General features: G+C 69.7%; 47 protein-coding genes. 34 read left to right on the top strand and 13 right to left on the bottom strand.

Translation table 11 applies throughout. The features are described 5' to 3' along the window. Window positions 1-100 precede the first annotated feature (100 nt). Window positions 101-1,207 (bottom strand): CAP domain-containing protein, encoded by a 1,107-nt coding sequence (locus ACFYXB_RS37345; protein ID WP_389589452.1) that lies wholly within the window; start codon window positions 1,205-1,207, stop codon window positions 101-103. Between the two features lie 169 nt (window positions 1,208-1,376). Here ACFYXB_RS37345 and ACFYXB_RS37340 point away from each other — a divergent pair, with 169 nt between their 5' ends. From ACFYXB_RS37340 to ACFYXB_RS37325, 4 genes are all read left to right on the top strand, one after another. Next, entirely contained in the window at window positions 1,377-1,658 is a 282-nt protein-coding gene (locus ACFYXB_RS37340) for an acylphosphatase (RefSeq protein WP_189315892.1), read from the top strand. Window positions 1,659-2,040: 382 nt separating this feature from the next. After that, window positions 2,041-2,244: a hypothetical protein gene (locus ACFYXB_RS37335; RefSeq protein WP_272120120.1), complete on the top strand. Its 204-nt coding sequence runs from the start codon at window positions 2,041-2,043 to the stop codon at window positions 2,242-2,244. 222 nt (window positions 2,245-2,466) lie between these two features. Beyond that, a complete protein-coding gene (locus ACFYXB_RS37330) occupies window positions 2,467-6,354 on the top strand; it encodes an AAA family ATPase (protein WP_389589451.1) in 3,888 nt (1,295 codons plus the stop codon). Between the two features lie 208 nt (window positions 6,355-6,562). Next, on the top strand, window positions 6,563-7,981 hold the full coding sequence (locus tag ACFYXB_RS37325; protein ID WP_389589450.1) for a sugar porter family MFS transporter: 1,419 nt from the start codon (window positions 6,563-6,565) through the stop codon (window positions 7,979-7,981). A gap of 125 nt (window positions 7,982-8,106) precedes the next feature. Here ACFYXB_RS37325 and ACFYXB_RS37320 read toward each other — a convergent pair whose 3' ends face one another. From ACFYXB_RS37320 to ACFYXB_RS37310, 3 genes are all read right to left on the bottom strand, one after another. Further along, window positions 8,107-8,325, bottom strand: coding sequence for a hypothetical protein (locus ACFYXB_RS37320; RefSeq protein WP_389589449.1), 219 nt, complete (start codon window positions 8,323-8,325; stop codon window positions 8,107-8,109). An 83-nt stretch (window positions 8,326-8,408) separates the two neighbouring features. After that, window positions 8,409-9,380 carry an LLM class flavin-dependent oxidoreductase gene (locus ACFYXB_RS37315; protein ID WP_389589448.1) on the bottom strand — a complete coding sequence of 324 codons (972 nt, stop codon included), beginning with the start codon at window positions 9,378-9,380 and terminating at the stop codon, window positions 8,409-8,411. Window positions 9,381-9,434: 54 nt separating this feature from the next. After that, window positions 9,435-10,895, bottom strand: coding sequence for a cytosine permease (locus ACFYXB_RS37310; RefSeq protein WP_389589447.1), 1,461 nt, complete (start codon window positions 10,893-10,895; stop codon window positions 9,435-9,437). Window positions 10,896-11,022: 127 nt separating this feature from the next. Between ACFYXB_RS37310 and ftsY the strand changes: the two genes are divergently transcribed. Beyond that, entirely contained in the window at window positions 11,023-12,234 is a 1,212-nt protein-coding gene (gene ftsY, locus ACFYXB_RS37305) for a signal recognition particle-docking protein FtsY (protein ID WP_389589446.1), read from the top strand. A gap of 436 nt (window positions 12,235-12,670) precedes the next feature. On the opposite strand, the gene ACFYXB_RS37300 is transcribed toward ftsY, so the two are convergent. Continuing rightward, window positions 12,671-13,327 (bottom strand): bifunctional DNA primase/polymerase, encoded by a 657-nt coding sequence (locus ACFYXB_RS37300; RefSeq protein ID WP_389589445.1) that lies wholly within the window; start codon window positions 13,325-13,327, stop codon window positions 12,671-12,673. Between the two features lie 457 nt (window positions 13,328-13,784). Between ACFYXB_RS37300 and ACFYXB_RS37295 the strand changes: the two genes are divergently transcribed. The 5 genes from ACFYXB_RS37295 to ffh all read left to right on the top strand — a co-directional run bounded on the left by ACFYXB_RS37295 (window position 13,785) and on the right by ffh (window position 21,367). Next, window positions 13,785-15,257 (top strand): hypothetical protein, encoded by a 1,473-nt coding sequence (locus tag ACFYXB_RS37295; RefSeq protein ID WP_389589444.1) that lies wholly within the window; start codon window positions 13,785-13,787, stop codon window positions 15,255-15,257. Between the two features lie 322 nt (window positions 15,258-15,579). Beyond that, window positions 15,580-16,914 carry an ammonium transporter gene (locus tag ACFYXB_RS37290; RefSeq protein ID WP_389589443.1) on the top strand — a complete coding sequence of 445 codons (1,335 nt, stop codon included), beginning with the start codon at window positions 15,580-15,582 and terminating at the stop codon, window positions 16,912-16,914. Next, window positions 16,911-17,249 carry a P-II family nitrogen regulator gene (locus tag ACFYXB_RS37285; RefSeq protein ID WP_003997576.1) on the top strand — a complete coding sequence of 113 codons (339 nt, stop codon included), beginning with the start codon at window positions 16,911-16,913 and terminating at the stop codon, window positions 17,247-17,249. The genes ACFYXB_RS37290 and ACFYXB_RS37285 overlap by 4 nt, the downstream gene beginning before the upstream one ends. 41 nt (window positions 17,250-17,290) lie before the next feature. Then, window positions 17,291-19,738 (top strand): [protein-PII] uridylyltransferase, encoded by a 2,448-nt coding sequence (locus ACFYXB_RS37280; RefSeq protein WP_389589442.1) that lies wholly within the window; start codon window positions 17,291-17,293, stop codon window positions 19,736-19,738. Between the two features lie 81 nt (window positions 19,739-19,819). Then, a complete protein-coding gene (gene ffh / locus ACFYXB_RS37275) occupies window positions 19,820-21,367 on the top strand; it encodes a signal recognition particle protein (RefSeq protein ID WP_351346571.1) in 1,548 nt (515 codons plus the stop codon). A gap of 95 nt (window positions 21,368-21,462) precedes the next feature. Here ffh and ACFYXB_RS37270 read toward each other — a convergent pair whose 3' ends face one another. Further along, complete coding sequence (locus ACFYXB_RS37270) at window positions 21,463-22,320, bottom strand: class I SAM-dependent methyltransferase (protein WP_351346573.1); 858 nt, start codon at window positions 22,318-22,320, stop codon at window positions 21,463-21,465. Between the two features lie 199 nt (window positions 22,321-22,519). Between ACFYXB_RS37270 and proS the strand changes: the two genes are divergently transcribed. From proS to ACFYXB_RS37180, 18 genes are all read left to right on the top strand, one after another. Continuing rightward, window positions 22,520-23,935, top strand: a complete 1,416-nt coding sequence (gene proS / locus ACFYXB_RS37265) for a proline--tRNA ligase (RefSeq protein ID WP_389589441.1) — start codon at window positions 22,520-22,522, stop codon at window positions 23,933-23,935. 260 nt (window positions 23,936-24,195) lie between these two features. Continuing rightward, a complete protein-coding gene (locus ACFYXB_RS37260; RefSeq protein WP_351346577.1) occupies window positions 24,196-24,792 on the top strand; it encodes a hypothetical protein in 597 nt (198 codons plus the stop codon). A gap of 275 nt (window positions 24,793-25,067) precedes the next feature. Then, window positions 25,068-25,490: a 30S ribosomal protein S16 gene (gene rpsP, locus ACFYXB_RS37255; protein WP_351346579.1), complete on the top strand. Its 423-nt coding sequence runs from the start codon at window positions 25,068-25,070 to the stop codon at window positions 25,488-25,490. A gap of 5 nt (window positions 25,491-25,495) precedes the next feature. Next, a complete protein-coding gene (locus ACFYXB_RS37250) occupies window positions 25,496-25,735 on the top strand; it encodes an RNA-binding protein (RefSeq protein WP_003973401.1) in 240 nt (79 codons plus the stop codon). 105 nt (window positions 25,736-25,840) lie between these two features. After that, a complete protein-coding gene (gene rimM, locus ACFYXB_RS37245) occupies window positions 25,841-26,383 on the top strand; it encodes a ribosome maturation factor RimM (protein ID WP_351346581.1) in 543 nt (180 codons plus the stop codon). Further along, entirely contained in the window at window positions 26,383-27,216 is an 834-nt protein-coding gene (gene trmD, locus ACFYXB_RS37240; RefSeq protein WP_389589440.1) for a tRNA (guanosine(37)-N1)-methyltransferase TrmD, read from the top strand. Before rimM ends, trmD begins: the two co-directional genes overlap by 1 nt. Before the next feature lie 136 nt (window positions 27,217-27,352). Next, window positions 27,353-27,703: a 50S ribosomal protein L19 gene (rplS, locus tag ACFYXB_RS37235; RefSeq protein WP_351346585.1), complete on the top strand. Its 351-nt coding sequence runs from the start codon at window positions 27,353-27,355 to the stop codon at window positions 27,701-27,703. A 45-nt stretch (window positions 27,704-27,748) separates the two neighbouring features. After that, entirely contained in the window at window positions 27,749-28,456 is a 708-nt protein-coding gene (gene lepB / locus ACFYXB_RS37230; protein ID WP_351346586.1) for a signal peptidase I, read from the top strand. After that, window positions 28,449-29,501 carry a signal peptidase I gene (gene lepB / locus ACFYXB_RS37225; protein WP_389589439.1) on the top strand — a complete coding sequence of 351 codons (1,053 nt, stop codon included), beginning with the start codon at window positions 28,449-28,451 and terminating at the stop codon, window positions 29,499-29,501. The genes lepB (ACFYXB_RS37230) and lepB (ACFYXB_RS37225) overlap by 8 nt, the downstream gene beginning before the upstream one ends. Continuing rightward, window positions 29,428-30,420, top strand: a complete 993-nt coding sequence (gene lepB, locus ACFYXB_RS37220; RefSeq protein ID WP_389589438.1) for a signal peptidase I — start codon at window positions 29,428-29,430, stop codon at window positions 30,418-30,420. Before lepB (ACFYXB_RS37225) ends, lepB (ACFYXB_RS37220) begins: the two co-directional genes overlap by 74 nt. Window positions 30,421-30,596: 176 nt before the next feature. Next, a complete protein-coding gene (gene lepB, locus ACFYXB_RS37215) occupies window positions 30,597-31,370 on the top strand; it encodes a signal peptidase I (RefSeq protein WP_389589437.1) in 774 nt (257 codons plus the stop codon). Beyond that, a complete protein-coding gene (locus ACFYXB_RS37210) occupies window positions 31,360-31,884 on the top strand; it encodes an NUDIX hydrolase (protein ID WP_389589436.1) in 525 nt (174 codons plus the stop codon). The genes lepB (ACFYXB_RS37215) and ACFYXB_RS37210 overlap by 11 nt, the downstream gene beginning before the upstream one ends. Window positions 31,885-31,940: 56 nt before the next feature. Then, window positions 31,941-32,249, top strand: coding sequence for a DUF2469 domain-containing protein (locus ACFYXB_RS37205; RefSeq protein ID WP_004924843.1), 309 nt, complete (start codon window positions 31,941-31,943; stop codon window positions 32,247-32,249). A 97-nt stretch (window positions 32,250-32,346) separates the two neighbouring features. Continuing rightward, window positions 32,347-32,748 (top strand): YraN family protein, encoded by a 402-nt coding sequence (locus ACFYXB_RS37200; RefSeq protein WP_351346596.1) that lies wholly within the window; start codon window positions 32,347-32,349, stop codon window positions 32,746-32,748. Next, window positions 32,748-34,373 (top strand): YifB family Mg chelatase-like AAA ATPase, encoded by a 1,626-nt coding sequence (locus ACFYXB_RS37195; RefSeq protein WP_389589435.1) that lies wholly within the window; start codon window positions 32,748-32,750, stop codon window positions 34,371-34,373. The genes ACFYXB_RS37200 and ACFYXB_RS37195 overlap by 1 nt, the downstream gene beginning before the upstream one ends. Further along, window positions 34,370-35,530 (top strand): DNA-processing protein DprA, encoded by a 1,161-nt coding sequence (gene dprA / locus ACFYXB_RS37190; protein ID WP_389589434.1) that lies wholly within the window; start codon window positions 34,370-34,372, stop codon window positions 35,528-35,530. Before ACFYXB_RS37195 ends, dprA begins: the two co-directional genes overlap by 4 nt. Before the next feature lie 301 nt (window positions 35,531-35,831). Next, window positions 35,832-36,674, top strand: coding sequence for an RNA polymerase sigma factor WhiG (gene whiG, locus ACFYXB_RS37185; RefSeq protein ID WP_389589433.1), 843 nt, complete (start codon window positions 35,832-35,834; stop codon window positions 36,672-36,674). A gap of 93 nt (window positions 36,675-36,767) precedes the next feature. Beyond that, complete coding sequence (locus tag ACFYXB_RS37180) at window positions 36,768-37,325, top strand: TetR/AcrR family transcriptional regulator (protein WP_389589453.1); 558 nt, start codon at window positions 36,768-36,770, stop codon at window positions 37,323-37,325. 112 nt (window positions 37,326-37,437) lie between these two features. On the opposite strand, the gene ACFYXB_RS37175 is transcribed toward ACFYXB_RS37180, so the two are convergent. Continuing rightward, on the bottom strand, window positions 37,438-38,010 hold the full coding sequence (locus ACFYXB_RS37175) for a murein hydrolase activator EnvC family protein (RefSeq protein WP_389589432.1): 573 nt from the start codon (window positions 38,008-38,010) through the stop codon (window positions 37,438-37,440). Between the two features lie 272 nt (window positions 38,011-38,282). On the opposite strand from ACFYXB_RS37175, the gene rpsB reads away from it, so the two are divergent. The 6 genes from rpsB (at window position 38,283) to ACFYXB_RS37145 (ending at window position 43,588) form a co-directional block, all read left to right on the top strand. Beyond that, window positions 38,283-39,272: a 30S ribosomal protein S2 gene (gene rpsB / locus ACFYXB_RS37170; protein WP_389589431.1), complete on the top strand. Its 990-nt coding sequence runs from the start codon at window positions 38,283-38,285 to the stop codon at window positions 39,270-39,272. 158 nt (window positions 39,273-39,430) lie between these two features. Further along, window positions 39,431-40,267 carry a translation elongation factor Ts gene (tsf, locus tag ACFYXB_RS37165; RefSeq protein WP_351361588.1) on the top strand — a complete coding sequence of 279 codons (837 nt, stop codon included), beginning with the start codon at window positions 39,431-39,433 and terminating at the stop codon, window positions 40,265-40,267. A gap of 200 nt (window positions 40,268-40,467) precedes the next feature. Continuing rightward, window positions 40,468-41,226 carry a UMP kinase gene (gene pyrH, locus ACFYXB_RS37160; RefSeq protein ID WP_351361591.1) on the top strand — a complete coding sequence of 253 codons (759 nt, stop codon included), beginning with the start codon at window positions 40,468-40,470 and terminating at the stop codon, window positions 41,224-41,226. A gap of 184 nt (window positions 41,227-41,410) precedes the next feature. Further along, entirely contained in the window at window positions 41,411-41,968 is a 558-nt protein-coding gene (frr, locus tag ACFYXB_RS37155; protein ID WP_389589430.1) for a ribosome recycling factor, read from the top strand. Further along, window positions 41,968-43,131, top strand: coding sequence for a phosphatidate cytidylyltransferase (locus ACFYXB_RS37150; protein ID WP_389589429.1), 1,164 nt, complete (start codon window positions 41,968-41,970; stop codon window positions 43,129-43,131). Before frr ends, ACFYXB_RS37150 begins: the two co-directional genes overlap by 1 nt. Before the next feature lie 229 nt (window positions 43,132-43,360). Further along, a complete protein-coding gene (locus ACFYXB_RS37145) occupies window positions 43,361-43,588 on the top strand; it encodes a hypothetical protein (protein ID WP_389589428.1) in 228 nt (75 codons plus the stop codon). 794 nt (window positions 43,589-44,382) lie between these two features. Here the strand turns inward: ACFYXB_RS37145 and ACFYXB_RS37140 are convergent. The 6 genes from ACFYXB_RS37140 to ACFYXB_RS37115 form a co-directional block, all read right to left on the bottom strand. Continuing rightward, entirely contained in the window at window positions 44,383-46,179 is a 1,797-nt protein-coding gene (locus tag ACFYXB_RS37140; protein WP_389589427.1) for an ABC transporter ATP-binding protein, read from the bottom strand. Between the two features lie 1,006 nt (window positions 46,180-47,185). Beyond that, window positions 47,186-48,106, bottom strand: a complete 921-nt coding sequence (locus ACFYXB_RS37135; protein WP_389589426.1) for an IS3 family transposase — start codon at window positions 48,104-48,106, stop codon at window positions 47,186-47,188. Next, window positions 48,094-48,426 carry a transposase gene (locus ACFYXB_RS37130; protein ID WP_389589425.1) on the bottom strand — a complete coding sequence of 111 codons (333 nt, stop codon included), beginning with the start codon at window positions 48,424-48,426 and terminating at the stop codon, window positions 48,094-48,096. Before ACFYXB_RS37130 ends, ACFYXB_RS37135 begins: the two co-directional genes overlap by 13 nt. Before the next feature lie 117 nt (window positions 48,427-48,543). Next, entirely contained in the window at window positions 48,544-49,092 is a 549-nt protein-coding gene (locus ACFYXB_RS37125; RefSeq protein ID WP_388508059.1) for a DUF4142 domain-containing protein, read from the bottom strand. Window positions 49,093-49,779: 687 nt separating this feature from the next. Next, window positions 49,780-51,027, bottom strand: coding sequence for a PP2C family protein-serine/threonine phosphatase (locus tag ACFYXB_RS37120; RefSeq protein WP_389589424.1), 1,248 nt, complete (start codon window positions 51,025-51,027; stop codon window positions 49,780-49,782). A 708-nt stretch (window positions 51,028-51,735) separates the two neighbouring features. Continuing rightward, window positions 51,736-52,161 carry a DUF6233 domain-containing protein gene (locus ACFYXB_RS37115; RefSeq protein ID WP_389589423.1) on the bottom strand — a complete coding sequence of 142 codons (426 nt, stop codon included), beginning with the start codon at window positions 52,159-52,161 and terminating at the stop codon, window positions 51,736-51,738. Window positions 52,162-53,225: the final 1,064 nt, after the last annotated feature.

Genomic DNA, 53,225 nt, shown 5'->3' with positions numbered 1-53,225 from the left:
AAGCCCTCGCAAGGAAAACGCCCCGGCATCCCATCGAGAGGCCGCAGGCGGTGGCCGTTTACGCCCCTTGACAGGCCCGGCCCTCATGGGTGCGGCTATCTCAGTAGCCGAAGTCCTGCGTCCACCAGGGCCCGCCGGCACCCAGGTGCACGCCGACCCCCAGGGTCTTGAAGTCGCAGTTCAGGATGTTGGCCCGGTGGCCGGGGCTGTTCATCCAGGCCTCCATGACGGCGGCCGCGTCGGCCTGGCCCCTGGCTATGTTCTCGCCGCCGAGGTCGATGATGCCGGCCTTGGCGGCGCGGTCCCACGGAGTCGCGCCGTCCGGGTCGGTGTGGTCGAAGAAGCCCCGCGCGGCCATGTCCTCGCTGAAGGCCTCGGCCAGCCGGGTCAGCGGGGTGTTCGCCGACACCGGGCTGCAACCCACCTTCGCCCGCTCGTCGTTGACCAGTTTCAGCACCTCCGCCTCGGCGGCGGCCTGAGCGGAGACTCTCACCGGGGCCGAGGTCCGCTTCGGGCCCTTCGTCGCGGCCGGAGGCTTCGGCTTCTGCTGCCCGGGCGGGGCCGTCGCCTTCGGCTTCTTCGAGGGCGTCTCGGCGGGCGCGGGTGCCGAGGACGCCGGGGCGGACGGGGTCGGCGACGCCGGGCGCGCCGAGTTCCGGCTCGCCGCGCCGCCACCGCTGCTGCGGCCCGCGTCCGCGGTGCCGGAGGTGCCGCCCTGCTCGCTGGCCGTGTTGCTGGGCACGCCCCCGGCCTGCACCTCGCTGCCGCCGCTCGTGCTGGTGCCGCCGCCGAGCTTGTAGTTGTCGAGTCCGGGCACCACACCCGTGGCCACCGCGACCGTGCCGATGGCGACGGCGGCGGAGACACCGAGCAGACCCGTGCGCACGGGCGTCACGGCCTTCTTCTTCCGCCGGTGCCCACGCCCCCCGGAACCGCCCGCCGGGGTGAAACCGTCCGCGACGAAGGAGATCGTTTCCGTGACCTGCCCGTACTCGTTGTCCGTTGCATAGAGGTACGCCGAGCTGCGCGCGTTGGTGTCGGCGTACGCCTCCGGGTTCAGATAGGGCGCGATGCCCATCGTGGCGGGACCATCCGCGTACGAGTCGTACGGGTCGTGGCTGCCCGTGGCGGAGCCGTGCGTTTCCGTGATCCCCGTGGCGCGGCCCGTGGCGGCGCGGCCGGCGGCGGAGCGTCGGTGGCGTCCCATGTCCTTGCCTTCCTCGTGCCGGCGGGCGACCGCGCCCCTGCGAACTCGCGGGCCAACCCAACTCACTCAATCGAGTGAGTTTCATATGAGATTCATTGGGTCGGGACGGTACCGCATGGCGCGAGGGGAGGAAGTGTCTCGAGGGACATTGGCCGGTTAGGTTGCAGCCATGAGCGAGGATGTGCGACTGGTTGCCTGGGTGCGTGGACGCGTCCAAGGTGTGGGTTTTCGCTGGTTCACGCGGGCCAAGGCCCTGGAGATCGGCGGCCTGAGCGGTTTTGCTGTCAATTTGGGCGACGGTCGCGTGCAGGTGGTCGCCGAGGGCTCACGCGAGGGCTGTGAGGGGCTTCTCGACTGGCTCCAGGGCAGCGACACGCCCGGGCGTGTGGACGGTGTCACCGAGATCTGGGACACACCCCGCGGGGGCTACGACGGCTTCGCCATTCGCTGAACCCGTTCTGTAAAGCGCCGCAGGCGGAAGCGCGGGCGCATGCCTCCGGCAGCTGCCAGAGGCAGAAATGGCCTGGTGGTTGCCAAGAACCGCATGTCGTGGCAGGCTCCGCTGTTACAAGGTGATCGCTCAGCCTCCGGGCCCCGTGACAGTCGCAGCGCCGCCATTTTCCGGCCGCGCGCCACCGGGTTGCCCGCCAATACGGGGCGTGATCGTGTTGACCGTCAAACTTTTTGGTGAGACGCTGAAAGCCCCGCGCACCTTAGCTGTTTGGCATGTAGCAACGGCAGAGCAACACTCGATTGTGTCAAGCACTGCGGGTGCGAATCCCTCACGACCCACACCGCTTCGGTCGGTCACTCAGTGTGGAGGACCATCCATCATGGCAAAGGCGCTTCTCGGTTACGTCGGCGGCTCCGACCCTCGACTCCTCGCCGAGATGCGACGGCTCCAGCAGCGCGTACAGGACCTGGAATCCGAGCTCGTACGGATCCAGGAGGAGAACGACGCGCTGACGGCTGCCGCTTCTCACGACAGGATCATGGAGAGCATCGACGCACACCAGGCGGAGCCTGCGCTCACCTGATCACTGCATCGCTCCACGACAGCTCACGCAGTGGTTGGGCTGCCCGTATCAACCGCTTAAGTTGTCAGAGTTGCAAGGGACGCTTCGGCGTCCCTTCTTTCTTCCCCCGCGCATCCTTTCACTCTCTTTAACGTCTGGTGTGCCCTGCATGTTCATGCGTGAAACCGCGAGGTTGCGAGGGTTCATGGAGTGAGATAGCGGCGGAAGGTAGAGTCCAGCGGCGTGCACCTCAAGGCCCTGACCCTCCGTGGGTTCAAGTCGTTCGCCTCGGCGACCACGCTCCGGTTCGAGCCGGGGATCACGTGTGTCGTCGGTCCGAACGGCTCGGGCAAGTCCAATGTCGTGGACGCGCTCAGTTGGGTCATGGGCGAACAGGGCGCCAAGTCGCTGCGCGGCGGAAAGATGGAGGACGTCATCTTCGCCGGCACCACCGGCCGCCCGCCGCTGGGCCGGGCCGAGGTGTCCCTGACCATCGACAACTCCGACGGGGCCCTGCCCATCGAGTACGCCGAGGTCACCATCACGCGGATCATGTTCCGCAACGGCGGCAGCGAGTACCAGATCAACGGCGACACGTGTCGCCTCCTGGATATCCAGGACCTCCTCTCCGACTCCGGCATCGGCCGCGAGATGCACGTCATCGTCGGCCAGGGCCAGCTCGACTCCGTCCTGCACGCCGATCCCATGGGCCGCCGCGCCTTCATCGAGGAGGCGGCCGGCGTCCTCAAGCACCGCAAGCGCAAGGAGAAGGCGCTCAGGAAACTGGACGCGATGCAGGCCAACCTCGCGCGCGTGCAGGACCTCACGGACGAACTGCGCCGCCAGCTCAAGCCCCTGGGCCGTCAGGCGGCGGTCGCCCGACGTGCCGCCGTCATACAGGCCGACCTCCGCGACGCCCGGCTGCGTCTGCTCGCCGACGATCTCGTACGGCTGCGGGAGGCGCTCAAGGCCGAGGTCGCCGACGAGGCCGCGCTGAAGGAACGCAAGGAAGCGGCCGAGCACGAGCTGAAGAAGGCGCTCCAGCGCGAGGGGCTCCTCGAGGACGAGGTACGGCAGCTCACGCCCCGGCTGCAGCGCGCCCAGCAGACCTGGTACGAGCTCTCCCAGCTCGCCGAGCGCGTGCGCGGCACGATCTCGCTGGCCGACGCGCGCGTGAAGAGCGCGACCTCCGCGCCCCTCGACGAACGGCGCGGCCGGGACCCCGAGGACATGGAGCGCGAGGCCGCCCGCATCCGTGAGCAGGAGGCCGAGCTGGAGGCAGCCCTGGAGGCGGCCCAGCGTGCGCTCGACGACACCGTCGCGCACCGGGCCGAACTGGAGCGCGAACTCGCCCTCGAGGAACGGCGGTTGAAAGACGTCGCCCGCGCCATCGCGGACCGGCGCGAGGGACTGGCCCGGCTGAACGGGCAGGTCAACGCGGCCCGTTCGCGGGCCGCCGCCGCCCAGGCCGAGATCGACCGGCTGGCCGTGGCACGGGACGAGGCCCAGGAGCGGGCGGTTGCCGCGCAGGAGGAGTACGAGGCGCTGAAGGCAGAGGTCGACGGCCTCGACGCGGACGACGTCGAACTCGCCGACCAGCACGAGGCGGCCAAGCGACAGCTCGCCGAGGCCGAGGCCGCGCTCACCGCGGCGCGCGAGGCGACCACGGCGGCGGAGCGCAAGCGCGCCGCGACCCAGGCCCGCCACGAGGCGCTGGCACTCGGCCTGCGCCGCAAGGACGGCACCGGCGCACTGCTCGGCGCGAAGGACCGGCTGGGTGGCGTGCTGGGCCCGGCGGCCGAGTTGCTGACCGTGACCCCGGGCCACGAGATCCCGCTGGCCGCGGCCTTCGGCGCGGCGGCGGACGCCATCGCGGTGACGACCCCGGCATCGGCGGCGGAAGCGATCCGGTTGCTGCGCAAGCAGGACGCAGGCCGCGCGGCGCTGTTGCTCGCGGGGGCGCCGGAGGAACAGGAAACGAGGGGCGGCGGTGCGGCGACAGGGGCCGCTTCCCACGGAGGCACCGGCCCCCTGTCCGGCGCGGGCGCGACCGGCGCCTCGGGGACACAGACCCGGGCACCCCGGCACTGGGAGGACTCCGCGTCGACCGCGGACGCTTCCGGCGACCGCGACACCGGGACTTCGGGGGACCCGCGGGCCGGCGCCCAGGAGGCGCAGGCTGCCGGGCTGAACGGCGGCTCACCGGGGGACCGGCACGCCGTAGCCGTCGGGGACGCGCGCGGGGGCGTCCCCTTCGGCCCGCGTGTCGCTGACCTCGGGCACTCGCGTGCCGACGCCCCGTCCCGCCCCCACGTCAACGGCATCGACGGCCTGACCTTCGCCGCCGACCTCGTGCGTGCCCCTTCCGACCTCATGCCCGCCGTACGGCGCCTCCTGCGCGGAATCGTCGTCGTCGGCACGCTCGAGGACGCCGAGGATCTCGTCTACGCGCACCCCGAGCTGACCGCCGTCACCGCCGAGGGCGATCTGCTCGGTGCCCACTTCGCGCACGGCGGTTCCGCCGGGGCGCCGAGTCTGCTCGAAGTGCAGGCGTCCGTCGACGAGGCCGCCGCCGAGCTGGACGAGCTGGCCGTACGGTGCGAGGACCTGACCGAGGCCCAGCAGCGGGCGGGTGAGCGACGCAAGGAGTGTGCCGCGCTCGTCGAGGAACTGGGGGAGCGGCGCCGGGCAGCCGACCGCGAGAAATCGGCCGTGGCCCAGCAGTTCGGGCGGCTCGCCGGTCAGGCGCGCGGCGCCGCCGGTGAGGCCGAGCGGTCCACCGCGGCGGCGGCCCGTGCGCAGGAGGCGCTCGACAAGGCCGTACAGGAGGCCGAGGAGCTGGCCGAACGGCTTGCCGTCGCCGAGGAGATGCCGGTCGAGGAGGAGCCGGACACCTCCGTGCGCGACCGGCTCGCCGCCGACGGTGCCAACGCCCGGCAGACCGAGATGGAGGCCCGCCTCCAGGCCCGTACGCACGAGGAGCGGGTCAAGGGCCTGGCGGGGCGGGCCGACGCGCTCGACCGGGGCGCCCGCGCCGAACGCGAGGCACGCGCGCGTGCCGAACAGCGGCGCGCCCGGCTGCGGTACGAGGCGTCGGTGGCCGAAGCGGTCGCCTCCGGCGCCCGGCAACTGCTCGCCCACGTCGAGGTGTCGCTCGGCCGGGCCGACGAGGAGCGCGTCGCCGCCGAGGCCGCCAAGGCCCTGCGGGAGCGTGAGCTGGCCGCCGCCCGGACCACGGGACGCGATCTCAAGGCCGAACTCGACAAGCTGACGGACTCGGTCCACCGGGGCGAGGTCCTCGGTGCCGAGAAGCGGATGCGCATCGAGCAACTGGAGACAAAGGCGCTGGAGGAGCTGGGCGTCGAACCGGCGGGCCTTGTCTCCGAGTACGGCCCGCACCAGCTCGTACCGCCCTCCCCGCCCGCCGAGGGAGAGGTGCTCCCGGAGGACCCCGAGCACCCCCGCAACCAGCCGAAGCGGTTCGTGCGCGGCGAGCAGGAGAAGCGGCTCAAGTCCGCCGAACGGGCCTACCAGCAGCTCGGCAAGGTGAACCCGCTCGCCCTGGAGGAGTTCGCGGCGCTTGAGGAACGGCACAAGTTCCTCAGTGAGCAACTGGAGGACCTGAAGAAGACCCGCGCCGATCTGCTCCAGGTCGTCAAGGAGGTCGACGAGCGGGTCGAGCAGGTCTTCACCGAGGCCTACCGGGACACGGCACGGGAGTTCGAGGGCGTCTTCAGCCGGCTCTTCCCCGGCGGTGAGGGGCGCCTCGTCCTGACCGATCCCGACAACATGCTGACCACGGGCGTGGACGTCGAGGCCCGCCCGCCGGGCAAGAAGGTCAAGCGGCTGTCCCTGCTGTCCGGTGGCGAGCGGTCGCTGACCGCCGTGGCCATGCTGGTGTCGATCTTCAAGGCCCGGCCCAGCCCGTTCTACGTCATGGACGAGGTCGAGGCCGCCCTCGACGACACCAACCTGCAGCGGCTGATCCGCATCATGCAGGAGTTGCAGGAGTCGTCGCAGCTCATCGTGATCACCCATCAGAAGCGGACGATGGAGGTTGCCGACGCGCTGTACGGCGTCTCCATGCAAGGTGACGGTGTGTCGAAGGTCATCTCGCAGCGGCTGCGGTAAGCGTCTGTTCAAAGAATGAACGCAACGACGTTAGCTGTATCTCAAAGATCGCATCAAGTCCGCTTTTGACTTCGAAGCTTGAAGACATAGTCTCTGCAGCGTTGCTTTTACCTTCAGGTGTGAGCGGTGTGCACGTATGCGCCACTGGAAACCTGCAAGGGCTCGTCCCCCCACCCCGGCGACGTTGCCGTGGCCCGAGGAGTTTCACGTGACCAGCACAGCGCAGGCACCCCAGTCAGGAGCCGGTACGGCTCGCCCCGAACATCTCGGGCACGTCATCTTCATCGCAGCTGCGGCCGCCATGGGTGGTTTCCTCTTCGGTTACGACAGCTCCGTCATCAACGGCGCCGTCGAGGCCATCCGGGACAAGTACGACATCGGGTCCGCCACGCTCGCCCAGGTCATCGCCATCGCCCTGATCGGCTGTGCCATCGGCGCCGCGACCGCCGGCCGCATAGCCGACCGGATCGGCCGTATCCACTGCATGCGGATCTCCGCCGTGCTGTTCACCGTCAGCGCCGTCGGCTCGGCGCTGCCCTTCGCGCTGTGGGACCTCGCCTTCTGGCGGATCGTCGGCGGCTTCGCCATCGGCATGGCCTCCGTCATCGGCCCCGCCTACATCGCCGAGGTCGCCCCGGCCGCCTACCGCGGTCGCCTCGGCTCCTTCCAGCAGGCCGCGATCGTCATCGGCATCGCCATCTCGCAGCTGGTCAACTGGGGCATCCTCAACGCCGCCCACGGCAACCAGCGCGGTCAGCTGATGGGCCTCGAGGCCTGGCAGGTCATGCTGGGCGTCATGCTCGTCCCGGCCGTCCTCTACGGCCTGCTCTCCTTCGCGATCCCCGAGTCCCCGCGCTTCCTGCTGTCCGTCGGCAAGCGCGAGCGCGCCCGTGAGATCCTCGCCGAGGTCGAGGGCAAGGGCGTCGACCTCACTACCCGCGTCGCCGAGATCGAGCACGCCATGAAGAGCGAGCACAAGTCGACCTTCAAGGACCTGCTCGGCGGCAGCTTCTTCTTCAAGCCGATCGTCTGGGTCGGTATCGGCCTGTCGGTCTTCCAGCAGTTCGTCGGCATCAACGTCGCGTTCTACTACTCCGCGACGCTGTGGCAGTCGGTCGGCGTCGACCCGACGGACTCGTTCCTCTACTCCTTCACGACGTCGATCATCAACATCGTCGGCACCGTGATCGCGATGATCTTCGTGGACCGCATCGGCCGCAAGCCGCTCGCCCTCATCGGCTCCGTCGGTATGATCGTCGGCCTCGCGCTGGAGGCCTGGGCGTTCTCGTACGACCTGGTCGACGGCAAGCTCCCGGCCACCCAGGGCTGGGTCGCCCTGATCGCCGCCCACGTCTTCGTCCTCTTCTTCGCCCTGTCCTGGGGCGTGGTCGTCTGGGTCTTCCTCGGCGAGATGTTCCCGAACAAGATCCGTGCCGCTGCCCTGGGCGTGGCCGCGTCCGCGCAGTGGATCGCCAACTGGGCCATCACCGCGAGCTTCCCGTCCCTGGCCGAGTGGAACCTGTCCGGGACCTACATCATCTACACGGTCTTCGCGGCGCTCTCCATCCCGTTCGTCCTCAAGTTCGTCAAGGAGACGAAGGGCAAGGAACTGGAAGAGATGGGCTGAGCCTCCCCACGAGGCCCTCGCACTCGAGGAGAAGGGCCAAGCCCCCGCTGCCCCTCTCCTCGTACCTTCCCCGCCCCCGGCTCGGCCCACTGCCCGAGCCGGGGGCGGCGGCGTTCTGCCCGGGCTCACCAGATGAGCACACCGCCGTCGGCCGCACGGGCCCGCAACGCGGTCGCCTCGATGGTCTCCAGCCGCTGCCGGATCTGCTCGCGGTGCTCCTCGAGCTCGAGGAGACGCCCGGTGCCGACGGCGATCTCGTCGAGGCGCGCGCAGCGGGGCGACCTCGCGCAGGAACTCCCGGAAAGAACCGGGCGCCTAGCGAACGCACCGGCTCCGATCCCCACACCGTCCTGCGCCAGGACTCGAACCCCGCTGAGTCGGACACTTCCTCCGGCACGTGGAGCACACGCATCTCTTTGCCCGGCGGTCAGTCCCCGAGTGCCGGGAGTACCTGTTCCGCGAACAGCCGCAGGCTGCGCCAGCCCTCGTCGAGCGGCATCCCGCCTGCCAGTGGGTGCAGCACCAGGTTGTCGAGGCCCTGCGCCACGCACTCCTCGGGCGTGAGGATCCGGTACACGCCCTCCGTGCGCAGCTCGTCCACGGTCGTGGCCGCCGACTTCACCGCCGAGCGGATGTCGCCGGACTGCCAGGAGGCGTACGTCCGCGCCTCGTGCAGGAAGTGAGGGCCGTACTTCGCCCACGCCCGGTCCGGGTCCTCGGCGATGTGCAGCAGCGGGGTCTCGGCGGCGGGCATCATGGTCCAGCCCTCGGTGCCGTACTCGACGAGCCGCTCCTTGTAGTACGCCTCCAGCTCCGGCAGATGCGCGCTGGGGAAGAACGGCAGGCCGAGCCGGGCGGCGCGGCGCGCGGCGGCCCGGGACGAGCCGCCGACCAGGAGCAGGGGGTGCGGATCGGTGCCCGGGCGCGGGGTGACCCGTACGGTCCGGCCCCGGTACTCGAACTCCTCGCCGGCCCATGCCTTGAGCAGCGTCTCCAGCAGCTCGTCCTGCAGCCGGCCGCGCCGCTTCCAGTCCACGTCGAACCGGGCGTACTCCTCGGGCCGGTAGCCGATCCCGGCGACCGTGACCAGCCGTCCTCCGCTGAGCAGATCCAGTACGGCGATGTCCTCGGCCAGCCTCAGCGGGTCGTGCAGCGGGCCGATGACCGCCGACACCGTGACCGCGATCTGCCGGGTCGCGCCGAACACCGCGCCCGCGAAGACGAACGGCGAGGGCAGCCAGTTGTTCGCGACCCCGTGGTGCTCCTCGGTCTGCACGATGGTGATCCCGTGCTCGTCGGCGTACGCGGCCATCTCCAGGGCGGTCCGGTAGCGCGCGGCGAGGGAGCCGGGGGTGGCTCCGGGCTCGACGAGGTTGAAACGAACGACCGTGACGGGCATGGGAGGTCCCCCTTCACACGCTGGGTACGAAGGAGGACCGTAGCTGACGGTGCGTCAGATCGCCATGCCCGCGGGCTCCTCGGCTGCCGTCGGTACCGGTTTCTCGCGCAGCACGGGCGCCACCGCCGGCTTCGGCAGGGCTGCGTACAGCAGGCCCGAGACGGCGATCGTCGCCACCCAGCCGAGGCCGTACTCTCCGATCGGGTTGTTCGCGGCGAGCGGGCCCGTGAACCAGTCGGAACTGGTGAACAGCAGGCCCGTGCCGAGGCCCACGGCCCAGGCGGTGACCGCGGCGGGACAGAAGCCGCCCCGATACCAGTAGGCGCTGGTGCGCGTGGTGTCGAGCAGGGCCCGCGCGTCGTACTCCCGCCGCCGCAGCAGATCCGTGCCGAAGACGCCGACCCAGGCTGAGAAGGCCACCGCGAGAAGCGAGAGGAAGGCGATGAAGGAACCCATGAAGGACGTCGCCGCCAGCATCAGAGTGCCGCCCAGGACGAGGGAGATCACCGCGTTGACCGAGACCGCCCAGTGGCGCGGGACGCGGATGCCGAGGGTCTGCGCGGTGAAGCCGGCCGAGTACATCGACATGGCGTTGATCAGCAGCATGCCGATCAGGGCGATCAGGAGGTAGGGGACCGCCAGCCACAGCGGGAGGATCTCGCCCAGGAAGGACACCGGGTCGCTCGCGGTGGCGAGGTCCGGGGTCGAGGTGGCCATCACCGCGCCCATCAGGACCATCGGGAGGACGACGACACCCGCGCCGCCGATCGTGTTGCGCACGATCGCCGCCGCCGACGCCGTACGCGGCAGATAACGCGTGAAGTCCGGCGAGGCCGGCGCCCAGCTGATGCCGCCCGCGGCGACCAGACCGACGCCGGCGATCATCGCCGCCGTGGACCCGGCATCCTGCTCGAAGACCTTCCCCCAGTCCGTCTCCACGACCAGATACCCGAGAACCAGCACGGAGAAGGCGCCGAACAGCCACGTGGCCCACGCACTGCAGCGCCGCACCGCACCGATGCCCAGGCCCGAGATCGCGAACGTCGTGAGCACGAAGAGCAGCAGGGTGAGGACGACCAGGAAGGTGTTGCTCCGCACGCCGAAGACGATGTCCAGCACGGTCAGCAGCGCGTAGGCGCCGGTCACCGCGTTGATCGTCTCCCACCCCCAGCGGGCGACCCAGATCAGCGAGCCCGGCAGCAGATTGCCCCGCTGCCCGAACACCGCGCGGGACAGCGCCATGCCCGGGGCGTTGCCACGCTTGCCCGCGATACCGACGACCCCCACCAGGCCGTACGACACGACAGGCGCCGCGACGCCGACCACGAGGGCCTGCCAGAAGTTCAGCCCGTACGTCACGGCCAGGCTCGCGCCCATGGTCAGCAGCAGGACGCTGATGTTGGCGGCGATCCAGGTCGGCAGCAGTCCCCGGGTTCGCGCGGTGCGCTCGTGGTGGGGGACCGGTTCTATGCCGCGGGTCTCGAGGGCGCCATCGTGGCGGGCGGTGGTGCTCATAGGCTGACATCGTACTTTAGTACGACTAAACACCCCAAATTCCATCCGCCTTCTTGGAGGAAGCTACGGAAAATCCCCACGCCTACAGCAAAGCCCGCGCGGGGCAGGGATGGATACTGGACGAGTTATGGAAACCGTCATCCTTGCTGTAGTCATCGCCGTGGTCGTGATCGGCGTGCTCGGCGGGCTCGTCGTCGGCAGCCGGCACAAGAAGTCGCTGCCCCCGCCGCCCCCCGCAGCCCCCGACATCACCGCCCCTCCGGCCGAACCGCACGTCGGCGACGAGGCCGAGACGCCGCGCGAAGAACCGCGCCGCACGATCGAGGAGGTGGACCTCCCCGGCGGCTCGGCCCCCACCGCCGTCGAGGAACCCCCCGCCGCCGAAGCCGTCGAGGCCCCCGGGATCGAGATCCCGGAGCCCACCGCAGGACGCCTGGTCCGCCTGCGCGCCCGCCTCTCCCGCTCCCAGAACGCCCTCGGCAAGGGGCTGCTCACGCTGCTGTCGCGCGAGCACCTCGACGACGACACCTGGGAGGAGATCGAGGACACTCTGCTCACCGCCGACGTCGGCGTGCAGCCCACCCAGGAGCTGGTCGAGGCCCTGCGCGAGCGCGTCAAGGTGCTCGGCACCCGTACCCCCGACGAGCTGCGCGGGCTGCTGCGCGAGGAGCTGCTCAAACTGGTCGGCACCGACGTCGACCGCACGGTGAAGACCGAGCCGGCGGACCGCAAGCCCGGCATCGTGATGGTCGTCGGCGTCAACGGCACCGGCAAGACCACCACCACCGGCAAGCTCGCCCGCGTCCTCGTGGCCGACGGCCGCACCGTCGTCCTGGGCGCCGCCGACACCTTCCGCGCCGCCGCCGCCGACCAGCTGCAGACCTGGGGCGAGCGGGTGGGCGCCTACACCGTGCGCGGTCCGGAGGCGGGTGACCCCGCCGCCGTCGCCTTCGACGCGGTGAAGGAGGGCAAGGAGATGGGCGTCGACGTGGTGCTCATCGACACCGCCGGGCGCCTGCACACCAAGACCGGACTCATGGACGAGCTCGGCAAGGTCAAGCGCGTCGTCGAGAAGCACGCCCCGCTCGACGAGGTGCTGCTCGTCCTCGACGCCACCACCGGCCAGAACGGACTGGTCCAGGCCCGCGTCTTCGCCGAGGTCGTCAACATCACCGGCATCGTGCTGACCAAGCTCGACGGCACGGCCAAGGGCGGCATCGTGGTCGCGGTCCAGCGCGAACTGGGCGTCCCGGTCAAGCTGGTCGGCCTCGGCGAGGGCGCCGACGACCTGGCACCGTTCGAGCCGGAGGCGTTCGTTGACGCCCTCATCGGCGACTAGGGCCTGTCCGGCGGATCATGCCGCAGGCGCGGGGCCTGGCACGCCCTCCCCCAGAGGGGGCACCCCCAGCGGCGTTGTCGTCGATTGCCGACTCCCCCACGCTCGGCTTCGCTCGCGCGGGGGACCCCCATCGCGTCGACGCCCTCCTCCGCCTTGCAGCTGCACGCTCCCCCACTCTCGACTGCGCTCGAGCGGGGGGACCCCCATCGTCCCCGCTCACCTGGGCTGATTTGGCACCGTCGCGTCTCTGCGACCTGATCCGCCGGACAGGCCCTAGCTGCCGTGGGCGGTGATTCCACGCACGCACCGCAACCATCAATTGAGGAACCACGACGGAGAGCAACCAGGTTCGCCAGAGCGGCGCCGGTTTAGGCGCAAAAAGGGGAAGCGCCCGGTCCCAAGGTGCAGTTGGGAGCGGGCGCTTCGCTGTGTGCCGCTACGCGCGGGAGCGATGTGCCACGTACGCCAGCGTGCCCAGCAGTAGCCGGGCCGCCGGCGGGCGTGCCACCGAGTCCAGCGCGGGCGGGCGCAGCCAGCGCACCGGTCCGCGGCCACCCCGGTCGGAGGGGGGTGCCGTGACGTACTCACCGGGGCCGAGGCCGCGCAGGTCGAGGGAGGTCGGGTCGTCCCAGCCCATGCGGTAGAGCAGTGCCGGGAGTTCGGCGGCGGCGCCGGGGGCGACCAGGAACTGGGCCCGGCCGTCCGGGGTCGCGGTGACCGGTCCGAGCGGGAGCCCCATCCGCTCCAGGCGGACCACGGCACGGCGCCCGGCGGGCTCGGCGACCTCGATCACGTCGAACGCGCGGCCGACCGGCAGCATCACCGCGGCCCCCGGGAACTCGCCCCAGGCCTTGGTGACTTCGTCCAGGGTGGCGCCGCCGGAGATCTGGGGCGCGAACTCCAGTGGATGCGCGCCCGGCGCACGGCAGTCCGTCCGGCTGCAGGAACAGGCGCCCGCCGCGGCCCGGGCACCCGGCACCACATCCCAGCCCCACAGGCCGGTGAACTCGGCGACGGCGGTGCACTCCGACGAACGGCCGCGCCGGCGTGTGCCGGAGCGGATCTCGCGAATGCCGCCGATCGTGAAGCCCATGCCCCCTCCAACGGGTCCAGCGCGCCGGTGGTTACGACACGGAGCGAGACGGAAGCGGAACGTGACCCTACGGCTCTGCCCTACCCCGCGCTCGCAAGGTCCGGGCGGCGCCCTGGGGTGTCATGGGTGGTGCGCCCGGCAGCGCGCGCCCCTGAGTGCACCGCTCCGCCCACTTCCGGCCGTCCTATGTCAAGTGAATCGCGCCCAGGCAACCGTGAGTTCATTCGAAGGGGTGGCGAATGGTGGCGTTTCCGGGATCGCCATGGCTGGGACCGTGATCGTAGGATTACTTTGAGTGCACGAGTCCTGGGGGCACATGCACTTGTGGATATGCCGTGGGCAACTCGGCTTTCCGTTCGAAGGGTGAGAAGTACCGGACCGGCGGCCGTATTCACCGGCATTCTGATAAGGCTTGGCGCACTCGGCGACAAGTGGTCTCAGAGATGGGGGCGTTCCAGTGAGCGGCAACGGCGGTGGCGGAGCGAACGGTGACAAGCGCCCCAATGAGCTGCTCGGCTCGTGGTTCGTGCGCAGCGGCTGGTCGAAGGGCGAGCTCGCCCGGCAAGTGAACCGCAGAGCACGCCAGTTGGGCGCCAACCACATCTCCACGGACACCTCGCGGGTGCGCCGCTGGCTGGACGGCGAGAACCCGCGCGAGCCGATCCCCAGGATCCTCTCGGAGCTGTTCTCCGAGCGCTTCGGCTGTGTCGTCTCGGTCGAGGACCTCGGCCTGCGGGCCGCCCGCCAGTCACCCTCCGTGACCGGCGTCGACCTGCCCTGGACGGGCCCGCAGACGGTGGCCCTGCTCAGCGAGTTCTCGCGCAGCGACCTCATGCTGGCGCGGCGCGGCTTCCTCGGAACCTCGCTGGCCCTGTCCGCGGGCCCGTCCCTCATCGAACCGATGCAGCGCTGGCTCGTCCCCGCGCAGTCCGCCCTCCAACCGGATGCCGAGCCGGCCGAGTCGCGCCGCCCCGGCCGACTGTCCAAGCCCGAGCTTGAGCTGCTGGAGGCGACCACGGTGATGTTCCGCAGGTGGGACGCCCAGTGCGGCGGCGGCCTGCGCCGCAAGGCGGTCATCGGTCAGCTGCACGAGGTCACCGACCTCCTCCAGGAGCCGCAGCCCGAGGCCACCGCCGTCAAGCTCTTCAAGGTCGCCGCCGAACTCGCCGAGCTGGCGGGCTGGATGAGCTACGACGTGGGGCTCCAGCCGACCGCCCAGAAGTACTTCGTGCTGGCCCTGCACGCCGCGAAGGAAGCGGGCGACAAGCCGCTGGGCTCGTACGTCCTCTCCAGCATGAGCCGCCAGATGATCCACCTCGGCCGGCCCGACGACGCGCTGGAGCTGATCCACCTCGCCCAGTACGGCAGCCGCGACTGCGCGAGCCCCCGCACCCAGTCCATGCTGTATGCGATGGAGGCCCGCGCCTACGCCAACATGGGCCAGCCGGGCCGGTGCAAGCGTGCGGTGCGGATGGCCGAGGACACCTTCGCCGAGGCCGACGAGTGGGACGAGCCGGACCCCGACTGGATCCGCTTCTTCTCCGAGGCCGAGCTGTACGGCGAGAACTCCCACTCCTTCCGCGACCTGGCCTACGTGGCCGGCCGCAGCCCCACCTACGCCTCCATGGCCGAGCCGTTGATGCGCCGGGCCGTGGAGCTGTTCGCGAAGGACGCCGAGCACCAGCGGTCGTACGCGCTGAACCTCGTCGGCATGGCCACGGTGCATCTGCTGCGCCGCGAGCCGGAGCAGAGCACGGTCCTCACCTCCCAGGCCATGGGCATCGCCAAGAAGGTCCGCTCCGAGCGCGTCAACACTCGTATCCGAAAGACCGTCGACACGGCCGTACGCGATTTCGGTGATCTCGCGGCGGTCGTCGACCTCACCGACCAGCTCGCCGTGGACCTCCCGGAGACCGCGGAAGCGGTCTGACCCACCAGGCCCCGGCCGCGGCCGGCCCTCCCGAACAGCCCGACTCGGCTCCCCCGTGCCAGGTCATCGGAAGGCCCGCCGCGGCCGGATTTTCTCCGCCGGAGCAGGTTGCGTCACGATAACGATCCTGCAGCCGGACATCTGGCAATTCATCGACGCGTAACACGCAGGGCGCCTTCGTCACTCCGGCGAAACAACGAGGGGCGTCGACCGAAACCGCGCTGCGCCAATCTCATGGCGCATACCCGGCCCACCCCTCACTGACCGGACCTCTCTCTGGCTTCGCCCGCACGGGGCCGTACCAACCGACGAGGAGACGCCGATGGCACCAGCCATCATGCTTGCGGCGGACGCACCCAAGCTGTCGTCCGCCAACACAGGCTTCATGCTGATCTGTTCCGCCCTGGTGATGCTCATGACACCGGGCCTGGCCTTCTTCTACGGAGGCATGGTCCGGGTCAAGAGCACCCTGAACATGCTGATGATGAGCTTCATCAGCCTGGGCATCGTCACCATTCTGTGGGTGCTCTACGGCTTCTCGATGGCCTTCGGCGCAGACAAGGGCCACATCGTCGGCTGGACCTCCGACTTCGTCGGCTTCACCGGCATCGACAAGGCGCAGCTCTGGGACGGCTACACCATTCCGGTCTTCGTCTTCGCCGTCTTCCAGCTGATGTTCGCGATCATCACGCCGGCCCTGATAAGCGGTGCCCTCGCGGACCGCGTCAAGTTCTCGGCATGGTCGCTCTTCCTCGTGCTGTGGGTCACGGTCGTCTACTTCCCGGTCGCGCACTGGGTCTGGGGCACCGGCGGCTGGGCCTTCGACCTCGGTGTGATCGACTTCGCCGGTGGTACGGCGGTCCACATCAACGCGGGTGCCGCGGCGCTCGGCGTGATCCTCGTCATCGGCAAGCGCGTCGGCTTCAAGAAGGACCCGATGCGCCCGCACAACCTCCCGCTGGTCATGCTCGGCGCCGGTCTCCTGTGGTTCGGCTGGTTCGGATTCAACGCCGGCTCGTGGCTCGGCAACGACGACGGCGTCGGCCCGCTGATGTTCGTGAACACCCAGGTCGCCACCGCCGCCGCCATGCTGGCCTGGCTCGCCTACGAGAAGATCCGCCACGGCGCGTTCACCACGCTGGGCGCCGCCTCCGGTGCCGTCGCGGGCCTCGTCGCGATCACCCCGTCCGGTGGTGCGGTCTCCCCGCTCGGCGCGATCGCCGTCGGCGCCATCGCCGGTGTCCTGTGCGCCATGGCCGTCGGCCTGAAGTACAAGCTCGGCTACGACGACTCGCTCGACGTCGTCGGCGTCCACCTCGTCGGCGGTGTCGCCGGCTCCCTGCTCATCGGCTTCTTCGCCAGCGGCAAGGGCCAGTCCGACGTCGAGGGCCTCTTCTACGGCGGCGGCCTCGACCAGTTCTGGAAGCAGTGCGCCGGTGTCTTCGCGGTCCTGGGCTACTCCCTGGTGGCCTCCGCGATCCTCGCCTTCCTCCTCGACAAGACCATCGGGATGCGGGTCACCGAGGACGAGGAAGTGTCCGGCATCGACCAGGCCGAGCACGCCGAGACCGCATACGACTTCAGCGGCGCGGGCGGCGGCGTCGTCGGCTCCGCCGCGCCGACCCTGGCCGCGGAGAGCAAGAAGGTGGACGCATGAAGCTCATCACCGCCGTCGTCAAGCCTCACCGGCTCGACGAGATCAAGGAGGCCCTTCAGGCCTTCGGCGTCCACGGTCTGACGGTCACCGAGGCGAGCGGTTACGGTCGTCAGAGGGGACACACCGAGGTCTACCGTGGCGCCGAGTACACGGTCGACCTGGTCCCCAAGATCCGCATCGAGGTGCTGGCCGAGGACGACGACGCCGAGCAGCTGATCGACGTCATCGTCAAGGCCGCCCGGACCGGCAAGATCGGTGACGGCAAGGTCTGGTCCCTGCCGGTCGAGACGGCCGTACGGGTCCGCACCGGCGAGCGCGGCCCGGACGCGCTCTGACCGGAAGCACCGGTCGACAGAAGAAGGACAGGAGTCGCTGGGTGACGAGCACGGACGTTCGGAACGACGCAGAGGACTCGGGACCCAGCGGCTACGCGGCGGCCCGGCTGCGCCTCCTCGGTGAGGGGGCGCGGTCCGGGCCGCCGCGCCGTGCGGCCCTCGCCGAACTGACCGACGACTGGCTGACCGGCCTGTTCGACGCGGCGTCCGACGGCCTCGGAGGCGTCTGTCTCGTCGCCGTCGGCGGCTACGGGCGCGGCGAACTGTCCCCGCGCAGCGACCTCGACCTCCTGCTCCTGCACGACGGCGGCGACTCCGCCGCGATCGCGGCCCTGGCCGACCGCATCTGGTACCCCGTCTGGGACCTCGGCCTCGTCCTCGACCACTCGGTGCGCACCCCGGCCGAGGCCCGCAAGACCGCCGGCGAGGACCTCAAGGTCCAGCTCGGCCTCCTCGACGCCCGCCACATCGCGGGCGACCTCGGCCTCACGGCCGGACTGCGTACGGCGGTCCTCGCCGACTGGCGCAACCAGGCGCCCAAACGCCTCCCCGAACTCCAGGAGCTGTGCGCCGAGCGCGCCGAACGGCAGGGTGAACTGCAGTACCTCCTGGAACCCGACCTCAAGGAGGCCCGCGGCGGTCTGCGTGACGCCACCGCCCTGCGCGCCGTCGCCGCCTCCTGGCTGGCCGACGCCCCGCGCGAGGGCCTCGCCGACGCCCGCCGCCGCCTGCTCGACGTACGCGACGCCCTGCACCTGACCACCGGCCGCGCGACCGACCGGCTGGCGTTGCAGGAGCAGGACCAGGTGGCGGCCGAGCTGGGCCTGCTGGACGCCGACACGCTCCTACGACAGGTGTACGAGGCGGCGCGTGTCATCTCGTACGCCAGTGACGTCACCTGGCGCGAGGTGGGGCGCGTGCTGCGCTCGCGCGCCGTGCGGCCCCGGCTGCGCGCCATGCTCGGCGGCGGCAAGCCGGTCGCCGAGCGCTCGCCGCTCGCCGAGGGCGTGGTGGAGCAGGACGGCGAGGTGGTGCTCGCCCGCGCCGCGCGCCCCGAACGCGACCCCGTGCTCCCCCTGCGCGCCGCGGCCGCCGCCGCACAGGCCGGACTTCCGCTCTCTCTGCACGCCGTACGGCGCATGGCGGCCACCGTGCGCCCCCTGCCCACGCCCTGGCCCGCTGAGGCCCGCGAGCAACTGGTGACCCTGCTGGGCTCGGGCCGCCCGACCGTGGAGGTCTGGGAGGCGCTGGAGGCGGAGGGCCTGATCACCCGGCTGCTGCCCGACTGGGAGCGGGTGCGCTGCCGGCCGCAGCGCAACGCCGTGCACATCTGGACCGTCGACCGGCATCTGATCGAGACGGCCGTCCGCGCCTCCGAGCTGACCCGGCACGTCAGCCGCCCCGACCTCCTCCTCGTCTCCGCCCTGCTGCACGACATCGGCAAGGGCTGGCCCGGCGACCACTCCGTGGCCGGCGAGATCATCGCCAAGGACGTGGCCGCCCGCATCGGCTTCGACCGCGCGGACGTGGGCGTGCTCTCCACCCTCGTACGCCATCACCTGCTGCTCATCGAGACGGCCACCCGGCGTGACCTGGACGACCCGGCCACCGTCCGCTCGGTCGCCGAAGCCGTCGGGACGCAGAGCACGCTGGAGCTGCTGCACGCCCTGACCGAGGCGGACGCGCTGGCCACCGGCCCGGCCGCGTGGTCCTCCTGGCGCGGTTCGCTCGTCGCCGACCTGGTCAAACGCGTCGCCGCGGTCCTCGCCGGGGACGCCCTCGACGAGCCCGAGCCCATGGCGGCGAGCGCCGAGCAGGAACGTCTCGCCATCGAGGCGTTCCGCACGGGCGGGCCGGTGCTCGCCCTGCGCGCGCAGACCGAGCCACCGACGGACGAACCGTCCAACGAGCCGGAACCGCTCGGCGTCGAGCTGCTGATCGCCGTACCCGACCAACCCGGTGTGCTGCCCTCGGTCGCCGGGGTCCTGGCCGTGCACCGCCTCACGGTCCGCACGGCCGAGCTGCGGGCCCTCCGGCTCCCGGACGACGTCGACGACGGCTCCGTCCTGCTGCTGAACTGGCGCGTCGCGGCGGAGTACGGCTCCCTGCCCCAGGCGGCCCGGCTGCGCGCGGACCTGGTCCGGGCGCTGGACGGCTCCCTGGACATCGCCGCCCGCCTCGCCGAACGCGACGCCGCCTACCCGCGCCGCCGGGGCGTCATCGCACCGCCGGCCCGGGTGACCGTCGCCCCGGCCGCCTCCCGGCACGCCACGGTCATCGAGGTCCGCACCCAGGACGCCCCAGGGCTGCTGTTCCGTATCGGACGGGCCCTGGAGGACGCGAGCGTACGGGTCAGGAGCATGCATGTGAGCACGCTCGGCGCCAACGCCGTGGACGCCTTCTACGTCACCGGCACGGAGGGCTCCCCGCTGCCAGGCGACGATGCCGCGGCGGTCGCGCGCAAGCTGGAGGAGACGTTGCGGGGATGACCGTGACCCGGTTTCGCCCGGCCGGGATACCCTGGAGGGCGATTCCCGAAGCCATTCCCGACCCCGAGGACCGACGCCGCCGTGTTCGATACTCTCTCCGATCGCCTCTCAGCGACTTTCAAGAGCCTGCGCGGCAAGGGGCGGTTGTCCGAGGCGGACATCGACGCCACGGCCCGCGAGATCCGCATCGCACTGCTGGAAGCGGACGTTGCGCTCCCTGTCGTGCGCACGTTCATCAAGAACGTCAAGGAGCGGGCCCTCGGCTCTGAGGTCTCCAAGGCGCTCAACCCGGCCCAGCAGGTCCTGAAGATCGTCAACGACGAGCTGGTCACGATCCTCGGTGGCGAGACCCGGCGGCTGCGCTTCGCCAAGCAGCCCCCCACCGTGATCATGCTGGCGGGTCTGCAGGGTGCCGGTAAGACCACCCTCGCGGGCAAGCTCGGCCGGTGGCTGGGGGAGCAGGGCCACTCGCCGCTGCTCGTCGCGGCCGACCTCCAGCGCCCGAACGCCGTCAACCAGCTGAGCGTCGTCGCCGAGCGCGCCGGCGTCGCGGTCTACGCGCCCGAGCCGGGCAACGGCGTCGGTGACCCGGTCAAGGTCGCCAGGGACTCCATCGACTTCGCGAAGACCAAGGTCCACGACATCGTGATCGTGGACACCGCCGGCCGCCTGGGCATCGACCAGGAGATGATGCAGCAGGCCGCGGACATCCGCGACGCGGTCTCGCCGGACGAGATCCTGTTCGTCGTCGACGCGATGATCGGTCAGGACGCGGTCAACACCGCCGAGGCCTTCCGCGACGGCGTCGGCTTCGACGGCGTGGTGCTCTCCAAGCTCGACGGCGACGCCCGCGGTGGTGCCGCCCTGTCGATCCGGCAGATCACCGGCAAGCCGATCATGTTCGCTTCGAACGGTGAGAAGCTCGACGACTTCGACGCCTTCCACCCCGACCGGATGGCCTCCCGCATCCTCGACATGGGTGACCTGCTCACCCTGATCGAGCAGGCGGAGAAGACGTTCAGCCAGGAAGAGGCCGAGAAGATGGCCTCCAAGCTGGCGTCGAAGAAGGGCCAGGACTTCACCCTGGACGACTTCCTGTCCCAGATGGAGCAGGTCAGGAAGATGGGCTCCATCTCGAAGCTCCTCGGGATGCTGCCCGGCATGGGTCAGATCAAGGACCAGATCAACAACCTCGACGAGCGCGACGTCGACCGCACGGCCGCGATCATCAAGTCGATGACCCCGGGCGAGCGCCAGGACCCGACGATCATCAACGGCTCCCGCCGCGCCCGTATCGCCAAGGGCTCCGGCGTCGAGGTCAGCGCGGTGAAGGGCCTGGTCGAGCGGTTCTTCGAGGCCCGCAAGATGATGTCCCGCATGGCCCAGGGCGGCGGTATGCCGGGGATGCCCGGGATGCCGGGCATGGGTGGCGGCCCCGGCCGCAGCAAGAAGCAGCCGAAGAAGGCCAAGGGCAAGCAGCGCTCCGGCAACCCGATGAAGCGCAAGCAGCAGGAGCTGGAGGAGGCCCAGCGCCGCGAGGCCGCGGCCCAGGGCGGTGCCTTCGGGGTGCCGCAGCAGGGCGCGCAGGACTTCGAGCTGCCGGACGAGTTCAAGAAGTTCATGGGCTGAGATCGCATGAATGACCGTGGGGCGCCCCTTCTCCCGAGGGGCGCCCTCGTGGTTTCCGTGTCCGAGCTGGTTCCGCGTCCGACGCAGGACGAGTCTCAGGGAACGCGCGCGATCAGATAGCGGAAGACGTTCGGCATCCACACCGTCCCGTCCGGTCGCTGGTACGGATGCAGCGCCTCCGCCACCTCCTTGTCCACCTGCGCCTGGTCCGTCGCCTCGATCGCCGCGTCGAACAGGCCCGTCGACAGCAGCCCGCGTACGGCACTGTCGACGTCGGCGTACCCGAACGGGCAGGCCACCCGCCCGGAACCGTCCGGCTTCAGCCCGGCCCGCTGCGCGACCTCTTCCAGGTCGTCCCTGCGGGCGGGACGCCAACTGCCCGCGCTGCGCAGCGGATCGGCCAGCTTCGTCGCCACCCGCAGCACCGACGACGTGGCGCAGCGCTCCGGCGGTCCCCAGCCGGCCAGCACCACGGGCGCCCCGCGCTCGGTGAGCGGGGTCGCCGCGGCGAGCAGTTCACCGAGCCCCTCCGAGTCGCCCGCCAGGCACCCGATCGGTTCGAAGGCGGTCACCAGGGTGAACGCGGGCGTCTCCGCGTCGGCCGCGTCCTGGGGTGAGCCGTCGACGATCCGGGTGCGGGCACGCGCGCGCGTGCCCTGGTCCTGGGGCAACAGGCGCTGCCGGGCCAGGTCGAGCAGTTCGGGGCGGGCGGAGTCGACACCGGTGACCGCGGCCCCTCTGGCGGCTGCCATCAGCAGGGCGAGCCCGGAACCGCAGCCGAGGCCCAGCACGCGGGTGTCCGGGCCCACTTCGAGTCGCTCGTGGACGGTCTCGTAGAGCGGCACCAGCATCCGCTCCTGGATCTCGGACCAGTCACGCGCGCGTGCGCACAGGTTCACGCGAGGCGTGGGGCCCGCGTGAGACAGGTGTTGCCGCACGAGCGTAGGTGTCATAGGTAAGCGCCCCAATCCGCCGAAAGTTGCGGGAGTGCCCGATTCCGTGGCCCCCGTGCCGTGCGCTCGCACTCCCCACGTATGCCAGGTAACTCCCGGCTCGCGACCTCGTCCAGAGGTCGTGGGGCCCAGCTTGGGGCATCCCCGCACCTGTGGCGAGAATTCACATCCCGGCAACGTGGACCCGTACCATCGCGCCATGGCAAAGGCACCCGTTCTCACGCCCCGGGCGGACGACTTCCCGCGCTGGTACCAGGATCTGATCAACAAGGCCGAACTGGCCGACAACGGTCCGGTGCGCGGCACCATGGTCATCCGACCGTACGGGTACGGGCTGTGGGAGCGGATGCAGGCCGAGATGGACGCCCGCATCAAGGACACGGGCACCCAGAACGCGTACTTCCCGTTGCTGATCCCGCAGTCGTACCTCGCGCGGGAAGCGGACCACGTCGAGGGCTTCGCGCCGGAGCTGGCCGTCGTCACCCACGGCGGCGGCAAGGACCTGGAGGAGCCCGTGGTCGTCCGGCCCACCTCCGAGATGATCATCAACGACTACTTCTCCAAGTGGGTGCAGAGCTACCGCGACCTGCCGCTGCTGATCAACCAGTGGGCGAACGTGGTCCGCTGGGAGCTGCGCCCCCGTCTCTTCCTGCGCACCACGGAGTTCCTCTGGCAGGAGGGCCACACCGCCCACGCCACCTACGAGGACGCGCGTGACTTCGCCGCGCACATCCACCGCAAGGTGTACGAGGACTTCATGGTGAACGTCCTCGCGATGGACGTCGTACCCGGCCGCAAGACCGTGAAGGAGCGGTTCGCAGGTGCCATCAACACCCTCACGCTGGAGGGCATGATGGGTGACGGCAAGGCCCTGCAGATGGCCACCAGCCATGAACTCGGCCAGAACTTCGCCAAGGCGTTCAACACGTCGTACCTGTCGAAGGACGGCACGCAGGAACTGGTCTGGCAGACCTCCTGGGGTTCGACCACCCGCATGATCGGCGCGCTGGTCATGATGCACGGTGACGACAACGGCCTCAGGGTGCCGCCCCGTCTCGCGCAGATCCAGGCCGTCGTCCTCGCGATCAAGGGCGACGAGGCGGTTCTGGCCAAGGTCCGCGAGCTCGGCGACCGGCTGAAGGCGGCCGGGATCCGCGTCCACGTGGACGACCGCACGGACGTCCCGTTCGGCCGTCGCGCCGTCGACTGGGAGCTCAAGGGCGTGCCCGTGCGTATCGAGGTCGGCCCGCGTGACCTGGAGAACGGCACCGCGATGCTGGCCCGCCGCATCCCCGGCGGCAAGGAGCCGGTGGCCCTGGACGCCCTGATCGAACTGCTGCCCACGGTCCTGGAGGAGGACCAGGCGCTGCTGCTGCGGCAGGCCCGCGAGCGCCGCGAGTCCCGCACCACCGAGGTGTCGACGTTCGAGGAGGCCGTCGAGGCCACCACCGCCGGCGGCTGGGCGCGCATCCCGTGGGCCACTCTCGGTGAAGAAGGCGAGGTCGCACTGGCCGAGCATGCCGTGACCGTACGGTGTCTGGTCGCCGAGGACGGCTCGGTGCCGGACGCCGACGACGCGCCGGGTAACGTCGCGGTCGTCGCGCGCGCTTACTGAGGTAGCGCCTTCCGGCGGGAGAGCGACCGAAACGTATCTTGCGCATCCGCTGAACTCAGTCGTCCCGGCGCGCGGAGATGGTCTACGCGTCGGGTCGTACGTCAGTCTACGTACCGGCTTGATACGAGCTGTGAGGCTTCTCCGCAGATCAGCGGACCCGCCCTCGTCAGGATGCATCAGCGGCAACTGACGGGTAAGTGCAAATTATTTGGGATGGCCCGGAATCGGAACACAGCGGCACTTCGGCTCGTTGTCATTACGTGAGCACGACACAGACACCACCTGTTCTCGCCGCAGAGCTGGCAGAGGCGTGGGCCGACATTCAGCGGTACCACCCCGAACTGCCGGATCTTGCCGCGCCAGAGTCCCTGATCGGGGAGTCGTCGTCCGCGTGCGGTCACGAACTCTCCTTCGAACGACTGCTCCATGAGGCAGTCCACGGCATCGCCGCCGCCCGAGGAGTCCGTGACACCTCCCGCGCCGGCCGCTACCACAACCGCAGATTCCTCGCGATCGCCGAGGAAATGGGCCTCGACCACCCCGACGAACCGCACCCGAGCAGCGGCTTCTCACTGGTCACGCTCAACCCCGAGGCCAAGCGGCGCTACCGCCCGACCATCGAGCGGCTGCAGCGCGCCCTGAAGGCCCACACGGCAGCCACCTCGGCCGACACCTCCAGCACGTTCCGCGGCCCGGCCGCCCGTCACGGCTCCTCCGGCGGAGGCGTCCGCGTCAAGGCTGTCTGCGACTGCGGGCGCAACGTCCGGGTGGTGCCCTCGGTCCTGGCCCAGGCCCCGATCGTGTGCGGCGGCTGCGGCAAGCCGTTCCGGATTCCGGAGGTCGCGGGAGCGGCGTAGCGGTACGGCTGCTCGTGGCAGCCGTACCGGGCACTCCCCGCCGGGGTCGCGCACCCGACGCGCGTCACCCCCGCGCCGGGTGCCTATCAGGCATGCCCGCCGCCCCTCGGCCAGAAGCGACCCGCAGGGTGTGGCACAATGGCTAGCTGTACTCGACAGCCGCACAGGACCCCTCTCTCCTCCGGCTGACGCGTCCATCGGGCACTCGGGTACCGCAACCCCACGCGGCCGACTCGCCGTGCCCAACCACGTCAAATCCAGGAGAACCCACTCCCGTGGCAGTCAAGATCAAGCTGAAGCGTCTGGGCAAGATCCGTTCGCCTCACTACCGCATCGTCGTCGCCGACTCCCGCACCCGCCGTGACGGCCGTGCGATCGAGGAGATCGGCAAGTACCACCCGACCTACAACCCGTCGGTCATCGAGGTGGACACCGACCGTGTGGCGTACTGGCTCGGCGTCGGCGCCCAGCCGACCGAGCCCGTGCTCGCCATCCTGAAGAAGACCGGCGACTGGCAGAAGTTCAAGGGCGAGCCCGCTCCGGCTCCGCTGCTCGTCGCCGAGCCGAAGGCCGCGCGCCCGACGTTCGAGGCGCTCGGTGGCGACGACGAGGGCAAGGGTGAGGCGATCACCCAGAAGAAGAAGGCCGAGAAGAAGGACGAGGCCGCCGCCGAGTCCTCCGAGTCGACCGAGGCCTGAGCACCATGCTCGAAGAGGCGCTTGAGCACCTCGTGAAGGGCATCGTCGACAACCCTGACGATGTGCAGGTCGCCTCGCGCAACCTGCGCCGCGGGCGTGTGCTGGAGGTCCGGGTCCACCCCGACGACCTCGGCAAGGTGATCGGCCGCAACGGCCGTACCGCGCGCGCCCTGCGCACCGTCGTGGGCGCCATCGGCGGCCGCGGTGTCCGCGTCGACCTCGTCGACGTGGACCACGTCCGCTGACGCTTATCGCATCCGGCTCGGGCCGGGGAGGGCCATTGGGCCGTCCCCGGCCCGCAGTCGTATGAGCCGCCCGGCGGCTCGCGTTCCGACAGGAGATCAAGCACAGTGCAGCTGGTAGTCGCACGGATCGGCCGCGCCCACGGCATCAAGGGCGAGGTCACCGTCGAGGTCCGCACCGACGAGCCGGAACTCAGGCTCGCCCCTGGCGCCGTACTCGCCACCGATCCCGCCGCCACGGGACCGCTCACCATCGCGGCCGGCCGGGTGCACAGCGGCCGCCTCCTCCTGCGCTTCGAGGGCGTCGGCGACCGCACCGCCGCCGAGGCCCTGCGCAACACCCTCCTGATCGCCGAGGTCGACCCGGACGAGCTGCCCGAGGAGGAGGACGAGTACTACGACCATCAGCTGATGGACCTGGATGTCGTCACCAAGGAGGGCGTGGAGGTCGGCCGGATCACCGAGATCTCACACCTGCCTTCCCAGGACCTCTTCATCGTCGAGCGGCCGGACGGAAGCGAGGTCATGATCCCGTTCGTCGAGGAGATCGTCACCGAGATCGACCTGGAGGAGCAGCGGGCGGTCATCGACCCGCCGCCCGGTCTGATCGACGACCGCGCCGTGATCGACTCCTCGCGGGACGAGTCGTAATGCGCCTCGACGTCGTCACGATCTTCCCCGAGTACCTCGAACCGCTGAACGTCTCCCTCGTCGGCAAGGCACGCGCGCGTGGGCAGCTGAACGTCCATGTGCACGATCTGCGTGCGTGGACCTACGACCGCCACAACACCGTCGACGACACGCCGTACGGCGGCGGCCCCGGCATGGTCATGAAGACCGAGCCGTGGGGCGACGCCCTGGACTCCGTCCTCGCCGACGGCTACGAGACGGGCTCCCACGCCCCGGCGCTGATCGTCCCCACGCCCAGCGGCCGCCCCTTCACCCAGGAGCTGGCCGTCGAGCTGTCCGAACGCCCCTGGCTGATCTTCATGCCGGCCCGCTACGAGGGGATCGACCGGCGCGTCATGGACGAGTACGCCACCCGCGTACCGGTGTACGAGGTGTCCATCGGCGACTACGTCCTCGCCGGCGGCGAGGCCGCCGTACTGGTGATCACGGAGGCCGTGGCGCGGCTCCTGCCCGGCGTCCTCGGCAACGCCGAGTCCCACCGCGACGACTCCTTCGCCCCCGGCGCCATGGCCAACCTCCTGGAGGGCCCCGTCTACACCAAGCCGCCGCTCTGGCGCGGCCTGGACATCCCGGACGTGCTGCTCAGCGGCCACCACGGGAAGATCGCCCGCTGGCGCCGTGACGAGGCACTGAAGCGCACGACGGCCCACCGGCCCGACCTCATCGAACGCTGCGACCCCAAGGCCTTCGACAAGAAGGACCGCGAGATGCTCTCCATCCTGGGCTGGGCCCCGGACCCGGAGGGCGAGCCGCACGGCCGATTTTGGCGCAGGCCCGAGGGCGTGGGAGAATAGCTCGCTGCTGTGCGTCCGTCCGGTGTGCGCCCCTGCCACAGGGGGACACGACGCCCGTCCCGACCCGTACGGCAGACCTCTTGGAAACACTAGTTCCCGTTGATGACCTGTGGCATCGGCGAAGAAAGCAGACGAAATGTCTCACCTGCTCGACACTGTCGACTCCGCGTCGCTGCGCAGCGACATCCCGGCCTTCCGCCCGGGTGACACCGTCAACGTCCACGTCCGCGTCATCGAGGGCAACCGCTCTCGTGTGCAGCAGTTCAAGGGCGTTGTGATCCGCCGCCAGGGCTCCGGTGTCCGCGAGACCTTCACGGTCCGCAAGGTCTCGTTCTCCGTCGGCGTCGAGCGCACCTTCCCGGTGCACACCCCGATCGTCGAGAAGATCGAGCTCGTCACCCGCGGTGACGTGCGTCGCGCCAAGCTGTACTACCTGCGCGACCTGCGCGGCAAGGCCGCGAAGATCAAGGAGAAGCGCGACAGCTGAGCGCGCTCGGGAGTTCATGGGCAGGCCGGATAACATCGGGCCCCGATGGACACCGAAGCACAGCCGACGGAGCGCGACCGCTCCTCCCGCCCCGATTCGGAGGCCGTGGAGGAACGGTCGCGTTTCGCGTTGGTGACGCGGCTCACCGAATGGCTGCCGGGCGGCCGGCTCACCCTCACCGCCTTCGCCTGCCTGCTCTTCCTGCTGCTTCTCAACACGTTCGTGGTGCAGCCGTTCCAGATTCCGAGCGGATCCATGGAACAGGGATTGAGGATCGGGGACCGCGTTCTCGTAAATAAGTTGGCGTACCGTTTCGGTGCCGGACCGCGGCGCGGCGATGTCGTCGTGTTCGACGGCACCGGGTATTTCGGGGACGCCGACTACATCAAGCGCGTTGTGGGTGTGGGGGGAGACCACGTGGTGTGCTGCGACAAGGAGGGGAGGGTCGAGGTGAACGGCCGGCCGGTCGACGAGACGGCGTTCCTCTATCCAGGGGACACCCCGTCCAGCGTGCCCTTCGACGTCGTCGTGCCCCCGGGCAGGCTCTTCCTCCTCGGCGACCACCGCGGCGACTCCAGCGACTCCCGCGACCACCTGGGCTCGCCCGGCGGCGGCATGATCCCGCTCGGCGACGTGATCGGGCGGGCCGACTGGATCATCTGGCCGTACGGCCACTGGACCAGCCTGCACCGGCCTGGCGCCTACGCGCGCGTGCCCGCCGCCGCCCCGTCCTCGGAGGGCGGGCATGGGTAACCGCGGCAAGCCGCGCGGTGTGCCCGGCAGCGTCGCCGACAACCTGCTGCCCACCGGGGCGCGCCGTGCCGCGGGACCGGCCGGTGGTCGCACGCGCGCGGAGCGGCGCAGGCTGCAGCGCAAGGTCAAGCGCAAGCGTAGGCGCGGCGCCGTGCGGGAGATACCGCTCCTGATCGGCGTGGCCGTCCTGATAGCCCTCGTCCTGAAGACCTTCCTCGTCCAGGCGTTCGTGATCCCGTCCGGCTCCATGGAGCAGACGATCCGGATCGGCGACCGAGTCCTGGTCGACAAGCTCACCCCGTGGTTCGGCTCCAAACCGCAGCGCGGCGACGTCATCGTGTTCCACGACCCGGGCGGCTGGCTGGCCGACGAACAGACGGCCAAGAAGAGCGACCCCGTCGGCGTCAAGCAGGTCAAGCAAGGCCTCACCTTCATCGGCCTGCTGCCCTCCGACAACGAGAAGGACCTCATCAAGCGGGTCGTCGGCGTCGGCGGCGACCACGTCAAGTGCTGTGACACGCGAGGCCGGGTCACCGTCAACGGCGTACCGCTGACCGAGGGTGACTACCTGTACCCCGGCAACAACCCCTCCGGCACCCCCTTCGACATCACCGTCCCCCAGGGGCGGCTGTGGGTGATGGGCGACCACCGCGACAACTCCGCGGACTCCCGGGCGCACCAGAACACCGACTACGGCGGCACGGTCTCCGAGGACTCCGTGGTGGGCCGGGCGATGATCATCGGGTGGCCGATCGGTCACTGGAGCACCTTGAAGGAACCTAAAACATTCGCAAGCGTGTCGAACTCCGTGTCGGGTGCGACCGCGGCTCCCCGGCTGTCGCATAGGGTTGCCCCAGACGATCCGAACGGATCCGTCCAGCTCCCGACCCCTGCGGAACTCCCGCTCGTTATGGGAGTGGTGGGCCTGCGTCGTATCTGGGGCAGGCGGCGGCACGGAGTAAGGAGTTGGCGTGGGGGATGTGGCGGTTGGCGCACGGTCCGGACACGACGGCGAGGAGCACCGCGGGCGTTCCGTGGAAGCTAGTGCCTCCGCCGCGGACGGGACCGTGACCTCCGGGAGTGACACCGGAGGGGCCGACGGACAGCCGTCGGCGGACGAGCAGGGGATGCGCGATTCGGCCGCCACGCCGAACAAGCCGCGCTCCTTCTGGAAGGAGCTGCCGATCCTGATCGGTATCGCGCTGGTGCTGGCGCTGCTGATCAAGACCTTCCTGGTGCAGGCGTTCTCGATCCCGTCCGATTCGATGCAGAACACCCTCCAGCAGGGTGACCGCGTCCTGGTGGACAAGCTCACCCCGTGGTTCGGCTCCGAACCCGACCGCGGTGAGGTCGTCGTCTTCCACGACCCGGACAACTGGCTGGCGGGCGAGCCGACGGCCAACCCGAACGCCGTGCAGAAGGTCCTCAGCTGGATCGGTCTCATGCCGTCCGCGGAGGAGAAGGACCTCATCAAGCGTGTCATCGGCGTCGGCGGCGACACCGTCGAGTGCAAGAACTCCGGCCCGCTGCTGGTCAACGGCAAGGCGCTGAACGAGCCGTACGTGTACCCCGGCAACACCCCGTGCACCGTGGACGACCAGGGCGGCCAGTTCAAGGTCAAGGTGCCCGAGGGCTTCATCTGGGTGATGGGCGACCACCGCCAGAACTCCCGCGACTCGCGCTACAACCAGGCCGACAAGAACCACGGCATGGTCCCGGTCGACAAGGTCGTCGGCCGCGCCATCGTCAAGGCCTGGCCGATCAACCGCTGGGGCACCCTCCCGGTCCCGGACACCTTCGACCAGACCGGCCTGGACGACCACTCCTTCGCCGGATCCTCGCTGTCGGTGGCCCCGGAGGGCGTCGCCATCGTCGGAGTGCTGCCGGTGGCGGTGTGGCGCCGCAGGCGCGCGACGGCCCAGACGGCCAAGCCCGAGACGAGGCCGGCGACCGGCCGACGCTGACGTCGCCACGGCCCCTGCCGCCACCGGAGCAGTCCCCGACCCCCACCGACCCGACCGGGACGGTGGGGGTCCGCCGTGTCCGCGGGTGGCCCCTGTGAAGACCTTGGGAAGCTTGTGACCTGGGTCGCGGAAGAGGGGCTGCCCCGGTTCGGTACCGCCGGGTAGGGTGCGGATCCATGGGTGGCGAGAGCACGACACGTACGGCCCCGCGCAGCGGCGGCACAGGCACGGCACAGGTCGGCAGCCGGCTCGGACAGCGACTGTCGGGGGTGGCCGTGGCGCTGGGCCTGGTGCTGTTCCTCGGTGGATTCGCATGGGGAGCGGTGGTCTACCGGCCGTACACCGTGCCCACCAGTTCGATGTCGCCGACGATCGGCGTCGGCGACCGGGTGCTGGCGCAGCGCGTCGACGGCGGTGAGATACGCCGGGGCGACGTCGTCGTCTTCCGGGACAAGAGCTGGGTCACCAACGCGGACGTCGTCAAGCGCGTCGTCGCGGTCGGCGGCGACACCGTGGCCTGCTGCACGAACGGCAAGCTGACCGTCAACGGCAAGCAGATCGAGGAGCCGTACCTGCCCAAGGGCAGCCTGGCCGAGATCACGAACTTCCCGACCGTCAAGGTCCCCCAGGGCCGGCTCTTCCTGCTCGGCGACGAACGCCAGGGCTCCCTGGACTCCACGGCCCACCTCACCGACGCGGCCAGTGGCACCGTCTCCCGCGACGCCGTGAGCGCTCGCGTCGACGCCGTCGCCTGGCCCATGAAGGGCATGCTCAAGCGTCCCACCGGCTTCGAGTCCCTCGGCACCCTGTCCCAGCCGGGCCCGCTGCGCATCATCGTCGCCCTGATCGTCGCCGGCGCCGTCCTCGTCCTCGGTGGTGGCGCGTACGGCCCGATCGCCAAGCGGCTGGGCCGCTCCCGTGCCCGCACGGAGCCCGTCGGTGCCCGCTGAGCCCACGGACGCGGGCGAGGACGCGTACGAAGGCGGACTGCGCAAGGTCGCCCGGGTGGTGCTGCTCGACCCCGACGACCGCATCCTGCTGCTGCACGGCCACGAACCGGACGACCCGGCCGACGACTGGTGGTTCACGCCCGGCGGCGGCCTGGAGGGCGACGAGACGCGCGAGGAGGCCGCGCTGCGGGAACTCGCCGAGGAGACCGGAATCACCCAGGTCGAACTCGGCCCGGTGCTGTGGCGGCGGCGGTGCTCCTTCCCCTTCGCCGGCCGCCGCTGGGACCAGGACGAGTGGTACTACCTGGCCCGTACGGCGCAGACGGCGAGTGCGGCCACGGCCCTGACCGAACTGGAACGGCGCAGTGTCGCCGGAGCACGGTGGTGGACGTGTCAGGAACTGACCCGGGCGCATGAGACGGTGTATCCGACCAGACTCGCCGAGCTGCTGCGCAGGCTGCTCGACGAAGGTCCCCCGGCCGGCCCTGTAACCCTTGACACGGAAATCGTCTAGGGGCGCGCGGGACTGGCGCACAATGGTGGGATCGCACGGCTGAAGGGGAACATGCCATGAGCGCCGAGGACCTCGAGAAGTACGAGACCGAGATGGAGCTGAAGCTCTACCGGGAGTACCGCGATGTCGTCGGTCTGTTCAAATTCGTGATCGAGACCGAGCGCCGCTTCTACCTCACCAACGACTACGAGATGCAGGTGCACTCGGTCCAAGGCGAGGTGTTCTTCGAGGTGACGATGGCCGACGCATGGGTCTGGGACATGTATCGGCCGGCCCGCTTCGTCAAGCAAGTACGCGTATTGACGTTCAAGGACGTGAACATCGAGGAGCTCAACAAGAGCGACCTCGAGCTGCCGGGCGGCTGAAGGCTGTTGCCGGGCGGCTGAAGACCCACGAACGGGTGATGGAGTTGTCCACAACCGCCGAGTAGTCCACCAAGATCTACTCGGCTGCGGCGGCTGCGTGAGGGTTGGCACCGGAGGTGGTGCCGACATGAACACGCAGCAGGCACGCAGCGCACTCGGCAAGTACGGCGAGGATCTGGCCGCCCGGCGGCTGTCCGAGGCCGGGATGACGGTCCTGGAGCGCAACTGGCGCAGCGGCAGGTCCGGTGAGATCGACATCGTGGCGAGGGACGGGGACGTCCTCGTCGTCTGCGAGGTGAAGACCCGCCGCGGTGGTGCGTACGAACACCCGATGGCCGCGGTGACCCCCGACAAGGCGTCCCGCCTGCGCGACCTGGCCGAGCGCTGGATCCAGACCCACGGCGGCGCCCCGCCCGGCGGCGTCCGCATCGACCTGGTCGGGGTCCTCGTCCCGGACCGTGGCGCCCCCGTGGTCGAGCACGCGAGGGGGGTGGCCTGATGGGATTCGCCCGTACGTGCTCGGTGGCGCTGGTGGGCGTCGAGGGTGTGGTCGTCGAGGTCCAGGCCGACCTGGAACCGGGGGTGGCGGCGTTCACGTTGGTGGGGTTGCCGGACAAGAGTTTGACGGAGAGCCGGGACCGGGTGCGGGCGGCCGTCGTGAACTCGGGTGGCGATTGGCCCCAGAAGAAACTCACGGTGGGCCTCAGCCCCGCCTCGGTGCCGAAGGCCGGCAGTGGCTTCGACCTCGCCGTCGCCTGCGCGGTGCTCGGCGCCGCCGAGCGGATCGATCCCCGGGTCCTGGCCGACATCGTCATGATCGGCGAGCTCGGACTGGACGGCCGGGTGCGCCCGGTCCGGGGCATCCTGCCGGCGGTACTGGCCGCGGCCGACGCCGGATACGAGCAGGTGGTCGTGCCCGAATGCGCCGCCGCCGAGGCCTCGTTGGTGCCCGGTGTGTCGGTGCTCGGTGTCCGCAGCCTCCGACAGCTGGTCGCCGTCCTTACGGACGAGCCCGTACCCGAGGAGGAGCCGGACGAGCTGGGACGTCCCGATCCGCTTCTGGCGGGACTGCGCGTACCGGGCACGGGCGCTGCCACGGGCATGCACAGCCTGGGCGCCGCACATCACGACCATGACCACGACCTCGCCGACGTCGTGGGCCAGACCTCGGCGCGTACGGCTGTGGAGGTGGCCGCCGCGGGTGGACACCATCTGTTCCTCGAGGGACCGCCCGGGGCGGGCAAGACGATGCTCGCGGAGCGGCTGCCCGCGGTCCTGCCCCGGCTCACCCGGGAGGAGTCGCTGGAGGTCACGGCGGTGCACTCGGTCGCCGGGCTGCTGCCGCCGGGCAAGCCCCTCATCGACGTCGCGCCCTACTGCGCCCCGCACCACTCGGCCACCATGCAGTCACTGGTCGGCGGCGGCCCGGGCATCGCCCGGCCCGGTGCCGTCTCGCTGGCCCATCGGGGTGTGCTGTTCCTCGACGAGGCGCCGGAGTTCCACAGCCGGCCCCTCGACGCCCTGCGGCAGCCCCTGGAAGCCGGCCACGTCGTGATCGCGCGCAGCGCGGGGGTGGTGCGGTTCCCGGCCAGGTTCCTGATGGTGCTGGCGGCGAACCCGTGTCCATGCGGTCGCTTCTCGCAGCGGGACACCCTGTGCGAGTGCGCGCCCTCGGCGATCCGCCGCTATCAGGCGCGGCTGTCCGGTCCCCTGCTGGACCGGGTCGACCTTCGCATCGAGGTCGACCCCGTCACCCGGGCCCAGCTCACCGAGCCGGGAGCCCGCGGCGAGTCCACCGCGACGGTCGCCGGCCGGGTCCTGGCGGCCAGGGAACGTGCGGCCACCCGGCTGTCCGGAACGCCCTGGCGGACCAACAGCGAGGTGCCCGGGAGGGAACTGCGCAGCCGCTGGCACGCGAGGGCCGGCGCGATGGACGAGGCCGAGCGGAACCTCGAGCGGGGCGTGCTCACGGCGCGTGGGCTCGACCGGGTCCTGCGGGTCGCCTGGACCGTCGCGGATCTCGTCGCCCACGACCGGCCCGACGCCACCGACGTCGCCCTCGCCCTGCAACTGCGCACAGGAGTCCCGAGGGGTGCCCCGATGGCCATCGGGGCACTGACATGAACGGGGACGACGACCCGGACGCCTGCATCGTCGCCCGTGTTTTCCTCAGCCGGGTCATCGAACCGGGGGACGAGATCGGTGGGCGGTGGTTGCGGGAGTTCGGGCTGGGGGAGGTGGTGCTGCGGTTGCGGGAGCGGGGGGAGGCGTTGCCCGGGGTGAGTGCGGCTCGGTGGGCTGGGCTGGTGGCTCGGGCCGCGCGGGCCGTGCCGGGGCGGGATCTGGAGGTCGCCCGGCATGCCGGTGTGCGGTTCGTGTGCCCGGGGGACGGTGAATGGCCGGCCCAGCTCGATGACCTGGGGGATGCCCGGCCCATTGGGCTGTGGGTCCGGGGCCGGCCCAGTCTGCGGATGTGGGCGCTGCGGTCCGTCGCCGTCGTGGGCGCCCGGGCCTGCACGGAGTACGGCGCCCACATGGCGGCCGACCTCGCCGCAGGACTCGCCGAGCGCGGCTGGGTCGTCGTCTCCGGCGGTGCCTACGGCGTCGACGGCGCCGCACACCGGGGCGCCCTCGGCGCCGGCGGTGCCACCGTCGCCGTGCTGGCCTGCGGCGTCGACCGGCCCTACCCTCGCGGACACACCGAGTTGATCACCAGGATCGCGGAACAGGGCCTGGTGGTGGGGGAGTTGCCGCCCGGTGATCATCCGACGCCGAGCAGGTTCATCCTGCGGAACCGGGTGATCGCGGCACTCACCCGGGGCACCGTCGTCGTGGAGGCCGCCTACCGCAGCGGATCGCTGGTCACGGCACGGGCCGCGCAGCGCCTCGGGCGGTTCACCATGGGCGTCCCGGGTCCCGCCACCAGCGCCCTCTCCGCGGGTGTGCACGAACTGCTGCGGGGCGACGCCGTACTGGTCACCGATCCCGCGGAAGTCGTCGAACTCGTGGGCGACATCGGAGAGCTGGCCCCGGCCAGACGCGGCCCGGTGCTCCCCCGTGACCTGCTGGAACCCGCCGCCCGACGGGTCCTGGCCGCCCTGCCGGGACACCGGGTGGCAGCACCCCGCGAGATCGCGCGCGGCGCGCAGACCACACAGGACGAGGTGATCGCGAGGCTGTACGAACTACGAGCACTTGGATACGTCGAACGACACGGCGATGGCTGGAAGTTGACACGCCAGGCGATGATCTCGGTCCGGGGCGGTCCCGGTCCGCGCTGACCGAGCGTGTTCGGCCGTCCGGGGGAATCGCCGACACCCTTGGGAATTCCCGGAGTTGGCCCCTTCTGGCCGTCACGCTGAGCAACGCGCGGAGTGGGGTGCGCGCTGTGCGGAGGGTCCCCGCGCAGGGGTGGAGCCAATGCGTTCGCACACCGCGACTCTCCAGTCACGCTACGCTCACGAAGACCCCGACGCGGACCGCGCCAACCCGACATCAGACAGGCAGCTCACCCAGGCACTCGCTTCTCGGCACTCCCTGGCACTTCTCAGTACTTCACGGCAGAACGGCACAAGGCGACGAATGCCCCAGCACACCTCCGGGTCCGACCGGGCGGCGATCCCCCCAGCCGCCCGCGACGGTGGCAGCGTGCGGCCGCCCGCTCCCTCGACGCTCGACGAGCTGTGGCGGTCGTACAAGGCGACGGGGGACGAGCGGCTGCGGGAGCAGCTGATCCTGCACTACTCGCCGCTCGTGAAGTACGTGGCGGGACGGGTGAGCGTCGGTCTGCCGCCGAACGTCGAGCAGGCCGACTTCGTGTCCTCGGGAGTGTTCGGGCTGATCGACGCGATCGAGAAGTTCGACATCGAGCGGGAGATCAAGTTCGAGACGTACGCGATCACGCGGATCCGGGGCGCGATGATCGACGAGCTGCGGGCGCTGGACTGGATCCCCCGGTCGGTGCGGCAGAAGGCACGGAACGTCGAGCGGGCGTACGCGACGCTGGAGGCGCGGCTGCGGCGGACGCCGAGCGAGGGTGAGGTGGCCGCCGAGCTGGGCATCGAGGTGGACGAACTGCACGCGGTGTTCAGCCAGTTGTCGCTGGCGAACGTGGTGGCCCTGGAGGAGCTGCTGCACGTAGGGGGCGAGGGCGGCGACCGGCTGAGCCTGATGGACACGCTGGAGGACACCGCCGCGGACAACCCCGTGGAGGTCGCCGAGGACCGGGAGCTGCGGCGGTTCCTGGCGCGGGCGATCAACACGCTGCCGGAGCGGGAGAAGACCGTCGTCACGCTGTACTACTACGAGGGCCTCACCCTCGCCGAGATCGGCAACGTGCTCGGGGTCACCGAGAGCAGGGTCAGTCAGATCCACACCAAGTCGGTGCTCCAGCTGCGCGCGAAGCTGGCGAGCTTCGGGCGCTGAGCGGGCGGAAACGCCCGAGTGGCGCGGACTGTCTCCCGTCGCGGGTGGCGCATCCGTACAGTGGTTGACGTGCCAAGGATTCGAGCGGCCTCCGTGGCCGAGCACAGGTCGATGCAGCGAGCCGCCCTGCTGGACGCGGCGCGGTCCCTGCTCTCCGAGGGCGGTACGGAAGCGCTGACCTTCCCGGCCCTCGCCGAGCGGACGGGGCTGGCGCGGTCGTCCGTGTACGAGTACTTCCGGTCGCGGGCCGCCGTGGTCGAGGAGCTGTGCGAGGTCGACTTCCCGGTGTGGGCGGCGGAGGTTTCGGCGGCGATGGAGCGGGCGGAGTCGGCCGAGGGCAAGGTCGAGGCGTATGTGCGGCGGCAGCTGGCGCTGGTGGGGGACCGTCGGCACCGGGCCGTCGTGGCGATCTCGGCGAGTGAGCTGGACGCCGGGGCGCGGGAGAAGATCCGGGCTGCGCACGGTGGGCTCGTGGCGATGATCGTCGAGGCGCTGGAGGATCTGGGGCACCGGCAGCCTCGGCTGGCGGCGATGTTGTTGCAGGGTGTGGTGGATGCGGCAGTGCGGCGGATCGAGCTGGGGGCGGCGGAGGATCCTGCGGAGATTACGGATACGGCGGTGGCGATGGCTCTGCGGGGTGTGCGGGGCTGAACCCTGCCGGGCCGGGCTTGGCTGGGCGGGGGTGGGTTTCGCTTGCCCGCGCTTGCGGGGTGCCTCGCCCACTCTCGGCTTCGCTCGAGCGGGGAGGCACGACTGCCTGCAGCTAGGGCGGTACGGGGACGCCCAGCACCGGGAGCAGTCTGGATGGTCCGCTGTGCAGCAGCCACGGTGGGAGCAAGGACAGTGGATCCAGGTACGTCTCGTCTCTCAGTAGGCCCCAGTGCACGCACATCCCCCCGCAGTGCGCCCCCGTGGCCTCCACCACCCCGACCACCTGCCCCGCCTCCACCTCGTCCCCCTTCTTCACCGAGGCGGTGACTGGCTCGTAGGTCGTGCGGAGATCCGTGCCCGTCAGCTCCACCGACACCACCCCCCTCCCCGCCAATCGGCCCGCGAACGACACCCGGCCCGGGGCCACCGCCCGTACTGGTGTTCCGGACCGGGCGCCCAGGTCCACGCCTCGGTGGCCGCGGCCGTACGGAGTCGCCGGGGGATCCCAGCCGCGTACCACCACAGGGTGGCTGCCCACCGGCCAGTTGCGGCCGATCGCCTGGGTCGATGGTGTCCGTGGAGGTGGTGGGGCCGGGGAGTCCGCACGGGCAAAAGGCGTCAGGATCGTCGCGGTCAGTGACAGCAGGAGCCCCAACCACACGGCCGTAGATCGTTTCGCTCGCATGCGAGAACCGTCCCGCACTCCCGCCGATCATGTCCGGGATCTGTGGACTACTCACCGGTTGTGGACAGCGGCGTCACCCGGTGCCTCGGCGGTCCCGTACACTTCTGGTGGCGATCCGGGTCACCGGGTCGACTTCGCACGCCCCGACATCAGGCCCTCACCGGCCGGTGTCAGCGCCTCTCGGTCCTTCGTGGCAACGGCGCATGCGGGCGTCAGGCGTGGCAGCCGTCCGGCAGCCGCGGCACAACCGAGAAATTCAAGGAGATACGGCCATGGCCGTCGTCACGATGCGGGAGCTGCTGGAGAGCGGCGTCCACTTCGGTCACCAGACCCGTCGCTGGAACCCGAAGATGAAGCGCTTCATCTTCACCGAGCGCAATGGCATCTACATCATCGACCTGCTCCAGTCGCTGTCGTACATCGACCGCGCCTACGAGTTCGTCAAGGAGACCGTCGCCCACGGCGGCACGGTCATGTTCGTCGGTACGAAGAAGCAGGCGCAGGAGGCCATCTCCGAGCAGGCCACCCGCGTCGGTATGCCCTACGTCAACCAGCGCTGGCTGGGCGGCATGCTCACCAACTTCTCCACCGTCTACAAGCGTCTGCAGCGCCTCAAGGAGCTCGAGCAGATCGACTTCGACGACGTCGCCGCGTCCGGTCTGACCAAGAAGGAGCTTCTCGTGCTCTCGCGCGAGAAGGCCAAGCTGGAGAAGACCCTCGGTGGTATCCGCGAGATGCAGAAGGTGCCCAGCGCCGTCTGGATCGTGGACACCAAGAAGGAGCACATCGCGGTCGGTGAGGCCCGGAAGCTCAACATCCCGGTCGTCGCCATCCTCGACACCAACTGCGACCCCGACGAGGTCGACTACAAGATCCCGGGCAACGACGACGCGATCCGCTCCGTCACCCTGCTCACCCGTGTGATCGCCGACGCCGTCGCCGAGGGCCTCATCTCCCGCTCCCGCGTCGCCACCGGTGACAAGGGCGAGAAGGCCGCGGGCGAGCCGCTCGCCGAGTGGGAGCGCGACCTGCTCGAGGGTGAGAAGAAGGCCGACGAGCCCGAGGTCCAGACCTCGGCCGAGACGGAGAAGGTCGCCGACGCCGAGCAGGCCGAAGCCCCCGTCGCCGCCGAGCAGGCCGAGGCCCCGGCTGCCGAGGCTCCGGCTGCCGAGGCTCCGGCTGCCGAGGCTCCGGCTGCCGAGGCTCCGGCTGCCGAGGCTCCGGCTGTCGAGACCCCCGCCGCGGACGCCGAGCAGGCCTGATCCGTCAGCGTCAGAGTTGACGGCGGGAGCGGTGACATCAAGTCCGCTCCCGCCGTTCACCCTTAGGTCGGCGGAGTGTCAGCGGCCCCCGACTACATGGGGGCCGTAGACCCCGTAGATCTTCGATCTTCCAGACTTCGAGAAAGATTCACAGACTCATGGCGAACTACACCGCCGCCGACGTCAAGAAGCTTCGTGAGCTCACCGGCGCCGGCATGATGGACTGCAAGAAGGCGCTGGACGAGGCCGAGGGCAACGTCGAGAAGGCCGTCGAGGCGCTCCGAATCAAGGGCCAGAAGGGCGTCGCCAAGCGCGAGGGCCGTTCCGCCGAGAACGGCGCCGTGGTTTCGATCATCGCCGACGACAACTCCTCCGGCGTCCTGGTCGAGCTGAAGTGCGAGACCGACTTCGTCGCCAAGGGCGAGAAGTTCCAGGCCGTGGCCACCACCATCGCCGAGCACGTCGCCAAGACCTCCCCGGCCGACCTCGAGGCCCTGCTCGCCTCCGAGATCGAGCCCGGCAAGACCGTCCAGGCGTTCGTCGACGAGGCCAACGCCAACCTCGGCGAGAAGATCGTCCTGGACCGCTTCGCGCAGTTCGCCGACGGCTTCGTCACCGCCTACATGCACCGCACGATGCCCGACCTGCCCCCGCAGATCGGTGTCCTCGTCGAGCTGGACAAGCCGAACGCCGAGGTCGCCAAGGGCGTCGCCCAGCACATCGCCGCCTTCGCGCCGAAGTACCTCTCCAAGGAGGACATCCCGGCCGAGGTCGTCGAGTCCGAGCGCCGTATCGCCGAGGAGACCACCCGCGCCGAGGGCAAGCCCGAGGCCGCGATCGCCAAGATCGTCGACGGTCGCCTCAACGGCTTCTTCAAGGACGCCACGCTGCTCGGCCAGCCGTACGCGCTGGACAACAAGAAGTCCGTCCAGAAGGTCCTGGACGAGGCCGGTGTCACCCTGAAGCGCTTCGCGCGCATCAAGGTCGGCATCTGAGTCCGTACCGCGATCGACGCGCGACCCCGATAGGGTCGACAGCAGTCGGCCGTACCGTTCGCGTTTGCGGCATCGCACACGCGCGTGACGGACGACAGCAGATCTGACGAGGAGGCCATTGCCGCGCATGGGAGCCAGGAGCCACCCCACCGGCAATGGCCTTCTTCGTATGTGCAACATGTGAAAGAGGCGGGATCCCCATGACCACGAAGGCCCAGAAGAGCGACGACGGCAAAGTACGCGGCCGGTTTCTGCTGAAGCTGTCCGGAGAGGCCTTCGCCGGCGGCGGGGGCCTGGGCGTCGACCCCGACGTGGTGCACGCCATCGCCCGCGAGATCGCTGCCGTCGTCCGGGACGGCGCGCAGATCGCGGTCGTCATCGGCGGCGGCAACTTCTTCCGCGGCGCCGAACTCCAGCAGCGCGGCATGGACCGGGCCCGCTCGGACTACATGGGCATGCTCGGCACCGTGATGAACTGCCTCGCCCTCCAGGACTTCCTGGAGAAGGAGGGCATCCAGTCCCGGGTGCAGACCGCCATCACCATGGGGCAGGTCGCCGAACCGTACATCCCGCTGCGCGCCGTGCGTCACCTGGAGAAGGGCCGTGTGGTGATCTTCGGCGCCGGTATGGGCATGCCGTACTTCTCCACCGACACCACCGCCGCCCAGCGTGCCCTGGAGATCGATGCCGAGGCGCTGCTGATGGGCAAGAACGGTGTGGACGGGGTGTACGACTCCGACCCGAAGACCAACCCGGACGCCGTCAAGTTCGACTCCCTCGGCTACGGCGAGGTCATCACGCGCGACCTCAAGGTCGCCGACGCCACCGCGATCACGCTGTGCCGCGACAACAAGCTCCCGATCCTGGTCTTCGAGCTCCTCGCGGCCGGCAATATCGCGCGGGCCGTCAAGGGTGAGAAGATCGGCACGCTCGTGGGGGATCAGGACAGCCGGAACTGACCGATACACCTCCTTCGGCCACCGGGCGCCACCTGTCCGGGGGACCGGCGGGACGGACCCTGACCGGGGGATGGACAATGGTCTACCGGTCGGGAACCGTGCAGGAAGAAGACGCGACGCAGCCGGCCGCCGCCACCGCCAAGGAAACGCAGCCGGGCCTACTCAAGACACGCAGGAGCAAGTGGTGATCGAAGAGACCCTCCTCGAGGCCGAGGAAAAGATGGAGAAGGCCGTCGTGGTCGCCAAGGAGGACTTCGCCGCGATCCGTACCGGCCGTGCGCACCCGGCGATGTTCAACAAGATCGTCGCCGACTACTACGGTGCGCCGACGCCGATCAACCAGCTGGCTTCGTTCTCCGTGCCGGAGCCGCGCATGGCGGTCGTGACCCCGTTCGACAAGAGTGCCCTGCGCAACATCGAGCAGGCGATCCGCGACTCCGACCTGGGCGTCAACCCGAGCAACGACGGCAACATCATCCGTGTGGTGTTCCCGGAGCTCACCGAGGAGCGACGCCGCGACTACATCAAGGTCGCCAAGGGCAAGGGCGAGGACGCCAAGGTGTCCATCCGCTCCGTGCGCCGCAAGGCGAAGGACGCCATCGACAAGCTGATCAAGGACGGAGAGATCGGCGAGGACGAGGGCCGCCGTGCGGAGAAGGAACTCGACGACACCACGGCGAAGTACGTCGCCCAGGTGGACGAGCTCCTCAAGCACAAGGAAGCGGAGCTGCTCGAGGTCTGATGAACGACTCTTCCTGGGGGGCGCCGCCGCAGACCGGGTACTGGGGGCCTACCGACCAAGGGCCTGGCCAGGGCCATTTTCCCGGCCAACTCCCGGGGCATGGCCGGGGAGCCGGACCGGCGGGTCCCGCGTACGATGCGCATGACGCGCAGCAGACTCGCCCCATGCCCATCGTGCCCGACGACCCACCCGCGCACGGCGGAGACCAGGATGACGGCCGGGGGGCCGCTCGGCTGAGCGGCCCCTTGTTCCGAGACGAGACCCCGACGGCGCGTCCCCACCGGGCCGGGCCGCAGAATCCGGAGCCCATGCCCGACGTCCCACAGCCGGCGCCCGCACCGCAGAAGAAGAGTGCGGGCCGGGACCTGGGTGCGGCGATAGGCGTCGGCGTCGGGCTCGGCGTGGTGATCGTCGCGTCCCTGTTCATCGTGAAAGCCGTCTTCGTCGGCGTGGTGGCGGTCGCCGCCGTCGTCGGCCTGTGGGAGCTGACCAGTCGGCTCCAGGAGCGCAAGGGCATCAAGGCGCCCCTCGTTCCGCTCGCGGTCGGCGGCGCCTCCATGATCGTCGCCGGATACGTCCGGGGAGCCGAGGGCGCCTGGGTGGCCATGGCGCTCACCGCGCTGGCGGTGCTGGTCTGGCGGATGACAGAACCGCCGGAGGGCTACCTCAAGGACGTCACGGCCGGTGTCTTCGCGGCGTTCTACGTACCGTTCCTGGCCACGTTCGTCTCGATGATGCTCACCGCCGACGACGGCCCCCGCCGCGTGCTGACCTTCCTGCTCCTGACCGTCGTCAGCGACACCGGTGCCTACGCCGTCGGCTGGCGCTTCGGCCGGCGCAAGCTCGCCCCACGCATCAGCCCCGGCAAGACCCGCGAGGGCCTCGTCGGCGCGGTCACCTTCGCCATGGTCGGGGGCGCGCTGTGCATGCAGTTTCTGATCGACAACGGCACCTGGTGGCAGGGCCTCCTGCTGGGTCTCGCCGTCGCGGCCAGCGCCACGCTCGGCGACCTCGGCGAGTCCATGATCAAGCGGGACCTCGGCATCAAGGACATGGGCACGCTGCTCCCGGGGCACGGCGGCATCATGGACCGGCTGGACTCCCTGCTGCCCACGGCTCCCGTGGTGTGGCTGCTGTTGGTGATCTTCGTCGGGTCCGCGTAGCCACTGCACCCGAGCTTCGACGAGCCCCCGCCCTCACATGAGGACGGGGGCTCGTCGTCGTACAGCGGACCGTCGTACAACGGTCCGTCATACGGCGGACCGTCGTATGACGGACCGTTGTACGACGGGAATCCCGGAACCCGGATGCCGCAGCAGAATTGGCCGGTGGCGGGACGCGGAGGAAGACTCCCACAGTGGACGGCCCTCTCCCCGGAAGTGGTGGTGCGTCATGACCCTCGACTCCGCCTCCTCGGACACACCTCCGCCGCCGGTGCGCGTCTGGGCCGTCGATGACCTGCCCGCCCTCGACCCCGATCCGTTCCTGGACGAGGTGATGCTCGAGGAGCCGGTCAGGCGGATCAAGCTGCCGTACGGCGAGGGGCATGCCTGGCTCGTCACCCGCTACGACGACGTCCGCTTCGTCACCTCCGACCCGCGCTCTCCCGCGAGCAGCTGATCGGCCGCTCGGTCACCAGCATGCGGCCGGAACCGGTGGCCTCCCAGACGGCCGGACTGCAGTACATCGACCCGCCACGGCACAACCGGCGCGCGCACCCCCGCACCTCCGCGCCGAGCACCCGCAACTGCACTGCCGGTCCCACCACTGGTTCGACGTCACCGCGTCCCCCATACGTCGACAACAGCACGCGCACGTCGTGCCCCCATTTCCGCAGGTTGTGGCATCGGCCGACGATTCTGCGCCGTGACCCGGGTCTTGCGGCAAGCCCCCCAGCGCGCTATACGTTGAGAGTGGCAAGGAGAGAGCTCTCCTTGCCTTTGCCTTTTGCCGTCCAATGGAACTGACAAGCTTCTCGCGAAGCGGTGGCGCGCCGCGTACGGGTACGCGTCGTTGGCCCAGGCGGATGTCCCATCGGCCTACGGATGCAGCCGCGGAACCAGAAGTTCTATCCCTTGTCGGCAAGGCCCGAACGTCGAGCGCGCCGCCATCTCCCGGAGGTCGTCGCGCCACGCGAGTGCTGGGCCAAGCTCGCCAAACGGACGCTTGACGGTCGCCGTGACTCAAATCGGCCGGCACCCAAGCGAACGGCCTCACGTCACTGGCAACCAGGCCAGAGTCGCGCTGTGCTGGTGTTCATGCAGGTCAAGGCGTCAGCAACAAGTCGTCATTGGGGGGACTGTAAATCCCCCAGGTGTCCCCCGACAGCGCCAGAATCAAGGAAACCCGCTGACCACAGGGGGTGAGCGGAGCCCGCTGGAAGTCGGCCCCATTATGCGGGTCAGCAACCCTTGTTATAGGGCTGGCCATTTCGTAGCAGAGTATCCCTCTGATTGTGGAATGACCTCCGCTCCTGGCCCGTGCAGGGTGTGGATGGCGTCCGCGTGCTGAGCCAGGGCCTGGTCGTGGGTGATCAGGATCGTGGTGCGACCGGCCATCAGCCGCCGTAGCGGGGCCAGGACATGCGCGGCCGCCTGGTGGTCGAGTCCGGCGGTTGGCTCGTCGAGGATGAGGACCGGGGTCGCTCGGAGGAAGGCCCGGGCGATGGCGATGCGCCGGCTCTGGCCTCCGGACAGCTGGAATCCGTTTTCCCCAATGGTGGTCAGGTAGCCGTCGGGAAGGGCGGTGATGAACTCATGGGCGTCGGCGTCCTTGGCCGCTTGGATGATCTCCGCCATCGTGGCTCGAGGCCAGCCGTAGGCGATGTTGTCGCGGATGGTCGTATGGAAGAGCTGGGCGTGTTGGGGGAGCAGGGTGACCGCCGCGCGAACCGAGGCCGTCGTCACGTCCCGGAGATCGACCCCGTCCAAGCGCACCGATCCGGAATCCGGGTCCATGAAACGCACCAGCAACTTGGCGAGGGTGGACTTGCCCGCGCCGCTCGGGCCCATAATCGCGAGCACCTCGCCAGGCGCGACACTGAAACTGACGTCGCGCAGCACCGGTCCGCGCCGGTTTGACGGGTAGACCGCCGCAACGCTCAGGCACTCAACACGTCCCTGCACATGGGCGAGTGCAGGGGCGTCGGGGCGCTCGCGGACCGGGGAGCGCATGTCGAGCAGTTCGATGACACGTTCGGCGCCCGCGCTGGCGGAGCCGAACACCGAGGCCAGGCCGGAGAGTTCCTGCACGGGCCCGAAAAGCTGGGCCAGGAAAGCGGCGAAGGCGAGCAGTCCGCCCAAGGTCAGCGCGTTCCGGGTCAGTTCGAAGGCGCCGAGGCCCACCACGGCAAGGGCGCCCACCACTTCGAACACGTTCAGCAGCGACGGGTACAAATGTGCGACTCGTGCCGTGGAGAGCTCCGCGCGCAGCAGGGCCTCCCCCTCCCGGCGGACCCGTTCGACCTCGTGGGCCTGTCGGTTGTAGGCCTGGGCCAGGGCGGAGCAGGTGAGGCTCTCCTCGACCACGGCAGTGAGGCTGCCCTCACACCGCTGGGCCTCGCGTGACAGGGTATGGATGCGGGCGCTGAACAGCCGGGCCGCGAGCCAGAAGAACGGCGCCGCGGCGAGAGCCGCCAGGGCGAGCGGCCAGCTCAGATAGAAGGCAGCCGCCACGAAGAACAGCAGGCTGATCACTGCCGAGCCCGATGCTATTAGACCGGACGCCACCAACTCCTCGATCTGGGAGATATTCGAGGTCAGCCGTGCCACCACGTCGCCGTGCCTGCGGGTTCGGAGGATGTCGGGGGGCAGGCTGTGCAGATGTTCCACGACCGAGGTGCGCAGACGCAGGAGGAAGCGCTCGGCGACCCAGGTGGCCAGGTACTCGCCCGCAAAGGTCAGCAGCGCCGCGACCACAGCCACGGCGGCCATGAGTCCGGCCAGCGGCAGGAACGCTGTGAACCGGTGGGGGATCAGGACTTGGTCGACCAGGTTCTTGAAGAGCCACACCGAAGCGACTTCACCCGCGGACCCCGCGATGAGGAGGACGACACTCGCGGCGAGCCGGTACCGGTCGGGGCGTGCCCACGGCCAGAAGCGGCGGAACGCGTCGGCCGAAGACACGGCCGCCGCAAGGGGCACTGGACTGTCCTCGGCTGCCGGGGCCACGGGCTTGATGTGAGCCGAGTCGGCGTGTGTCGCGTCCGCCAAGCGGGGTCACCTTCTCGGGGAGGGAGCCGGGTGGGGGCATGCTGCGGAAGGGGGGGGCGACGGACGGGACGCGCCGTCGCCCCCCGATGACGATCCTCGGGTGAGGCGGCGATGCTTAGTAGCGGCCGCCACGGCCGCCACGGCCGCCACGTCCGCCACGGCCGCCGTAGCCGCCACGTCCGCCACGGCCGCCGTAGCCGCCACGTCCGCCACGTCCGCCACGGCCACCACCTCGGCCACCGCGGCCACCACCTCGGCCACCGCGGCCGTTGAAGATCGAGAAAACGCTCATGACGTACCTCCTGTGCGACTGGATGTGCCGGAAGGACTTCGCAGCCCATCGGTTGCCTGAGATCGGCCCCAACGGCACCGAAGACATTCATGCAGCTGGGGTGGGACCCCTTGGGCAATCCGGCGTGGACTGGGGTGATCGATCAGAACCCTCTAAGAACGTACCTAGATCAGCCTAAAAGTGCGCGTTCATGCACAAACAGGACAGCCCTCGTGTGGGTGTGTGACACCTCGGCGGATGTCTCCCGAGGGCGGTAGAGAAGCGACCCAGTTCGCGGCGCCGCCACACGGCTGCCGAACCTGCCTTTGAGGCTGTGAGATCAATGCCTGACGTGAACTCAGTAGCCCTTCGCCAAATACAGACTGACGCCACATCATGTGTCGTCGGACGGGATGCGCCGTTGACCGCCGCCCGCTATGGGACCGCGCTCGGGCAGCATTGGAGCGGGGTGCCACGACCCTCGGGCACGTGATCGGAATGGTCGGGAATCGCGGCAGCCATTCAGGTGACGTGACCACCTGAAGAACTCTGTCGCCGGAGGACATCGAGACCGCTGGTCTGACTGCAGTCTTTGACGGCAACACCGGTGCACCCTGCCGTACCAGGAAAGTCGATGCCGGACGCTGCGCAGGACGCTAGCGAGCCGCATACCCGGCCCTTGGGCCGCCGGAAGGAACTCCTAAAGTGTCAATCCCCGCGCAGCGTGGAGACGATCTATGCGGCCAGTCCCTCGGCGAGGGTGGCCCTGTAGTCACGTTCGTAGTCGATCGGGCTCTTGAACCCACATACGCTGTGTAGGCGCCTGGTGTTGTAGAAGTCGGTGATCCAGGTGGCGATCTTGATGTGGGCCTCGGTGCGGGTGCGGAAGGTGTGCCGGTGCACGTACTCCACTTTGAGGACGCTGTTGAACGCCTCGCTCACGGCGTTGTCGAAGCAAGATCCAACTCTGCCCATGGACTGGACAACGCCGAGCTTTCGACAGGCCCGCTTGAACCGACGCGAGCAGTACTCGCTGCCCCTGTCCGTGTGCATGATCACGCCGCGCACGTCGCCGCCGCGGGTGGCCGCGGCCATGTGCAGGGACGCGACGACCAGATCGGCGTCATGACGGGCGGCCATCGCATAGCCGAGCAGCCGGCGGGAGAACAGGTCGATGACCGTCGCCAAGTACAGCTTGCCCTCGCCCGTTTCGATCTCGGTGAGATCGCCCGCCCAGACAAGATCGGGTTCCTCGGCGGTGAAGTCCCGGCGCACGAAGTCCGGGGCGGCCAGCCGCTTGCCCGGCCTCGTCAGCGACCGGCGCCTGCGGATCTTCCGTCCGGCGAGCCCGAGCTCGGCCATGACCTTCGCGACCGTGTTCACCGACACCCGCCAGCCTCGGCGCACCGGCTCGATGAACACCTTCGGCGAGCCGTAGGTGCCGCCCGAGCCGTGGAAGATCTCCTCGATCTCATCGGCCAGTTGCTGCGGGCGCACCTCACGCGCGGTCGGCGCGCGGTCGCGCCACCTGTAAAACCACGACTCCGAAACCCCCAGCGCCCGGCAGGCGGTGCGGTACGGAATCTTCTGCTCGGCCTTGCAGTTGATGATCACCCCGACCGCGACGGCCGGGTCCGCCTCAGCTACTTCACCCACAAGGCCACGAATCGCTTGCACACATCACGCTCCATCTTCAGCTCGCGGATGCGCTTGTCCTTCTCCCTGGCCTCGGCCCGCAGCCGCTCCAGCTCAGCGCGCTCACTCTCCCGCAGCCGACCGCCGGGCGATGGCTCGGCCACCGGCCGGTCCGACGACGGCGACCCGTTGCGCCGCGCTCGCGACACCCAGCTGTGCAGGGTTCCCGGGTGGATACCCAGATCCTCAGCCACTTCCGGAATCGGCTTCCCGGTCTCCGTCACGATCCGTACCGCCCCCTCGCGGAACTCAGCGTCGTAGATGCGCTTCCTGGATGCCATGACCCCCAACTATCCCTCCGGTCACGGTCTTCACAGTAGGAGGGGAACCTCAGCATCGTGATCCCCCCGAAGGCGCACATCAGTGGGCCGAGATCACGTCCGTGAGCCGGCGGGTGCCTACGCGTGGCACACGCCGTGGTTGACCATCTGGGTGTGGCGTGCGACCACCGGGCGCGCGCTCTTGGCCAGGGACTTCACCAGCGGGTTGGTGCCCGAGGCGATCTCCTTGTCGATGAGCGCGAGGGTCTGCACGTGGGCGGGGTACTGGGCCTTGAGCCACGCGGCATCGTACGCGGGCGTCCCGGCGAGGGACTTGAGGGCGGCGGTTTGCGTCAGCTGCGCGCCCGTTTGCCCGGACGGCAGTGCCACGCCGAGTTCTGCCGCGGTCTTGACGACACCGGCATCAAGGGCGCTGTGGTCGCGGATGAAGTCGGCGCCGGCCCGCTTGACGCAGGCGGTGGTCGCGGCGCTCTGAGCTTGCTGACTGGTAGTGATCTCCCACAGGTTTCCCTGGTGGGCCGCGGTCAGGAGCTGCCTGTCCAGGGTGGAGACCGCCGACGGCGAGAACGACGACGAAGCGAGGGCCGGGAGCGACGTGGCACCCATGACGCACAGGGTGGTGGCGCAGACGGCGGCGAAACGGGCACGGGATCGAGTCGTGTACATGAGTCCTCCACAGGTCGCACGTGCAAGCCTCGACGAAAACCCCATCCTCATTGCTCGAAGCATGAGAAACCGTACCTATGTCATGGTTCACCCGGTTGAGTTCCTCGGCAACCGAGGACCCGGGCGCCTCTATCAGTTTCGGTGGGTGGTCGGGCGTCGATCCTCGGCGGCCGACCGTACGACCTTCGGCACACCTGCATCACCACATGGTTGAACGCAGGGGTGTCCGCGCCTGAGGCGCCCCGGCGAGCGACTTGATTGGTGCCTCGGAAGTACAGCCAGCGGCACCTTACTAAGCAGCCGGGGGACGGCCGACGACGTCTGCGGCCGCCGGGGGAGGTGGGCCGCTGGGAAGGATCGATTCCCCCATACGTCCCCCGGAAGGGGGGAGTCGGGGGAAAGGTCCAGCTCAGCGGATACGAGAGCGGCCAGCTGTAAATCTGCCGGGGCCGCGTCGGCATTTCGTCGGCCCCTCTTGCGGGGTAGGGGTGGGGCAAGGCGTCAGCAGCGGCGCGTGCGCGCTGGTCAGGATGTGTCACGCGCGCGGTCTGTAAAGCCGTTCTCCCGATGGCTACAGCGCGAGCGGGTGTTGGGGCTCTTGCGCAGCTTGTGTGCGGCCGGCTCGGCGTGCTTGCTACGTAGAGCAGGGGGGGGCGACGCGGTCGGCGCGCGGTTGGAGTCCGTGGATCAGTCAGCGGACTCCGTCGCCCCTGAAGGGGTGTGGCCGCGCTGTACGGGGACAGCGCGGTCGAGTTCCGTCGCCTCCCGGCCGGGTGGTGTGACGCGGTGGGCGACGAGGGCGGCGAGGTCGTCGTCGCGGGTGCCGTGGACGTAGGCGCACAGGTCCTGGTGGAGGTGTTCGAGGAGTTGGCGGGGCGGGTCGAGGGCCCATCGGTGGACGCGCTGGGCGAGGGGGTAGAAGGTCCCGGTCCGGTTGCGGGTCTCGCTGACGCCGTCGGTGTAGAGCAGCAGGCGGTCGCCGATGGTGAAGGGGATGGTGTCGACCTGGTAGTGGTCGCCGAGGAGGTCGGCCATGTTGATGGGTGGTGACGGCGCGCTGGGTTCCACCTCGCGCACTTCGCCGCCGTGCAACAGCAGCGGCGGGGGGTGGCCGCAGTTGACCAGGCGCGCGATGGGTTCTCCGGCGGGGATCTCCACGAGCACGATGGTGGCGAAGCGCTCCAGCGCATCGCCGGGGACGTCCCGGGAGTATTGGCTCATGAGGGTCTCCATCTGTCCTGCCAGGGACGGCAGGTCGGGCGCGCTCATCCTCAGCACCCGGAACGTGCTGAGGATGACCGAGGCGACCTCGACGGCCGGAAGTCCCTTGCCGCGGACGTCGCCGATGATCAGCCGCACCCCGTACGGGGTCTGCATCGCCTCGTAGAAGTCGCCGCCGATGCGGGCCTGCGCGGCGGCGGCCTGGTAGAGCACCTCGACGTCGATGTCTTCGAGGTGCTGCGGGAGTGGGCGCAGCAGCACCCGCTGCGCGGTCTCCGCCACGGAGCGGACCTCGGCGAGGGTGCGTTCTCGGTTCTGCCGTACCCGGCTGGCGTAGGCGGCGGTCAGAGTGCTGGCCGCAACCGCGAGCAGGGTGAAATTGCCCGGTGTCTGGCCCAGATTGTGGTCCGCGGCGGTGATGGCGAACCCGGCTATCAGGGCGAGCAGCCCGATGCCCAGCGTGCCGGACACGGAGAACATCGCCGCGGCCAGCGCCGGCGTCGCCCCGAGCAACCGGTAGAACTGCAGGTGGGGCGTGAAGAAGGCCGCCACCGAGGCCAGCACGATCACCAGCAGCGGAATCAGGAGCGCCGGCTCAAACGGCCGGCCCTCTTCCCGCATCCGTCGGGAGAGCCGCTTCGGGGCGATCACCTGCCTGAGCGACCGAACGGCGGTGCCGCGGGCTGCGATGATCCCCCTGACCTGCACACCCATGTTTTTGTCCTTAGGCGGAGATGGTGCATAATAGCCCATTTATGAACAGAACTACCTGAAATATATTTAATATCCTACTAAGTGCAATGCGTACTAAATCGTACGCCCCATGCAGCGTCGCTCCCTGCCGACGGGATGCCGGTGTGGCCGTCAACAACCTTCCGGAATGGTTGGTGCGTGACGCCGGCAACCAGGGCATAGACCTAGCTTCCGGCGTGCTCGACTTCCCATTCGGGATCATCGGGATGGCCCGGCGATGCACTACTTGTACCGACAGACACAGGGGGGCCACCGTCCCGAAGGCCGCGGTGATCACCACGCGTGCCCACCGCGCCCCACTCTCACCGATCTCCCACACCCTTGACCGCCCGCCGGGTCCGTGGGACCCGCGTGGGGCAGGTAGGTCGACACGGGGTGTTTCCGCTGTTCAGGGCTGCTCGGCCGCGCGGCCTGTAAATCTGCCGTGCTCCAGAGCGGGGCTGTGTGGGCCGTCGAAGGACGGCCAGGAGTGGTCAACGACTACCAATGACGACCGCACTGGCGTCTGCCAGTGCTGCACGGATGTCGATCGCGCGACGTCGCTTCGGGGGCGCATCACTTCCGGGGCAGCAATCCCCGCCCGCTCCAGGGCGGTCGGCCGTACTCAAGATCTGCCAGGAACGCTGTGCTGCCCTCGCAGCGCTTGAATGAGCCGACATCCCGCGTGGCTCAGTCCACATCCATCCCCAGCTCGGTGTCCGGGCGGCAGAACCCGCAAGCCTGCACCATGGGGTCGAGCAGTCCCGCGCGGGCGTCCTGCGCGGTGATCGGGTGCGTGGAGCCAGCGTTCAGGCAGTCGTCGGTGTGGATACGGACAGGCTCGGGCCCGATCGCCCTAGGTTGCCGCTCCACGGCGAAGCCGGTCCCCCTTAGCCCGCGCGCGCTCGTTGTGAAGCTGGGTATGGCAGCCGGGCGCTGCTTGGGCTGCGGGGACGGCTGCTGTGCTGAATGGCCTTCCACCTGCGCCAGTGCCTCGGAGACGGCATCGCGCTGAAGGCGCAGGTAGAGGCCCACAGTCTCGTTCTCGGCGATCTGCAGGTCCAGGTGCCGCAGGATCGCTCGGAGCCGCTGGGCATCAGGCGGTAGGGCGGACATGGCCCGCACCGCCGATCACGTTGGGGCCTGTCACCTCCAGCCCCTTTCTCCTCGCCCGAGACTCCGCAGTTCCCACACGGCTCCCGGTGTCCGTCCGCCGCGCTCCTGCCAGTGCGCGTGGAACAGCACCGCGGTCGACAGTTGGTACAGGCGACGCCGGAGCCCGGTGTGACCGGGCCTGTCGGCGAGCTGACGGCAGACGGCGGTCCACTCCTGCTGAACCTGGACCAGGTCGTCGGGAAACGGTCGCATGACCAGATTCAAGCATGTGTTCGATTTTCTTGGCGACCGGCGAACCGGTAAACCGGCCGTGCTAGGGGCGGAGCGTGTCCTGTGCCAGCGAACCTTGACCGCTTGCCATCGAAGATTGAGCGGTGGGGACCAGGCACCCTCCGGCGAGCCGCGGATGTAATCGGGCGTGAAGGCCCGGTCTACCTGACCGGGCCTTCATCTTCTCCTGGCTGTGCGTCAGGCATGTCCAGGATGGCCTCTCGGGTATACCGAGGGCCCCCTGGGGGTGGGGGCACCATAGGGGCCATGAGTTCGGTGAGGAGCCTGCTCAGGTCATCCGTGGATAGCGCCAGACCCATGGTCTGCACGATGCGCAGAGCACAGTCCCGGATGGACTGAGCGTCCTTCTCTGGCGCCGCCGTGCTCCTAATCTCCTCACACACGCGGCTGAATTGTTCAGCGCTGATCGTTGGCCGACTTATCGGTTGCGCCATGGTGCGCTCCTCCTGGGAGACGGGGCGGTTCCACCCGCTCTTCCAGAAAGCGCTGAGCACACCCCAACGGCAACTGGAGAGAGCCAGCGCGCAGGCGCTCGACCAGAGCCGTGCCGACAAGCCGCTCAGACTTCGTTGGCACGCGCTCAAGGTGCGCTGTCACAGGACAGAGAGCCCTGGGCCCTCACGTCCTGGTCGTGGGTGAGCGGGCGCCGACCTGCGCAGATGTGCTCGCCAGCCGCTGAGCTTGGCGTTTATCCTCGGCGGGTTTGGTGTTCCTTGATCGACTCGGCGCGTTTGACCGTCTTGCCGACGTCGTGGCGCTTGGCTCGGTGCTTG

This window comes from Streptomyces sp. NPDC002619 (assembly GCF_042889305.1).
Lineage (GTDB): Bacteria > Actinomycetota > Actinomycetes > Streptomycetales > Streptomycetaceae > Streptomyces.
The sequence above is the reverse complement of the archived record's forward strand: the minus strand, read 5'-3'. Positions and strand labels throughout refer to the sequence as shown.

What these genes read in the sequence shown, in the direction of transcription:
- ACFYXB_RS37335 (WP_272120120.1), top strand. Translation starts at nt 2,041, where the DNA reads ATGGCAAAGGCGCTTCTCGGTTACGTCGGCGGCTCCGACCCTCGACTC.
- pyrH (WP_351361591.1), top strand. Translation starts at nt 40,468, where the DNA reads ATGACCACGAAGGCCCAGAAGAGCGACGACGGCAAAGTACGCGGCCGG.
- dprA (WP_389589434.1), top strand. Translation starts at nt 34,370, where the DNA reads ATGAACGGGGACGACGACCCGGACGCCTGCATCGTCGCCCGTGTTTTC.
- lepB (WP_389589437.1), top strand. Translation starts at nt 30,597, where the DNA reads ATGGGTGGCGAGAGCACGACACGTACGGCCCCGCGCAGCGGCGGCACA.
- lepB (WP_351346586.1), top strand. Translation starts at nt 27,749, where the DNA reads ATGGACACCGAAGCACAGCCGACGGAGCGCGACCGCTCCTCCCGCCCC.
- ACFYXB_RS37150 (WP_389589429.1), top strand. Translation starts at nt 41,968, where the DNA reads ATGAACGACTCTTCCTGGGGGGCGCCGCCGCAGACCGGGTACTGGGGG.
- ACFYXB_RS37340 (WP_189315892.1), top strand. Translation starts at nt 1,377, where the DNA reads ATGAGCGAGGATGTGCGACTGGTTGCCTGGGTGCGTGGACGCGTCCAA.
- ACFYXB_RS37175 (WP_389589432.1), bottom strand. Translation starts at nt 38,010, where the DNA reads ATGCGAGCGAAACGATCTACGGCCGTGTGGTTGGGGCTCCTGCTGTCA.
- ACFYXB_RS37315 (WP_389589448.1), bottom strand. Translation starts at nt 9,380, where the DNA reads ATGCCCGTCACGGTCGTTCGTTTCAACCTCGTCGAGCCCGGAGCCACC.
- ACFYXB_RS37285 (WP_003997576.1), top strand. Translation starts at nt 16,911, where the DNA reads ATGAAGCTCATCACCGCCGTCGTCAAGCCTCACCGGCTCGACGAGATC.
- ACFYXB_RS37310 (WP_389589447.1), bottom strand. Translation starts at nt 10,895, where the DNA reads ATGAGCACCACCGCCCGCCACGATGGCGCCCTCGAGACCCGCGGCATA.
- ACFYXB_RS37115 (WP_389589423.1), bottom strand. Translation starts at nt 52,161, where the DNA reads ATGTCCGCCCTACCGCCTGATGCCCAGCGGCTCCGAGCGATCCTGCGG.
- whiG (WP_389589433.1), top strand. Translation starts at nt 35,832, where the DNA reads ATGCCCCAGCACACCTCCGGGTCCGACCGGGCGGCGATCCCCCCAGCC.
- ACFYXB_RS37195 (WP_389589435.1), top strand. Translation starts at nt 32,748, where the DNA reads ATGGGATTCGCCCGTACGTGCTCGGTGGCGCTGGTGGGCGTCGAGGGT.
- ACFYXB_RS37130 (WP_389589425.1), bottom strand. Translation starts at nt 48,426, where the DNA reads ATGGCATCCAGGAAGCGCATCTACGACGCTGAGTTCCGCGAGGGGGCG.
- ACFYXB_RS37205 (WP_004924843.1), top strand. Translation starts at nt 31,941, where the DNA reads ATGAGCGCCGAGGACCTCGAGAAGTACGAGACCGAGATGGAGCTGAAG.
- trmD (WP_389589440.1), top strand. Translation starts at nt 26,383, where the DNA reads ATGCGCCTCGACGTCGTCACGATCTTCCCCGAGTACCTCGAACCGCTG.
- ACFYXB_RS37345 (WP_389589452.1), bottom strand. Translation starts at nt 1,207, where the DNA reads ATGGGACGCCACCGACGCTCCGCCGCCGGCCGCGCCGCCACGGGCCGC.
- ACFYXB_RS37250 (WP_003973401.1), top strand. Translation starts at nt 25,496, where the DNA reads ATGCTCGAAGAGGCGCTTGAGCACCTCGTGAAGGGCATCGTCGACAAC.
- rpsB (WP_389589431.1), top strand. Translation starts at nt 38,283, where the DNA reads ATGGCCGTCGTCACGATGCGGGAGCTGCTGGAGAGCGGCGTCCACTTC.
- ftsY (WP_389589446.1), top strand. Translation starts at nt 11,023, where the DNA reads ATGGAAACCGTCATCCTTGCTGTAGTCATCGCCGTGGTCGTGATCGGC.
- proS (WP_389589441.1), top strand. Translation starts at nt 22,520, where the DNA reads ATGGCAAAGGCACCCGTTCTCACGCCCCGGGCGGACGACTTCCCGCGC.
- ACFYXB_RS37300 (WP_389589445.1), bottom strand. Translation starts at nt 13,327, where the DNA reads ATGGGCTTCACGATCGGCGGCATTCGCGAGATCCGCTCCGGCACACGC.
- rplS (WP_351346585.1), top strand. Translation starts at nt 27,353, where the DNA reads ATGTCTCACCTGCTCGACACTGTCGACTCCGCGTCGCTGCGCAGCGAC.
- tsf (WP_351361588.1), top strand. Translation starts at nt 39,431, where the DNA reads ATGGCGAACTACACCGCCGCCGACGTCAAGAAGCTTCGTGAGCTCACC.
- ACFYXB_RS37145 (WP_389589428.1), top strand. Translation starts at nt 43,361, where the DNA reads ATGACCCTCGACTCCGCCTCCTCGGACACACCTCCGCCGCCGGTGCGC.
- ACFYXB_RS37270 (WP_351346573.1), bottom strand. Translation starts at nt 22,320, where the DNA reads ATGACACCTACGCTCGTGCGGCAACACCTGTCTCACGCGGGCCCCACG.
- ACFYXB_RS37125 (WP_388508059.1), bottom strand. Translation starts at nt 49,092, where the DNA reads ATGTACACGACTCGATCCCGTGCCCGTTTCGCCGCCGTCTGCGCCACC.
- lepB (WP_389589439.1), top strand. Translation starts at nt 28,449, where the DNA reads ATGGGTAACCGCGGCAAGCCGCGCGGTGTGCCCGGCAGCGTCGCCGAC.
- ACFYXB_RS37120 (WP_389589424.1), bottom strand. Translation starts at nt 51,027, where the DNA reads ATGGGTGTGCAGGTCAGGGGGATCATCGCAGCCCGCGGCACCGCCGTT.
- ACFYXB_RS37290 (WP_389589443.1), top strand. Translation starts at nt 15,580, where the DNA reads ATGGCACCAGCCATCATGCTTGCGGCGGACGCACCCAAGCTGTCGTCC.